The organism is Streptomyces sp. CA-251387 (assembly GCF_050936625.1).
Classification (GTDB): domain Bacteria; phylum Actinomycetota; class Actinomycetes; order Streptomycetales; family Streptomycetaceae; genus Streptomyces.
In genome coordinates this window covers 4,436,479-4,485,000 of the sequence record NZ_JBNJMJ010000001.1, presented here as the reverse complement: position 1 = coordinate 4,485,000, position 48,522 = coordinate 4,436,479, and the positions used below count along the sequence as shown (strand labels likewise).

Below are 48,522 nucleotides of genomic sequence, written 5' to 3'. Positions count from 1 at the left end.
CAAGCTGATCTGCCCAGGGTAAGTCGGGACCTAAGGCGAGGCCGACAGGCGTAGTCGATGGATAACCGGTTGATATTCCGGTACCCGCTGTGAAGCGTCAAACATCGAACCAGGCGATGCTAAGTCCGTGAAGCCGCCCCGGAGCCTTCGGGCAAAGGGGAGTGGTGGAGCCGACGAACCAGACCTGTAGTAGGTGAGTGATGGGGTGACGCAGGAAGGTAGTCCATCCCGGGCGGTGGTTGTCCCGGGGTAAGGGTGTAGGACGTCAGGTAGGTAAATCCGCCTGGTAATAGTCTGAGACCTGATGCCGAGCCGATTGTGGTGAAGTGGATGATCCTATGCTGTCGAGAAAAGCCTCTAGCGAGTTTCATGGCGGCCCGTACCCTAAACCGACTCAGGTGGTCAGGTAGAGAATACCGAGGCGTTCGGGTGAACTATGGTTAAGGAACTCGGCAAAATGCCCCCGTAACTTCGGGAGAAGGGGGGCCAGCTCTGGTGAGAGGACTTGCTCCTCGAGCTGGGGGTGGCCGCAGAGACCAGCGAGAAGCGACTGTTTACTAAAAACACAGGTCCGTGCGAAGCCGTAAGGCGATGTATACGGACTGACGCCTGCCCGGTGCTGGAACGTTAAGGGGACCGGTTAGCTCCATTTCGGTGGGGCGAAGCTGAGAACTTAAGCGCCAGTAAACGGCGGTGGTAACTATAACCATCCTAAGGTAGCGAAATTCCTTGTCGGGTAAGTTCCGACCTGCACGAATGGCGTAACGACTTCTCGACTGTCTCAACCATAGGCCCGGTGAAATTGCACTACGAGTAAAGATGCTCGTTTCGCGCAGCAGGACGGAAAGACCCCGGGACCTTTACTACAGTTTGATATTGGTGTTCGGTTCGGCTTGTGTAGGATAGCTGGGAGACTGTGAAGCTTGGACGCCAGTTCAGGTGGAGTCGTCGTTGAAATACCAGTCTGGTCGTGCTGGATGTCTAACCTGGGTCCGTGATCCGGATCAGGGACAGTGTCTGATGGGTAGTTTAACTGGGGCGGTTGCCTCCTAAAGGGTAACGGAGGCGCCCAAAGGTTCCCTCAGCCTGGTTGGCAATCAGGTGTTGAGTGTAAGTGCACAAGGGAGCTTGACTGTGAGACCGACGGGTCGAGCAGGGACGAAAGTCGGGACTAGTGATCCGGCGGTGGCTTGTGGAAGCGCCGTCGCTCAACGGATAAAAGGTACCCCGGGGATAACAGGCTGATCTTCCCCAAGAGTCCATATCGACGGGATGGTTTGGCACCTCGATGTCGGCTCGTCGCATCCTGGGGCTGGAGTCGGTCCCAAGGGTTGGGCTGTTCGCCCATTAAAGCGGTACGCGAGCTGGGTTTAGAACGTCGTGAGACAGTTCGGTCCCTATCCGCTGTGCGCGTAGGAGTCTTGAGAAGGGCTGTCCCTAGTACGAGAGGACCGGGACGGACGAACCTCTGGTGTGCCAGTTGTTCTGCCAAGGGCATGGCTGGTTGGCTACGTTCGGGAGGGATAACCGCTGAAAGCATCTAAGCGGGAAGCCTGCTTCGAGATGAGGACTCCCACCCACTTGATGGGGTAAGGCTCCCAGTAGACGACTGGGTTGATAGGCCGGATCTGGAAGCACGGTAACGTGTGGAGGTGACCGGTACTAATAGGCCGAGGGCTTGTCCATAGAGGCTCGCGTCCACTGTGTCAGTTCTGAGGCAACGACCGTGTTTTTTCCGGTCTAACTTCATAGTGTTTCGGTGGTCATAGCGTGAGGGAAACGCCCGGTTACATTCCGAACCCGGAAGCTAAGCCTTACAGCGCCGATGGTACTGCAGGGGGGACCCTGTGGGAGAGTAGGACACCGCCGAACAAATTTTGAGAAAACCCCCGGCCGGGGATACCGGTTCGGGGGTTTTCTGCGTTCCGCTACCGTGGCCGGCATGAACTACGTGATCCGGTCCATACGTGCCGACGAGTGGCCCGCCGCGAAGGAGCTGCGGCTGACCGCGCTGCAGGACCCCGTCGCGCACCTCGCTTTTCTGGAGACCTATGAGGAGGCCGTGGCCCGGCCCGATTCCTTCTGGCAGGAGCGGGCCGCCGGGGCCTGTGAAGGGGCCGACAAGGCGCAGACGATCATCGCCGAGGGGCCGGACGGGCGGTGGGTCGGGACGGTGACCGTGCTTCTGGAGGAGCCGGGGACGATCGACTGGGCCGGGTTTCCCGTGGAGCGGAAGCAGGGGCATGTCGTCGGTGTCTTCGTACGGCCCGAGGAGCGGGGCGGCGGACTGACCGAGGTGCTGTTCGATGCCGCCCTGGAGTGGGCCTGGGCGCGGGGTGCCGAGCGGACGCGGCTCATTGTGCATGAGGACAACGGGCGGGCGTCGCGGTTCTACCGCAGGGTGGGGTTCGTGCCGAGCGGCCTTGTCGTGCCCTTGGACGGCAGGCCGGACGAGAAGGAGCTGGAGTTCGTCCTCGAGCGGCCGTAGCGGCCAAGCGGGCGGCCCGTTGGCCGGTCGGCCTACACCGGCAGTTCGTCGTGCGGCCAGCGGGAGCGGGCCTGTTCCCTGGACCGGAGCAGGGCCAGGGTCGGCATACCCCGGTCCGCTCCGGTGGCCAGCAGCTCCGGGAGCTGGGGAAGCGGAGCCACGGCGGCGACGTCGTCCAGGACGAGCGTCAGTGGTGGGTCGAGGCGACCGGAGGATGACCGTTCGGCCATGCGCCGGCCGCGCTCGACCACGCTTGCGGCGAGGGCCGTCAGGAGTGGCATGGCGCCCGGGTTGGCTCGGGGGTCCTCGAGGGATTCACCCACTAGATAAAGCGTGCCCCCTTCATGGACGTAGGAATCCAAGGCGAGGGCATCAGTTCGGTTTGGAGTGCAGGCCTCTCGGACGTTGACGGTGTGGAGCGCGGAGAGGGTTCTCGTGGTCAACTCCTGGGCCATGTCACGGCGTTCGGGGTGGGCCGTGAGGGCTGCTTCGAGTTCGCCTGCCGCGCCTGGGGCGGCCTTCGGGTTCGTACGGAGGATTCGTACGGCGTCCTGCACCTGGGTGCCCTGGGACCAGCGGTGGACGTGGCGGATGGTGCGGCCGTCGATGGCGGCAGCGTGGAGGTAGCTGCGCAGGAGCGTTTCGGCTACCGCCGCGAGAGCCTGGTCCAGTTTGGAGGTGGGGCGGACCGGGGCGAGGAGGGCGGCCGCTCGGTCTGTTGCTGTTCTCTTGTCCTCGCAGCCCGTGGTGGGGGACCAGTGGAGGCGGGCCGGGGTGTCGCAGAGGTGGGTGGGGTCGTAGAGGTGGACCGGGCCCAGTTTGGCTCTGGCGTCTTTGGTTTCCTGCCAGAGCGCTGGGTTCGAGGTGACTACGAGGGTGGGGCCTTCCGCATCGCGTACCGCTCGGGTGGCGGTTTGCTGGCGGCTTTCCCTTGGCGCTACGAGGATCTTTTCCCAGCCGCCCACCCGTTCGGCAAGCAACGGGCCGTGGGGCCCCGCCTCAGGCACCGCCCCCTCGCTGTGTTCCGTCGCCCCCGCCACCGTCGTCGGTCGGCCCGCGTCAGGACGTACACCCTGCGGCTGGTATCCGCCGCCCTGCCACGCCCCCGTCGCCTGCCCCTCCGTCCGCGGCGCCGGCACCTCGCCGTGCGCCGACGCCGGACGGAAGCCGGCGCTCCCGGCGTCAGAACCGGCGGCCTCGGTGCCCGATCCCCAAGTACCTGCGACGCCAATGCCCGCAGTTCCAGTGGCCTCAGCCCCCGAGCCCCAATCCCCCGCTGCCCCACTGCCCGAGAGCCCCGGCGACCCCGTCGGTCCTGCCGGCCCCATCGGTCCCGCGGAAGCCCCCGCACCCCCGCCTTCCCCGCACGCCGCCCCGCCCGGACCGCGCGCCACCTCGCCACCGTCCCCAGCACGAACACCGTGAGGACGACCAGCACCATGCACTGGCCGATGAACAGGCCCCAGAAGAGTCCGTACCCCGAGAGCTGGCCCGGCGGGGTGTCCGGCCAGGCGCCGGGGATGTCGTGGGGCTTTTCGATCAGGTGGCGCATGGCGAGGGGGGTGCGGGTGAAGGTGACCCCGGACGGCCAGGTGCCGTGGGCGAACAACGCTGCCAGGCCCGTTGCCGTCCAGACCAGCAGCGTCATGCCGAGGAGGAAGGCGAGTATGCCGATCAGCAGGCCGTCGGGGATACCTCCCTGGCTGCCCCGGCCTTCCCGGATATCCCGGCTGTCCCTGATGTCCCTGCTGTTCCGGTGTCCGTGGTGGTCGTCCGGTCTCACGTTGCCTGCCCCTTACGCCACCGTCGATTCTGAGTCGCCCAGGTGTTGTTCCACGAAGGCCGCCGCCCGCTCCTCCGCCTCCAGCTCGGCGGCGCGCAGGGCGTCGTCGGTGAGGTGGTCGCTCGACGACTCGGTCATCGCGCGGTCGGTGAAGACCAGGGGGCGTTCGGTCTCGGTGACCAGGTGTTTGACGACCTGGACGTTGCCGTTGACGTCCCACACCGCGATGCCGGGAGTCAGGGTCGGGATGATCTCCACTGCCCAGCGGGGGAGGCCCAGGACCCGGCCCGTCGCCCTCGCTTCGTCGGCCTTCTGGGCGTAGATCGTCCGTGTCGACGCCATCTTCAGGATCGCCGCGGCCTCCTTCGCCGCCGCTCCGTCCACGACGTCCGACAGGTGGTGGACCACCGCGACGAAGGAGAGACCGAGTCGGCGGCCGAACTTCAGCAGGCGCTGGAACAGCTGGGCCACGAACGGGCTGTTGATGATGTGCCAGGCCTCCTCGACCAGGAAGATGCGCTTCTTCCGGTCGGGGCGGATCCAGGTGTGCTCCAGCCAAACGCCGACGATCGCCATCAGGATCGGCATGGCGATGGAGTTGCGGTCGATGTGGGACAAATCGAACACAATAAGCGGCGCGTCGAGGTCGATGCCGACCGTCGTCGGGCCGTCGAACATGCCGCGCAGGTCACCGTCGACGAGACGGTCCAGCACCAGCGCCACGTCCAGGCCCCATGCCCGTACGTCGTCTATGGCGACGTTCATCGCCTCGGCCGACTCCGGCTCGGGGTGCCGTAGCTGTTCGACGATGTCGGTCAGGACCGGCTGGCGCTCGATGATGGTCTCGTTGACGTAGGCGTGCGCGACCTTCAGGGCGAAGCCGGAGCGCTCGTCGAGGCCGTGGCCCATCGCGACCTCGATGATGGTTCGCAAGAGCGCCAGCTGGCCCGTCGTCGTGATCGCGGGGTCGAGCGGGTTGAGGCGGATGCCGTGGTCCAGGGCCGCCATCGGGTCCAGGCGGATCGGAGTTATCCCCAGCTCCTGCGCGATGAGGTTCCACTCGCCGACGCCGTCCTCGCCCTGGGCGTCCAGGACGACGACCTGGCGGTCGCGGAAGCGCAGTTGGCGGAGCACATACGTCTTCTCGAGCGCGGACTTGCCGTTTCCCGACTCGCCGAGGACCAGCCAGTGCGGGGCGGGGAGCTGCTGGCCGTACAGCTGGAAGGGGTCGTAGATGTAGCCCTTGCCGGAATACACCTCGCGGCCGATGATCACCCCCGAGTCGCCCAGTCCCGGCGCGGCGGTCGGGAGGTAGACCGCCTGGGCCTGGCCCGTCGACGTGCGCACCGGCAGCCGGGTCGTCTCGACCTTCCCGAAGAGGAAGGACGTGAAGGCGTCGGTGAGGACGGACAGCGGGTCCCGCATCAGGTCCTACCTCCGAATGCCGGTGGCGAAGGGGAGTGTGTTGACGAATGCCCGGTGGTGCTCACGGTCGCACCATTCCAGCTTCAGATACGACTTTCCGGCGGACGCCCGGATGGTCCGCTTGTCGCGGGCCAGGGCCTCGGGGGTGCGGGAGGAGACGGTGATGTAGCCGACGAGGTTGACGCCGGCGGCTCCGCTGGCGAGGTCTTCGCCGCGCTGGTCGAGGCGGTTGTGGGCGGCGACGTCACGGGGGTCGACCGTGCGGTTCATCTTGGCGGCGCGGCTCGCCTCGGCCTCGTCGTTGGTCTTCTCGGTCAGCATGCGCTCGATGGCGATCTCGGTGGGTTCGAGGTCCATCGTGACGGCGACCGTGCGGATGACGTCCGGGGTGTGGACGAGGAGTGGCGCCAGGAAGTTGACGCCCACCGGGGTCATCGGCCACTCCTTCACCCAGGCCGTGGCGTGGCACCAGGGGGCGCGGGTGGCGGACTCCCGGGTCTTCGCCTGGAGGAACGTCGGCTCCATGGCGTCCAGCTCGGCCGGCCAGGCGTTGCGTTTCGTCATGGCCTGGATGTGGTCGATCGGGTGGTCCGGGTCGTACATGGAGTGGATGAGGGAGGCCAGACGGCCCTGCCCGAGGGGCTGGCGGACGCGGATGTCCGCCTCCTGGAGGCGGGAGCAGATGTCGGTCAGTTCGCGCGCCATGACGACCGCGAGACCCGAGTCCCGGTCGACCTTGCCGCCGTGCGGGCGGGCGGCGCGGGCCATCGCCATGGCCTCGGCGGCCAGTTCGCGCGTGTAGTGCATGCAGGCGACGAGGTAGGCGCGGTGCTGCTCGCTGCTCGTCGACACCATCGACTGGAGTTGGTCGTACGACTGCTGCAGCCATCCCGGGGCCCGGTCGTCGCCGCGTACGGCGACGTCCTTGGCGTGGGCGTCCGGGTCGGCGGGGAGGGTGCGGGCGAGCATCTGCAGCCGGGTCACGAAGCCGTCGCCGTTCGCGACGTGCTTGAGGAGGGTGCCGAAGCGGTCGACGAGGGCTTCCTGGTCTTCGGAGTCGCGCAGGCCGACGCCCGGGCCCTCGATCTCGATGGCCGCTGTGACGGTTCGGCGGTCGGCGTGGAGCAGTACGGCGATCTCGTCGGGGCCGAAGGGGGCGGCCAGCCAGGTGATGCGGCCGATGCCGGGCGGCGGCCCGACCTCGACCTCACGGCCGTCCAGGCGCGTGCCGGCCTCCATGGCGGCGGAGCGGTAGGTCGTGCCCTGGCGGAGGGTGCGCTTGTAGCTGCGGTTGATCTCGAACCACTTGTAGAAGGTCCGGTGCTTGTACGGCACGTAGACCGCGGCCAGCGCGAGCAGCGGGAAGCCCATGAGCAGCACGATGCGCACGGACAGGACGGGGACGAGGAGCCCACACATCATGCCGAGGAACGCGCCGCCGATGATCAACGCGATCTCGCCGGTCTCACGGTTCCGGCCGACGATCGCGTTCGGCCGGGCGCGGCCGATCAGATATGTACGGCGGGGCGTGACCGGATGGGACACGTGGGACTCGGTCGTCAACGCCCGTCACCTCCTGAACGAGTGCTGCTGTTGCGGGTGTTGCTGGCGTGCGGGGTGTTCACGGGGCTGCTCGAGCGGGGTGCGGGTGCGGCGGAGGGGACAGATCCGCCGCCCCCGTTCGAGGGGCGCGAACTGTGCGCGGCGACGCCGCCGGAGGCGGGGTTCGAGGGGCGGGGAGAGCTCGACTGGCCTGAGCCGCCCTTGTTGTCCGCGCGGGAGCTGTGCGTCTTGATGCCCTGGGCGACGAGGGTCGCCGGGGAGCTGATCACGGCGGCGGCCTTGCTTTCGGCGCCGCGCATGATGCGGTTGTTGCGGGTGTTCGCGATCTCGTCGCCGAAGCCGGGGACGAAGCGGTAGATCATCGCCGAGGCGAAGATCGCGAGCAGGATGATGGCGAGGCCGGAGACCACGGCGGCGAGGGAGTCGGGGCCCTCTTCCGTGGCGAGGGCGCCGGCGAGGCCGAGGACGATGACGATCACGGGTTTGACCAGGATGACCGCGATCATGATGCCGGCCCAGCGGCGGACGTGGCCCCACAGGTCCTTGTCCACGAGGCCCGCGTAGACGACGACGCCGAGCAGGGCGCCGACGTACAGCAGTACGGCCCGCAGATACAGCTCCAGGTAGAGGATGCCCGCGGCGAGGATGGAGATCAGCGACACCAGCATCAGCATGATCGGGCCGCCGCCGATGTCGTTGCCCTTGTTGAGGGCCTCGGAGAACGTGCCGAAGAACGTGTCCGTCTGGTCGCCGGTGGCCTTCGCGAGGACATCACTGACGCCGTCGGTCGCCGAGACGACCGTGTAGAGGATGAGCGGTGTGAAGGCGGACGCCAGCACGGTGAGCCAGAGGAACCCGATGGCCTCCGACAGGGCCGTCGCGAGCGGGACGCCCCGGACGGCCCTCTTGGCCACGGCGAGCAGCCACAGGAGCAGCGTGAGGATCGCCGAGGCCGCGAAGACCACGGCGTAGTGCTTCAGGAACGTGAGGTTCGTGAAGTCGACGGTCGCGGTCTCCTTCACGGCCTTGCTGAGCTGGTCGACGGTCCAGGAGGCGGCGTCGGCACAGCCCTTGGCGAGGGAGGAGAGGGGGTCGAGGGTGGAGGCGGGGTCGGTTAGGGAGGGGGTGCGGCCGCCTCCGCCGTTGTCCTTTTCGCAGTAGTCCTTTGCGGGGCCACGGATAAGGTCGCAGGGGTCATTGCTGCCTGAGGGCGTGGGTGTGGGCGTGGGTGCGGCGAGGGCGCGGGTGGCCAGCACAACCGCTGTGGTTTGTACGGTGGCGAAGACCGCGGTGACCTTGAGGAAGCGGCGGTTAGCGCGCATAGGTGAACCCTCCGTACACCTCGACGGCCTTCGTCATGTCGTCGGCAGTGGAGGCCCTCTGGTCCCGTCCGACGGGCACGGGTCCGTCCTTCTGCTGGAAGTCGGTGACTTTCCAGTCGTTGTTGACCCACTTCAGCTGGTAGGTCGTGGTGTACCAGCTCTCGGACACCGGGTTGGTCGAGCCGTCGCCGGAGAGGCCGAAGAGGGACGTGTACCAGACCTCGACAGTCGCGGCACTCTCGGTGAACGACGTGGTCTTGGTGCCCACTGGGATGATCCGGGAGACGAACGTCTGGCCCGCCGGTGCGGCGCCGTCCTTGTCGAGGCCGATGTTCGTCAGGAACTCCTCGCTGGAGTACGCGTTGTCCAGGTCCGCCTGCCGGCCGGCGGCGACGTCGGGGGCGTAGACCGTGTTGACGATCTCGTGCCGTCTGGCCGTGTTGAACATCTCGGCGGAGCCCAGGGCCACGGAGTAGTTGGCCGCCGCACTCTGAGCCCCTTGCTCGTCACGCGCGAACCCCGCCGGAATCCCCCCGGCCTCCCCCTGCACCGGCCGTGCCCCGCTCGCCGCCGTGGCCGAAGAATTCGGCTGGTTCTCGTCGGCGCCCGCGGAAGCGGAGTCGTCGCCTCCACGGTTCGCGAAGGCGATCGCTGCGATGAGGAGGGCCACCACGCCGACCACGGTGACCAGGCTCCGGGACGACGAGCGGCCACCCCGTCGCGCGCCTCCGTACACGTCACCGCCGCCTTCCGGCAGCCGGGTGCGGGTCTGACCCGTGCCTCCGTAACCGCCGGAGGCCTCCCGCTCGTCTCCGAGACTCATGCCGCGTACGCCCCCTCGGCGTCGGACGAAAACACGTTGGAGTACGACGGTAGCCGTGCTGGTTCCCGCATGGGCGCGGTGTGGTGACTCGACATCAGGGAAACGCAACCTCAGCCGGTGGGCACGACGGGTGGGTGGGGGACTAGGACCGGGCGTGCCCGGAGCGGACGGAGGAGAGGGAGGCCGCTAGACGGCCATGCCGTACACGATGGTGAACAGCGTGCCCAGTGAGCCGATGATGAAGACGCCGGTCAGCCCCGCGATGATGAGGCCCTTGCCCTGTTCCGCGCTGAAGGTGTCGCGCAGGGCCGTCGCGCCGATGCGTTGCTTCGCCGCGCCCCAGATGGCGATGCCGAGGCAGATCAGGATGGCCACCGCCATCACGACCTCGATCATCACCTTCGCCTCGTTGCCCAGGCTGCCGAAGGGGCCCCAGTCCGGAGCGATCCCGCCGATGATGGTGTTGATGTCGCCCTTATCGGCCGCAAAGAGCATGTAAGTCACCGCCCCTGTTGGGTAGTTCCGCAGTCCCCTGCGCTGCGCAGAGGTCAGGCCTCATTCTCGCCGACATTGTCGCCGTCGTATGTCGACTTGGCGTCATTGATGGGCGGGATTCGTACGAATACCTCGTACGGTCACTCTGTGTATCACGGCAGGTCACGCCGGGCAATGAGGCCTGAGCGGAACCTGTCGTGTGGTTGTGTCGTTAGCCCTCTTCACACCGGGTGCCGTTTCTGACGGCTGGTCGGGTGACTGGCTGGGTGGCGGTTCGCGCCGTTGTTCTCAGGGTGAAGGCTACCCGGCGGTGTCGCCTGTGGGTCCGATGGTCCGCCCGGGCGGGATTGGTGACGGAGGGTCATCCGATGAACGCCGAAGAGGCGGACAACGAGGCCGCGACGGAACTGCGCACCATTCGAGCCCTGACCGAGATCGAGGACCCCAAGCTGGTCTCGCAGGCTCTCGACGAGAACAGCCCGCTGGCCATAGCGCTGCGCCTGCAGTACCTCGACGGGGTGCACCGCATCAACGTCTCGCCGGCCCAGATCGACGCGGTGAACCGGGCAGCAGCGGAGACGGGCATGAGTAAGAAGCTGCTGCTCGCCATCCTGTGGCAGGAACAGCAGTGGTGGCAGAACCATGACCGGGATCTGAAGGGGCCGCTGCCGTGGGGCGGGGGGCTCTTCGACTGGACGCTCCGGGAGACGCTGAAGCCGGACAAGTCGCTGGGGATCACGCATATGAAGCTGGAGACGATACGAGAGACGCTCCGCAATAACGGAGACTTCTTCCAGACAGCGGACGGTGGACGAGTAGCGGATCTGAGTGACAGTCAGCTCACCAAGTACGTCGAGCAGAACCCGAACGAAGCCATTCGCTTGAGTGCGTACCACCTCAAGGATCTACGCGACAAGGACGAGTACGGAGCCGGTACGGACAAGCAACTGTTCACGCTGTACGCGGCCGATACGCAGGGCGTACGGGAGAAGAACGAGACCTACGGGGACGACTCCGCGCACCGTGGCGGCGACATCAAGACCCGGGGCGAGAACTGGGACCGTGTCGAACCGCACATTGACGACACGCTGGCGTGGGATGCGCTGAGCGACGAGGAACGCGCCCAAGCCATCGATCAGATCGAGAGCCAGACCCCGGCTGGGCACAACGTGAGCATTGACCCGATCTACGATACGGCCGGTATGGGCGGCGGCACGGGCACGGGCCGACCGGAACCCGGCACGCCGTCACCGAGTCCCAACCCGCCGCCGACTCCGCCCAAGGAGTAGTCCGTTGAAGCGCAAAATGCGACCTGTCGCCCTGATATGTCTTTGCGCTGTCTTCCTGGCCGGATGCACGGACGAGACGACGGGCGGAACGCCGCCCAAGCCGATCCCGGGTAACGTCCCGAAGGGCCCCGACTTCGAGACGACAGACGACCTGGCGTCGGCACTGGACCGGGCAAAGATCCCGTGCCCCGTCCTCGGCAGGTCGCCCAGCGGTGACGCCACCAGATGCGGTGCCGAGTTCGGGAACGGGGAGCCAGTCGAGCTCGAACTCCATGTGGACACCCCCAGCCATCTGGGCACCGCCATCTTTTCGCGCCGCAACCCGCCCTACCAGCACACCCTGGTAGCCGCCGGCAACTGGTACATCCGTGTCATGGACCCCGACTTCGCCCCCCGCGTGGCCAAGGCCCTGCACGCCGTCGTCCTCAAGCCCCTGGGCGAGACCAGTGCTCCCGACCAGCCTCCGTACAAGGACCAGCTTCCCGAGATCCCGGGCAAACCCACCTACAAGAACCTCGAGGTGTTGGCCGACAAGGTGGACGCAGCCGTGGGATGTACGGGCCGGGACGAAGGCGACAACGACCCGGCGCTGAGCTGGAAGTCTCTGAACTGCACCACGGGCAGGGGAGGGCAGCAGCACCAAGAGCACTGCGCTGACCTCGCCATCTACGACGATGCGCGGTCGCGCGATGAGGGGCTCTGGTCGAAGATCACCGGTGGACAGACTCCCAAGGGCCTGGTCGCCGGCTCCAACTGGTCGGTGGCCCTGTGCGACGAGGCTCTGGTGGACGACGTGGTGAAGCGAGTGGGCGGGGTCGAAGTCCGGTGACTCACCGCCAGGGGGGACGGCTCGCTTCCTGCGGAGGGTGAACTGGGAGTGGATCAAGGTCATCGCTCCACGAAACTCGGGTGAGCGGCCGCTGGATGTTCGGCCGTGACCGAATGCGCACTCCCATCGGCCGGGCGCGGCGTTGCGGTTTGATCGTCAGCGGGGCTTCAAGCCGTGCAGCAAGTGGTGGACCAGGTCCTGTACGCCCGCCAGTGCCGCCTCCGGTGTCAGCCAGCCCGCGGCGATGAAGCCGGCCACGCCGTGGAGGGCGGCGCCTGTGACGAGGTTGAGGGATTCGGGGTCGCCCTCGATGATCTCGCCGCGTTTCTGGGCGTCCGCGAGGACGCGTTCGAGGCTTCCGACCGTGCGGTCGACGGCCGCCGCCATCTGCTCGGAGGCGCCGGGGTCGTGCTTGCGGGCGTACATGAGCTCCAGGAGCTCGGCGTTGTCGATGGCGAAGGTGAGGTAGGCGCGGGCCAGGGCGGTGAGCCGGGGCTCCAGGGGGAGTGCCGGATCCTCGGCCGCGCTCAGTGCCTGGGCGAGCCGCTCGTATCCGGCCAGGGCGAGGGCGTTGAGCAGGGCCTGCTTGTCCTTGAAGTGCCGGCCGGGGGCGGCGTGGCTGACGCCGACCTCGCGGGCCAGTTCGCGGAGTGAGAGGGAGGCGGCGCCCTTCTCACGCAGGGTGCGTTCCGCGGCGGCGAGCAGGGCGGCGCGCAGGTCTCCGTGGTGGTAGGGGCGGCTCTCGGGCATGGACACCATCGTAGCTTGATGTTGGCGATGCCATCTTTGTTGGCGTCGTCAGCATTGTTGTCATTGACAGCATTGTTGGCGGCGCCTACATTCGAGGGCATGGTTGATGACAAGGGGAAGAAGATGAACAGCACGAACAAGACGAACAAGGCATGGGACGCGACCCGCCTTCCCGACCTCGCCGGCCGCACGGCCGTCGTCACCGGCGCCAACAGCGGCATCGGCCTCAGGGCCGCGGACGCGCTGGCCCGCGCGGGCGCGCACGTCGTGTTCGCCGTACGGGACGTGGAGCGGGGCCGGGCGGCAGCTTCGACGGTGAACGGCAGCACCGAGGTGCGGCGCCTGGACCTGGCGGATCTCGCCTCCGTACGGGAGTTCGCGGACGCCTGGCAGGGGCGGCCCCTGGACCTGCTGATCAACAACGCGGGCGTGATGATGCTGCCGCAGCAGCGGACGGCGGACGGCTTCGAGATGCAGTTCGGCACCAACCACCTCGGCCACTTCGCGCTGACGAACCTGCTCCTGCCGTATGTCACCGACCGGGTGGTGACGGTGTCGTCCGGCGCCCACCGCTGGTTCGGCGCGAGGATCCGCTTCGAGGACCTGAACTGGAGCTCCGGCTACGACCCGAACCGCGCCTACGCCCAGTCGAAGCTGGCGAACCTGCTCTTCACGCTGGAACTCCAGCGCCGCCTGACGGAGTCCGGCTCCCCGGTGCGCGCCCTGGCCGCCCACCCCGGCTATTCCGCCACCAACCTGCAGAGTCACGCGGGAAGCACGGTGATGCGCGGGCTCATGAAGATCGGCAACCGGTTCTTCGCCCAGGACGACAGGGCGGGTGCGCTGCCGACGCTGTACGCGGCGACGCAGGATCTGCCCGGGGCGAGCTACGTCGGCCCCGACGGGTTGGGCGAGATGCGGGGTGCGCCGACGCTGGTGGGGCGGTCGGCGGCGGCGAGTGATGCGGACGTGGCGCGGCGGTTGTGGACGGTGTCGGAGGAACTGACGGGGGTGAGCTGGCCGTTGGAGCAGGTGGGCATCGGGTGACCTCGAGGCCTGAGTCTTCTTCGGTCCTCTTCGGTCCTCTTCGCGGAGGTGTTCGCTCGATGCCGCTGCCGAGCCTGCTCGGGGTCTTCGCCCACCCGGACGACGAGGCCCTGTTCTCCGGGGGAGTCCTCGCCCGGCATGCGGCCCAAGGTGCCCGCACCGCGGTCGTCACGGCGACCTGGGCCCCGGACACGCGGCGCGGCGCCGAACTCGCCGAGGCGCTGCGGATCCTCGGCGCCGGTGAGCCTAGGATGCTCGGTTACGCCGACGCGGGGGTGCCGTCGTCCGCGCCCGGCAGCCCGCGGCTGTGCGAGGCGCCGCTCGACGAGGCGGTGGGGCGGCTGGTCGCCCACATACGGCAGTTCCGCCCGGAGATCGTGGTCACCCACGACGCGTACGGCGGGCTGACGGGCCATCCCGACCATGTGCACACCCACCGCGTCACCACGCTCGCCGTCCAGGCCGCCGGCCTCGAACGCCTCTACCCGGACGCCGGCGCCCCCTGGCGGCCGAGCGCCCTCTACCTCGCCACCCACCCGCACTCGGCCCTCGGCGCGCTGCAGGAACTGGCCCGTGCGAGCAAGGGCATGAACACGGTTCCGGACGAACGGGTCACCGCGACCGTCGATGTGAGCCCCTGGCTGAAGCAGAAGTGGGCCGCCGTACTGGCCCATCGCACCGAGGTGGAGCGGGGGGCCGCCCCCGGCCTGCTCGCCGGCTTCCCGGAGGACGTCCGGGGACGGATCCTCTCCACCGAGTGGTACATCCGGCAGGACCCCGTCTTCACCGGGCCGGCTCAGACGGAACTGACAGCTTGAGCGAGGGGGCGGGGGACGCGGTCACGTCTCCTGCAGCGCCGCCCGCATCGCTTTCGCCGTGGTGGCCGGGTCGTAGTCCTCGGGGACGCCCTCGACGAGGATGATGTCGCCCTCGATGTGCCGGGAGCGCAGGGGCGCGATCTCCTGATAGGCGGGCGAGTCCCACCACGCCCTCGCCTCGACGATCCCGGGAAACCCGATCACCACGACGTGCCCCGGCCAACTGCCCTCCTTCGTCTCGTGCGGCGTGGCGTGCACGAGGAAGCGGCCGCCGTACGGTTCGAAGGTGGCGGGGATGCGCTCGATGTACTCGGCGATGTCCGGGTGCGGGGCGGCGTCCCGGAGGTGGGCGATGGCGTAGGCGGGCATGGCGGTCCTTCCGTTCGATTCGTTCGGTCGGGTCCTTGTGCTCACGAGCGTGGCACGCGGGTTCGCCGGGATCGATGACCTGCCAGGTAATGGGACGCCGGGGAGTTCACTCCACGAAGTGGTCGAACTCGCCTGCCTGTACGCCCAGTACGAAGGCGTCCCACTTGCGGCGGTTGGTGGTGACCACGTTGTCCGGGTCGCTGGTCTCGCGGATGTAGACGGGCGCCTCGCCGTCGTCGCCCTCGCCGAAGGCGATCTCGATCCAGGGGCCCGGGCCGGTTGTGTCGGGTGGGGCGGCGCGTTCCCAGGTGAGGTTCGGGGGGATGTCAGGCACGGGCGGTTTCTTCCTTGACGGTCTTGAGGGTGGTGAGCAGGGCTTCGAAGGCGGCCGGGGTGGCCTTGAGTATGGCGCCGGTGGGGTCGCTGCTCTCCGTCAGGCGGATCGTTTCGGTTGTGGTGGCGACGTGGACACAGGACTCGCCTTCGCCACAGTACGAGGACTTCTGCCAGGAGGTGCTGAACATGTCTGCCTCTCAGAGGGACCGGATGATGTTGTGGATCAGGGCGCGTGATTCCAGCTCGATCAGGCTGAGGGCCATCAGGCGATCCAGGACCTTGCGGTACTTGTCGAGTTGAGCCTCGGCGTCCAGCAGGGCGATGCCGTGCGACTGGTCGAGCTGGACGGTGTCCAGCTGCGGTACGGCTCCGTGCACGTAGTAAATGGGCTGGCCCGCTCCGGGGTAACCGCCGGCGTCGAACGGGATGACGCGGATCGAGATGTTGGGGTGTTCGCTCATCTTGAGCAGGTGCTTGAGCTGCTGTCTGGCGACGTCCCGTCCGCCGAACCTCATGCGCAGGGCGGCCTCGTGGATGACTGCCCGATAGGGAATCGGATCCTTCTGGAAGAGCACCGCCTGGCGCTTGATCCGGAAGGAGGCGCGGTGCTCCACCTCGGGGGGTGAGAGTTCGGGCACGACCTGGCGGAACACCTCGCGGGCGTGGTCCAGCGTCTGAAGAAGGCCTGGGATGCCCGATGTGTGGGCGGTGCGCAGCGCGGTGCCGTGATACTCCAGCTCGGCGAGGTCCAGTAGGCCAGCAGGGAGGATCTCGCGGTACTCCTCCCACCAACCGCGCTTGCGGTCGGGGGTCATGGCGGCGAGTGCCTCGACGAGGTCCTTGTCGGAACAGTCGTAGTGGCAGGCGATGGTGCGCAGCCGGTCGGGGCTCACGCCGTGGCGACCGGCCTCTATGTTGCTGACCTGGTTCTGCTTGATTCCGAGAAGCTGCGCGGCCTGTGTCGAGGTCAGACCGGCGCGCTCGCGCAGTTTGCGCAGCTCGGCCCCCAGCCGGAGTTGACGGCCGGTAGGCGTGCTTCTCATGGCCAACGTTCGACTCCTTTGTCACCCACACGCATGAACATTGAAGTCGTTCAGGCACCTAGGTCTAACAACTTACAACTTGCCGCTAACTTCATGTGCAGGCGCCCTCGTCCAGAAGCGCACCGGCCGACGGGCTTGGCAGGCCACTGGGCAACAACCATCCGCACCCTTCCAACTCCCCTCAGTGATCGGAGACTTCCATGGCCACCGTATCCCCGTCCTGGGCCTACACCCTCCAACTCCCGCGCGATCCACGCGCACCGGGTATCGCCCGCGCAACCCTCCGCACCGTCCTCGCCGCCCACGGCCTCACCGACGTCACCCCCACCGCCGAACTCCTCGCCGCAGAACTCCTCGCCAACGCCCACCGCCACACCACCGGCCCCTACGCCCTCCGCGTCCGCCCGATGGACCCCGGCCGCCTCCGAGTCGCCGTATGAGACACCGATCCGAGGGTCCCGCCGGGACTCGGTGCCGTGTCCGCACTGCCTCCGGACGACGCCGAGGACGGACGAGGCCTGCATCTCGTACGAGCCTGCGCGGACGCGACCGGCGTCTCCGTGTTGCGGGAGCTCGGTGCCTCCAAGGGCGGGAAGCTGCTGTGGGCCGAGTGTCAGGGAGCCGTCTGACGGTTCTCTCACCTTCGTCGGCCACAGTGGCCCTCGATGAAGCGCACTGTCCGCACCTCCCGCCTCTCGCTGTACGCCGTCACCGTCCTCCTCGCCGTCACGTCGGCCTCGGCGGCGGCAGCGGGTGATGGTGCGGGGCCCTTCGGGGTGACCGTCACCGCCGTTGCCGCGGGGCCGTCCGCTCGGGTCGGGGCCCTCTTTCCCGCCGGTCGTCGCTCCCGGTTCCGCGGCGGCCACTTCTGCACCGCCTCCGTCGTGCACAGTCCGCACCGGGACCTCATCCTCACGGCGGCGCACTGTCTGGACGACAACCCGGGGGACCTCGTCTTCGTACCGGGCTACCGGGACGGCGAGGCGCCCCACGGCGTGTGGAAGGTCGGGCGGCGGTTTCTGTCCGACGGGTGGGCCGAGGGGCAGGACGAGGACAGTGACGTGGCGTTCGCGGTGGTCGAGCGGCAGGGTGGGCGGGGCGTCGAGGACGTCGTCGGCGGGAACCGGTTCGTCAGCGGGACGGCCACCGGGGCCACCGCGGTGACCGTCACCGGGTATCCCAACTCGCGCGAGGCGCCGGTCAGTTGCAGCAACAGGCCCCGTCCTCACAACCGTACGCAACAACGCATCTCATGCCCCGGCTTCAGCTCAGGCACGAGCGGGAGTCCCTGGGTGAACGGGGACGGGCAGGTCGTGGGCGTACTCGGCGGGCATGAGGGCGGCGGGGTCACGGCCGACGTGTCGTACAGCGTGGTGTTCGGGTCGGAGGCGGCGGGGCTGTACCGCGAGAGCGCCGGTTGCGGCGAGTCCCACGGGGGAAACTCCTAGACTGGCGCGGGCGGACTCCCGGTGGGCGAGGGGCGGTTGACGGTGCGTAAGGCATGGATCGTGGCGGGTGCCGCTGTCGCGGCGGGCCTCAGCTTCGTGATGCTGCTCGTCGTCGGGGTCTACATCGTCGCCGGGAACCTTGCCGGCGGGGTCGGCGGAGCGGCCAGGTCGCTGGCCAAGGGGGCCGTGCCGGCCGCCTACCAGGCGCTGGTGCAGAAGTGGGGCAATCTGTGCCCCGCCATCAATCCCGCGCTGCTCGCCGCCCAGCTGTACCAGGAGAGCGGGTTCAACCCGAAGGCGCAGAGCGCGGCGGCGGCGCAGGGGATAGCGCAGTTCATCCCGGGGACGTGGGCCACGCACGGTATCGACGGGGACGGGGACGGCGACCGGGATGTCTGGGATCCCAATGACGCGATTCCGTCGGCCGCGAAGTACGACTGCACGCTCGCCTCGTATGTGAAGGACGTGCCCGGCGACCCCACCAAGAACATGCTCGCGTCCTACAACGCCGGGGCGTACGCGGTCATCAAGTACGGGGGCGTCCCGCCGTACAAGGAGACCCAGAACTACGTGAAGACGATCACGACGCTGGAGGAGAGCTTCGCCGCGCCCGTCAGCCGGGTGGATCCCAGCAAGCAGGCCGCCGGGGCCATCTACTACGCCCAGAAGAAGCTCGGCACGCCCTACCTCTGGGGCGGGGAGGGCACCGCCGAGGACGGTGGGCGGTTCGACTGCTCGGGGTTGACGCAGGCCGCGTACGAGAGTGTCGGAATCACGCTGCCGCGCGTCGCCAACGACCAGTACAACGCGGGGCCGCATCCGGCCAGGGACGAGCTGCTCCCCGGCGATCTGGTCTTCTTCTCGAAAGACCTCAGCAACTCCCGGGCCATCCACCATGTCGGGATTTATGTGGGTGGCGGGTACATGATCGACGCACCGAGAACGGGTGCTGTGATCCGGTTCGACCCGATCGACACCGCGGAGTACTTCGGGGCCACCCGGGTCACCGAAGATGGCGCGAATGCGCTGCCCACGACGGTGTAGACGGAGCGTGAACCCTCCCCCTGAGCTGCGGCGATGGGTCTCTCTTCGATAACGTCTGAGTGATCATTCAGTGGAGGGTGGAACGTATTCACAGGGGCCGTGCGTTCCTGGTGTCGTAGCCGGATCTACAACCACGGGGATCTGCAAACCACGGGGGTGGGCGGAGCGGCGTACGCAAGATCGCGCCGAAGAGACGATGAAGGGGCCGCGGCATCATGGCTGGACTCGCAGCATCCGGGTCGAACCCCGACGTCGAGCTGCTCTACGACATCAATGGCCTGGCCAAGGACGCCCCGCGGTGGTTCGACCGGGTCATGGAGTACGTCGGTGAGTACGGGCTGCTGCTCGCCATGATCCTGCTCGTGGTGTGGTGCTGGTGGTCCGTGCGGCGGCGGGGCGCGGAGGACGCCGCCTCCTCGGTGGCCGCGCTCGTGTGGACGCCGCTGGCCGCCGCGATCGCCGTGCTGGTGAACGTGCCCATACGGGGGTTCGTCGAACGGCCCCGGCCCTTCAACGATCACCAAGGCCTTGAGGTCCTGGTGACCGGCAAGACCGACTTCTCGTTCGTGAGTGATCACGCGACGATTGCCATGGCTCTGGGGGTCGGGCTGTTCGTCGCGAATCGGAAGTTCGGGTTGATCGGGATCGGGCTCGCCCTTCTCGAAGGGTTCTGCCGGGTCTACATGGGCGTGCACTACCCGACGGACGTGGTGGGCGGGTTCGCGCTCGGCACCGCCGTCGCGCTGCTGCTGTCGCCCCTGGCCATGGCCCTGCTGACGCCCGTGATGTCCGCCGTCGAGCGGTCGCCGAGAGGCGGGTGGCTGATCAAGTCGCGGGGACGGTCCCGGGTGGGTGGGCAGGACGCGTTGATTCCGGGGGCTCGGAAGGAGACCGCGGGGGCTGAGGAGCGGGATCTGGCCGCGTAGCGCTCCGCCGAGCGCTACCGCCGGGAGTGCCGCGACAGGCCGTCGCCCGTCTGCGGGCCCCTCGTGGCCGGGCGCGCCCACGCGGGGCGGAGCCGCATAACGACACAGCCCCGCGCCCGTTGGGGCGCTACAGCGCCTGCGGGCTATAGCGCCTGCGGGTATGTGAAGAACCTCTCCGGGTCGTACTGCTTCTTCAGCCTCGTCAGGCGCGTCGCCGCATCCCCGTAGTACGCCTTGCGCCAGTCGCTCAGGCCAGGGTCGGAGTAGTTCTGGTACGCGGCGCCCGAGGCGTACGGCCGCATCGCGTCGTGTGCCGACTTCAGCCAGGCCTGGGCCGCGGAGCCCGTCGTGCCGGCGCGCCATGAGGCGATGTACTGGGCCAGCATGCGTGAACGGCGGTGCACGAAGGCCGTCGCCGTGGGGGAGACGCGGTTGACGGCCCCGCCGAGGGCGGTGAGGGCGATGCTGCCGGAGCCGCCGCGGACCGACTGGACCTGCCTCATCAGCGTCTGGATGCCCGCCGAGGAGAGCGAGCGGTCGAAGAAGTCCGACTTCGCCGCGTATGTCTCACGGCCCAGCGCGCCCTGCGGGGAGCGGCCCGGGGTGGAGCCGGGGAGGTGGCACTGGGCGTCTGTCGAGAAGGAGGAGCAGCCCGCGTAGAGCTCCATCGACTCCTCGTACGAGCGGCGCTTGAGGGAGACGTTGCTCGCGGGGCCGGGACCGCCGGGGCGGTCGGCCAGGCGGTCCACCGCGTTCTGGAGCTCGCGGTAGGTGCCCAGGGAGAACGCGGCGACGGAGATGGTCGGGGTGCCGCCGGCGTGGTTCGCCAGGTGCAGGGACGACCAGATCTCGTCGGGCTGGGTCGGGCCCCACTCCTGCCACGCCTTGATCAGCGCGGCCGCCTTCGACCAGGGCCACGTCATGTATGCCGTTACGGCCTGGGGGGCGGGGTGGGTCTTGAACTGCAGTTCCGTCACGACGCCGAAGTTGCCGTTGCCCGCGCCGCGCAGGGCCCAGAACAGGTCCTTGTTGGTGGTGGCGTTGGCGGTGAGCTGCTTGCCGTCCGCGGTGATCAGGGTGGCCTGGGTGAGGCTGTCGCAGGTCAGGCCGTAGGCGCGGGAGGTGACGCCGTGGCCGCCGCCGAGGGTCAGGCCGGAGACGCCGACGGTGGGGCAGGAGCCGGCGGGGATGGTGACGCCCTTGGCGGCGAGGGCTCGGTAGACGTCGATGAGTTTGGAGCCGGCGCCGATCACTGCGGTGTTGCCGCTCGCTCGGATGCGGTTGAGCTTGGAGATGTCGATGATCAGGCGGTTGTTGCCGGAGGACCAGCCGGCGTAGGAGTGGCCGCCGTTGCGGATGGCGACGTGGAGGTTGTGGGCTCGGGCGTAGGCGAGGGTGGTGCGGATGTCGTCGGGGTGGGCGACGTAGGCGACGGCGGTGGGCTTCAGGGCGTCGAAGCGGGTGTTGTAGAGCTGGTGGGCCGACTTCCAGGCGGCGTCGCCGGGGCGTATGAGGGGGCCGTCGAGGTCCCTGGCCAGGGCGGTCCAGTTGGCGGGGGTGGCGGCTGGGCGGCGGGAGGTGGTGGCGGTTTTGCTGGTGGCGGTGGTTTCGGTGCGGGTGGTTGTGGCTGTGGTGGTGGCTGTGCCCGTGTCTGCGCTGCCCTTGCAGGCGGTTGTTGCGAGGGCGGTGAGGGCTGCTGCTGCGCCGCCGCCGATGAAGGTACGCCGTTCCATGTCGCCTCCTGGGGGTTCCGTGGAACGAGACGGGGGCGTGGGGGTCGGGGTTCCCTGGTGGCGGTGGTCTGTCGGGTGCGGGTGCGGAGGGTTCTCGCCCCCGCCGCCCCTACCCGTCCCATCCTGAAGGGGCTCCGCCCCTTCGACCCCGCCAGGGGGCTCCGCCCCCTGGACCCCCGTCGGCCCTGAAGGGGCCTCGTCCTCAAACGCCGGACGGGCTGAAAGATGTCGGCCGGCGCTGGGAGGCGACCGCCGGTGCCGAGAGGTGACCCTCGGTGCGTGTGGCGGAGTCCCCTGTGGCATCGGCCCGTTTCGCAACCAATGGTTGCGCATGCCCCGAGAGCGTTCTAGAGTGATGTGCAACCAAAGGTTGCGAGAGGGTGGGAGTGGATGGAGTACGGCAGCATCGAGCGGGAGATCTACATCGAAGCCACGCCCGAGGTGGTCTACGAGGTCGTCAGCAGGCCCGAACACCTGCGGGAGTGGTGGCCGGACGAGGCGGAGCTCGAGCCGGTGCCCGGGGCCGCCGGTGTCATCTCGTTCGGGGACAGGGCGGCGCCGGACGTGAAGGTCGTGCCGGTCACCGTGGTGGAGGCCGACCCGCCCCGGCGGTTCTCCTTCCGGTGGGTGTACGACGAGGGCGAGGCCGCCACCGTGGGCAACTCGCTGCTCGTCACCTTCAACCTGGTCCCGTCGGGCGCGGGCACGCTGCTGCGCTTCTCCGAAGCGGGGTTCCGGGAGAAGGGCTGGGAGGCGGCTGTGCTCGAGGAGCAGTACCGCGAGCACGTCACCGGCTGGGACTACTTCCTGCCGCGCCTCGTCACGTACATCGCCCGGCTGGTGTCGACGTCATGAGTGTCACCGTCGACGATGAGCTCTGGTCGGCGGTGGGGGACCCCATCCGGCGGCGGATGCTCGACCTGCTGCTGACCGGAGGCGGCGGGACGGCGACCACGCTGAGCGAGCAGCTGCCGGTGACGCGGCAGGCGGTCGCCAAGCACCTCGGCGTACTCGGCCGGGTCGGGCTGGTCCACGTCACGCCGTCCGGACGCGAGCGCCTCTACCAGGTCGACGAGGCCCAGCTCGCCCGCGCCGTCGCACAGCTGTCGTCGGTCGGGGCCGCCTGGGACGCCCGGCTCCAGCGCATCAAGCGGATCGCCGAAGCGATTCAGCGCAGCCAGGAGGACTGAGCCGAGGGCTGGCCCGAGGACTGGCCCGAGCACTGAGTCGAGGACTGGCCCGAGATCTGGCCCGAGGGCTGACCCGAGCACTGACCTGAAGGAACGGACCTCTTGCCCGGAATCGGGCGCTGACCACACGAGAGAGAGGCATCGAGATGGTGGACATCCTGCACAGGGTCGGAGCCACGGCGTCCCCGGACGACGTCTACGTGGCCCTGACCACGATCGAAGGACTGTCGAGCTGGTGGACACAGGACACGGACGGCGATGCGAACGTCGGAGGGGTGATCCGGTTCCGCTTCGAGCCCGGTGGGTTCGACATGAAGGTGCTGGAGGCTCAGCCGGCCGAGCGCGTGCGCTGGGAGGTCGTCGACGGTCCCGAGGAGTGGATCGGTACGCGGATCCGCTTCGACCTCAAGCAGGAGGACGGCTTCACGATCGTGCTGTTCCGGCATGAGGGCTGGAAGGAGCCGGTGGAGTTCATGTACCACTGCAGCACCAAGTGGGCGACCTTCCTGATGAGCCTCAAGAAGCTGGTCGAAACGGGGAAGGGCGAGCCGGCGCCGGGCGACGTCAAGATCAGCAACTGGCACTGACCTCGATCGACGACCTCAACTCCCCGTATGCGACGCCGCGTCCGCCCGCGCCAGGCTGCGGGCGCGTCTCGCCGGGCCCCGCCAGCCGCAGGTGCAGTGGGCTGTGCAGAAGGGGCCCTTCTCCACCGTCGTCGTGCGGTGGTCGTCGGGGCCGCGGTGTTCTCCGGGGGCCGTAGATCCGTCCTGCTGCGCCACGTCGACAACGCTACCCAGGGCAAGTAAGCGCAACGCCTCCGGGCGGCGTGACGGGGGCACCTACCCGTCGTTAACCGGAACGACAGGGGGCCCGTGACGGACGTACCGGCTGGGGGTAGGCAGGCGATGACGGAGCGGCAGCAGCACAGGCGGAGGCAGGGGGCGGGCGTCGCGGCTGGGCTCTTGTGCGTCTGTCTCGCGGGCAGCGGGTGCGCGGAGAGCGGGGCCGCGGTGGATGACTCGCGTGGGCGGGATGCCGTGGAGGAGGTGCAGCGGGCCGCCGATGCGCTCGTAGGGGCCCGCAGCTCCAAGGCCCGTACGTCCATGGAGATGGCCACCGGCGGCACCCGCGTCACCATCCGCGGCGAGGGGGTGTACGACTTCCGTCGGCGGGTGGGGCGGCTGAAGGTGCTGTTGCCGCAGGATCCCGCCGGCGCCATCGCGCATCGGCCGATCATGGAGCTGCTCGCTCCTGGGGCTCTGTACATGAAGAACCGCGGTGCCGGTGTGCCTGCCGACAAGTGGGTGCGGGTCGATACGCGGTCGCTGTCGGACGGGAACCTGGTCACCGGCGGGGCCACCGATCCGTTCGCCGCGGCCGAGGTGCTGCGTGGCGCGCGGACGGCGACGTATGTGGGGAAGAACGAGGTCGCCGGTACGCCGGTGCGGCATTACCGGGGGACGGCCGACCTCGGCGCCGCCGCTCAGGACGCGTCCGACGGGAACAAGGAAGCCCTGGCGGCAGCGGCGAAAGGGTTCGCCACGGATCAGGTGCCGTTCGATGTGTATCTGGACGACGCCGGCCGGATCCGGAAGGTGCGGCATCGGTTCAGCTTCGTCAACGGGCAGCAGAGCGATGCCGTCGCCGTGGCCTCGACGACCTTGCTGTACGACTTCGGGGCCCCCGTCGACGTACGGCTGCCGGACGGCGACGACATCTTCGCCGGCAAGATCGCCGAGGAGTGAGGGTCGGCGTATGCGTGCGTGACGGGCGTCAAGAACTAGCCCGTCCGTGCCATGCGCGGTGTGTAGGCCGCTCCCTACTCTAGGAAGTCGGTAACGGCAGAGAAGAGGTGATGCACGTGGCTCCGGTCGGCGGTACGGCAGTTCAGGACCACGTCGCCCTCGCCGAGATCGAGCTGTGCGGAGAGCTGATCATCGCGGCCTCGGCCGCCCGCGAGGAGCGGCTCAGCCTGGAAAGCATCGACGAGGTGCTGCGAGTCGCCGAGGAACGGGACGCGCAGGGGGAGTGAGTCCGCTCTCCCGGGCGGTCGCCCTCAGGTCCGCAGCAGGCGGCCGATCGCCTTCGTCGCCTCCTCCACCTTCGCGTCGATCTCCGCGCCGCCCTTGAGGGCCGCGTCGGCGACGCAGTGGCGGAGGTGTTCCTCCAGGAGCTGGAGGGCGAAGGACTGCAGGGCCTTCGTGGAGGCGGACACCTGCGTGAGTATGTCGATGCAGTAGACGTCCTCGTCGACCATGCGCTGCAGGCCCCGGATCTGGCCCTCGATGCGGCGCAGGCGCTTGAGGTGCTCGTCCTTTTGTTTGTGGTAGCCGTGGACGCCTCGGTCGTGGTCCGTCACGATGTCCGTGACGGCCGTTTCCACGGCCTCGTCGGCGGCGGAGGGCGCACCTGCGCCGGCCTCTGTGGTCGTCATCGCGTCCTCCCGACGTAAACCGCTTCCATACCCCTACCGGGTATATCGTACCGAACTTTGCTGGGTATAGGGCCTTGTGGCCGACGCAGCGAACGGCCCTTGGACTGGACCACTGGGCAGCCCCCGTGCCGACCACTGTGCCCGATGGGCGACACTGGAGGACGGCCCATTAGCCGTGGCCGGATGATGCGCCTAGCATCAGCCTGACCGAAACCGATGCTTCCTGAGGACCCCACGTGCGATTTCGTCTGACCCCCCGGGAGACGAGCTTCTACGACATGTTCGCCGCATCCGCGGACAACATCGTCACGGGCTCGAAACTCCTGATGGAACTGCTCGGGGCGGACAACGCCGGCCGGGCCGAGATCGCAGAGCGTATGCGGGCCGCGGAACACGCAGGTGACGACGCCACGCATGCGATCTTCCACCAGCTGAACTCCTCGTTCATCACGCCGTTCGACCGCGAGGACATCTACTCCCTCGCCTCGTCCCTCGACGACATCATGGACTTCATGGAGGAGGCCGTCGACCTGGTCGTCCTCTACAACGTCGAGGAACTGCCCAAGGGCGTCGACCAGCAGATCGAGGTGCTGGCGCGCGCGGCGGAGCTGACCGCCGAGGCGATGCCGAACCTGCGCACGATGGACAACCTCACCGAGTACTGGATCGAGGTCAACCGGCTCGAGAACCAGGCCGACCAGATACACCGCAAGCTCCTCGCGCACCTCTTCAACGGCAAGTACGACGCGATCGAGGTCCTCAAGCTCAAGCAGATCGTGGATGTGCTGGAGGAAGCGGCGGACGCCTTCGAGCACGTGGCGAACACGGTGGAGACCATCGCCGTCAAGGAGTCCTGACCCGTCCATGGACACCTTTGCGCTGGTCGTGACCATCCTGGTCGCGCTCTTCTTCACGTACACCAACGGTTTCCACGATTCGGCCAATGCCATCGCGACCTCCGTGTCGACTCGGGCGCTGACGCCGCGGGCCGCTCTGCTGATGGCCGCGGTGATGAACCTCGGCGGTGCCTTTCTGGGGTCCGGTGTCGCCAAGACCGTCAGCGAGGGCCTGATTCAGACACCCGAGGGCTCGAAGGGGATGGGCATTCTCTTCGCCGCGCTGGTGGGTGCGATCACCTGGAACCTCATCACCTGGTACTTCGGCCTGCCCTCGTCGTCCTCGCACGCGCTGTTCGGCGGCATGGTGGGGGCGGCGCTCGCGGGTGGTACGACGGTGTACTGGCACGGGGTGCTGGAGAAGATCATCATTCCGATGTTCGTGTCGCCGCTCGTCGGGCTGTGTGCGGGTTATCTGGTGATGACGGCGATCATGTGGATCTTCCGTCGGGCCAATCCGCACAAGGCCAAGCGGGGGTTCCGGATCGCGCAGACCGTGTCGGCTGCCGGGATGGCGCTCGGGCACGGTCTGCAGGACGCGCAGAAGACGATGGGCATCGTGGTGATGGCGCTGGTCATCGCCGACGTCGAGGATTACGGCGATCCGATTCCGGTGTGGGTCAAGATCGTGTGTGCGGTGATGCTGTCGCTGGGGACGTATGCGGGTGGCTGGCGGATCATGCGGACGCTCGGGCGCAAGATCATCGAATTGGATCCGCCGCAGGGTTTTGCCGCGGAGACGACCGGGGCGTCGATCATGTTCACCACGGCCTTTCTCTTCAAGGCGCCGATCTCCACGACGCATGTCATCACGTCGGCGATCATGGGTGTCGGGGCGACGAAGCGGGTGAATGCCGTGCGGTGGGGTGTGGCCAAGAACATCGTCCTCGGGTGGTTCATCACGATGCCGGCGGCGGCGGCGGTGGCGGCGGCGGCGTTCGGGGTTGTGCATCTGGCGTTCCTGTAGCGGTGCCGGACGCTCCGCTGCCGGGGAGGCCTTTCTCGCCCCCGCCGCCCCTACCCGTCCCATCCTGAAGGGGCTTCGCCCCTTCGACCCCGCCAGGGGGCTCCGCCCCCTGGACCCCCGTCGGCCCTGAAGGGGCCTCGTCCTCAAACGCCGGACGGGCTGAAAGATGCCGGCCGGCGTTGAGAGGTGACCGCCGGTGCGTGTGGCGGAGTCGTCTGTGGGTGGGTGGGGATTGGGACGGAGTGCCCCGCGGGCCCGCGGTCGCGTACGGCGGGAAGGGGACGTGTCGGGGGGTGTCCGCCCGCAGTGGCCGGCGTCAACACGCGGCACCTCCTGGCCTAAGTCCAGCCGCCGGTCCGAGGACGGACACCCCCCGGCGCGGCCCCGACCCACAACGCACCCGTAGGCGCTACGCGAACCCCCACCGAAGCCGCACAGGCGCCGCAGGCATAGACGCGCACCCCCACCACACCCGCGCAGGCGGCTCGCCGGCACCGCCCCCGCAGGCATCCCAGCGCACCCGCCAGAGGCCGCCGCAGCATCCCGGTCCAACCGCCGGAGGCAACTCACAACCCGCCCCACAGACACGGGCCCGCCCCCCGGGAGCCAGGGGGCGGGCCCTTATCTGCCTCGCGGTGGCACCGCCATGCAGCACCGCGAGGGGTTTATATCGTCGGGCGTCGGCTCAGCCGAAGCGGCCCGAGATGTAGTCCTCCGTGGCCTGGACCGACGGGTTGGAGAAGATGCGCTCCGTGTCGTCGATCTCGATCAGGCGACCCGGCTGGCCCACCGCCGCCAGGTTGAAGAACGCCGTGCGGTCGGAGACACGCGCCGCCTGCTGCATGTTGTGCGTCACGATGACGATCGTGAAGCGTTCCTTCAGCTGGCCGATCAGGTCCTCGATGGCGAGGGTGGAGATGGGGTCAAGGGCGGAGCACGGTTCGTCCATGAGGAGGACCTTCGGCTCCACCGCGATCGCCCTCGCTATGCACAGGCGCTGCTGCTGGCCGCCGGAGAGGCCCGAGCCGGGCTTGTTGAGGCGGTCCTTCACCTCGTTCCAGAGGTTCGCACCCTTCAACGACTTCTCGACGATGTCGTCCAGCTGCGACTTCTTGTAGGAGCCGTTCAGCCGCAGGCCGGCCGCCACGTTGTCGTAGACCGACATCGTGGGGAACGGGTTCGGGCGCTGGAAGACCATGCCGACCTCGCGGCGGACGGCCACCGGGTCGATCCCGGGGCCGTACAGGTTCTCGTCGTCGAGCATGACCTTGCCCTCGACGCGGCCGCCCGGCGTGACCTCGTGCATGCGGTTGAGCGTGCGCAGGAAGGTGGACTTGCCACAGCCGGACGGGCCGATGAAGGCCGTCACGGAACGGGGCTCGACGGTCATCGAGATGTCCTCGACGGCCAGGAAGGAACCGTAGTAGGCGTTGAGGCCGCTGACATCAATGCGCTTGGCCATGTGAATCACTGCTTCTTTCAGGGGGGATTCGGGTCGCTGAATGGCCGCGTCAGCGGCCCGTCTTCGGCGCCTTCCAGCGGGCGATACCGCGGGCCGCCAGGTTGAGGATCATGATGAAGGCGATGAGCACCAGAGCCGCCGCCCAGGCACGGTCGTACGCCGGACCCAGACCCCCACTGTTCGCGAACTGCAGGTAGATGTACACCGGCAGCGACCCCTGCGGGTCCTTGAACGGGTTGGCGTTGATGAAGTTCGTCACCCACACCAGCAGCAGCAGCGGAGCGGTCTCACCGGTGATACGGGCCACCGCGAGCATCACACCCGTGGTGATACCGCCGATCGAGGTCGGCAGAACCACCTTGAGGATCGTCCGCCACTTCGGCACGCCCAGCGCCAGCGAGGCCTCGCGCAGCTCGTTCGGGACGAGCTTGAGCATCTCCTCGGTGGAGCGGACGACGACCGGCAGCATCAGGATGGACAGGGCCATCGAGCCGGCGAAGCCGGAGTAGCCCATGTCGAGGATGATGATCCACAGGCTGAGGATGAACAGACCCGCGACGATCGACGGGATACCCGTCATGACGTCGACGAAGAAGGTGATGGCCTTGGAGAGCTTGCCGCGGCCGTACTCGACCAGGTAGATCGCGGTCAGCACACCGATCGGCACGGAGATCACGGTGGCGATGCCGACCTGCTCCAGCGTGCCGAGGATGGCGTGGTAGATACCGCCGCCCGGCTCGGTGTCGGCGACCACACCCATCGAGTGGCTGAGGAAGTAGCCGTCGAGGACCTTCACACCGCGCTTGATCGTCTCGTAGACGAGCGAGGCCAGCGGGATCACGGCGAGCAGGAACGCGACCCAGATCAGGCTGGTGGCGGTACGGTCCTTGGCCTGCCGGCGTCCCTCGACGCGGGCGGAGATGCCGTACGAGCCGAGGACGAACAGCACCGAGGCGATCAGGCCCCACTGGATGCTGCTGTCCAGCCCGGCGGCCGCGCTGATGCCGAGGCCGAGCGCGATCGAGCCCGCGGCGACCGCCCAGGCGAACCACTTGGGCAGCGTGGCGCCCTTCAGGCTGCTCGGGCGCTTGTCGGAGAGAGTTGCGTTGCTCATGCGTTGGCCCCCGAGAACTCCTTGCGCCGCTCGATGATGATGCGGGCGGTGCCATTGACCAGCAGGGTGATGACGAAGAGCACCAGACCGGAGGCGATGAGCGCGTCACGGCCGTTCTCGGTGGCCTCGTTGAACTTGCTGGCGATGTTCTGGGCGAAGGTGCCGCCGCCCGGGTCGAGCAGGCTGGCGTTGATGTCGAAGGTCGGCGACAGGACCATGGCGACCGCCATCGTCTCGCCGAGCGCGCGGCCGAGGCCCAGCATCGAGGCGGAGATGACACCGGAGCGGCCGTAGGGGAGGACCGACATCCGGATGACCTCCCAGCGCGTGGCGCCGAGGGCCAGCGCGGCCTCCTCGTGCATCTGCGGGACCTGGCGGAAGACCTCGCGGCTCACGTTGGTGATGATCGGCAGGATCATGATCGCGAGCAGGATGCCGACGGTGAACAGCGAGCGCGGGGCGCCGCCGTTCCACTCGAAGATGCCGGTCCAGCCGAGGTACTCGTCCAGCCAGCCGTACAGGCCGTCCAGGTTCGGTACGAGGACCAGGGCGCCCCACAGGCCGTAGACGATGGACGGCACGGCGGCGAGCAGGTCGATCACGTACGCGATGGGGCCGCCGAGCTTGCGCGGGGCGTAGTGCGTGATGAACAGGGCGATGCCGATGGACACCGGGACCGCGATGGCCAGGGCGATGATCGACGACACGACGGTGCCGAAGGCCAGGACCGCGATGCCGAAGACCGGCGGGTCGCCGGTCGGGTTCCACTCGAAGGTGGTGAAGAAGTTGGCCTCGTCCTTGCTGATCGCGTTGAAGGCACGGAGGCTGAGGAAGACGGCGATGGCCGCCATGACCACCAGCAGGAAGATGCCGGATCCGCGGGACATGGCGAGGAAGATGCGGTCTCCGGGGCGGGTGGCGCCACGCGCGGCGCGCTTCTGCTCGCCTTGAGACGGCTGGGGTGTGGGTGGAGCGGGCTTGTTCTCTGTCGATATATCCATTGGGGTCTCCGGTCTGCGAGCCACCGTGCTGGGCGGCTCATGACGGAGCCGTCCTTGGTCGGGAGGCTCCTTGCGGCGGTGCACCGGAAGGTGCGGCCCGCTCCGGTGGGGAGCGGGCCGCACTCAGGTCAGCTCAGGGCCGAGATGGTGGAACGGACCTTGGTGATCAGCTCGTCGGGAACCGGGGCGTAACCGGCGTCGGTCAGCACGCCCTGGCCGTCCTCGGAGGCGATGTAGGAGAGGAAGGACTTGACGGCGGGCAGGGTCTCCGCCTTGTTGCCCTTGTCACAGACGATCTCGTACGTGACCAGGGTGATCGGGTAGGCGCCCTCGGCCTTCGGCGTGTAGTTCAGCTCCAGGGCGAGGTCCTTGCCCGTGCCGACGACCTTGGCCTCGGTGATGGACTTGGTGGCGTTCTCGGTGGTGGCCTCGACCGGCTCGGCGGCACCCGTCTTGATCTTGACGGCCTTCATGCCGCCCTTGACGTACGAGAGCTCCATGTAGGAGATCGCGCCCGAGGTCTGGCTCACCTGCTGCGCCACACCGGAGGAGCCGGAGGCGGACTGGCCGCCCTTGGCCTCCCAGGACTTGCTGTGCTCGTACTTCCAGTCGTTCGGGGCTGCGGCGCCCAGGTACTTGGTGAAGTTGTCCGTGGTGCCGGACTCGTCCGAGCGGTGGAACGCCTGGATCTTGAGGTCGGGAAGCTTCGCGTCGGGGTTCAGCTTCTTGATGGCCGCGTCGTTCCAGTTGGTGATCTTGCTGTCGAAGATCTTGGCGAGGGTCGGGGCGTCCAGGACGAGGTTGTCGACACCCGGCACGTTGTAGCCGACGCCGATCGGGCCGACGACCATCGGCAGGTCGATGGCCTGGCCGCCGCCCGTGCACGCGGTCTTCTTGGACTCGGTGACCTCCTCCGCCTCCAGGGCGGAGTCGGAACCGGCGAACGCGGTCTGGCCCTGCAGGAAGGCCGTGACGCCGGCGCCCGAACCGGTCGGGTTGTAGTTGATCTGGACGCTCTTGCAGGCCGCGGTGTACTGCTTGACCCACGCGTCGATCGCGTTCTTCTGCGCGGAGGAGCCGGAGGCCTGCAGCTGGCCGCTGGCGTCGCCACAGTCGATCTTGGCGGCGTTGGCGGGCGCGGAGGCGTCACCGCCGTTGTTGGAGCCGGTGTCGTCGGAGCCGCACGCCGTGAGGGCCAGGGCGCCGGAGACGGCGAGAGCGCCGAGAGCGAGTGCCCGCCGGTTCTTGCGCTGAAGCTTCACTTGAGGGAGTTCCTTCCAGGAGCCGCCGTCCTGAATATCGGCGGCGTGCGAAGACTGGGTGATGCGGCCACGTCCCCCCGGGGCGCGGTCCGACATCGTGCAAGGCTGAAATTAGGCAGAACAGGTGAAGCCGCCGATGGGCGTAAATGAACGCGGGGTGAACCCCTGGGGACGGTGCGGTGAGGTCACGGAACGCTCACGTTGAGGACACGGGTGTATTCCGAGGCTTTGTGGGGGTTGCTTCGGACTATGCCAGGTGGAGCGATTCCAGCAGAGCGTCCACGAGGCTGCGGTCCCGCGGTTGGGTGAGACGGCCCCGGGCGGCCGTGGGGGAGAGCCAGAGCAGGCGGTCCACCTCGGTGCTCGGGACGAAGGTGCCGGGGCCCGCCTCGGCCGCCCAGTAGCGGACCTCCTTGGGGCGGCCGTTCGCCAGGTACCGCAGCGTCGGCAGCTCGGCGCCGGGCTGAGCGGAGTGACCCGTCTCCTCCGCCACCTCGCGCAGGGCACCGGCGAGCGCGTCCTCGCCGCGCTTCAGCTTGCCCTTGGGGTGGGACCAGTCGTCGTACTTCGGTCGGTGGATGAGGCATATCTCCAGCTCACCGTCTACCGGCGAGCGGCGCCACAGGACACAGCCGGCCGCGTGGACGGTGAGGTCGTTCGCTTGAGTCACCGGGGGATGCCTCCTTCGGGGGTGCTGGCGGGTGCCCGGGTTCTGGGGCCTGGGGCCTGGGCGCCTGCCGTCCTCAGGGATGCCTGGGTGCCTAAGGGGTGCCTGGGGTGCCTAAGGGGTGCCTACCGTCTGCATCTGCCAGGACTGCTGGAACGCGAACCGCGCCGCCTCCACCTCGTGCCGCTGGTCGGCGTGCAGCACGCCGAGGGCGTAGGCCGTCGCCGGGGCGATACGCGGGGTGCGGGCCGCCTGGGCCGCGGCCGCGGCCGCCTCGGAGGCGTCGCGGTGCCGGTTCAGCGCCTGGCCGGACGCCAGCAGCCGTACGTCCACCGGGTGGTCGTCGCCGTGGAGGACCTCGCGGGCGTAGCGGTGCAGGCGCAGCAGCAGGCGGACCTGGTGCCAGGGGGCGTCCTGCGGATGCGGGGCGGGGTCGGGGGACAGGCCGTGGATCAGGGCCTCCGCGTTGTAGGGGTGGCCGGCGGTGAGCAGGGGGAGCGCCGCGACCGCGTCGGTGAGCCGCTCCTCGGCGGCTGCCGCGAGGGGGCGCAGGTCGGCGGTGGCCGCGGCGGGGGTGAGGGGGACCTCGCTGGCCAGTACGGCGATGCTGTCGGCCACGGCGTGAAAGCGGCTGCTTCCGAGGGCCTGGAGGGCGCTGGAATGAGCTCGGGTCCGGGCGAGGGTGAGCTGGCGCTCGAGCAGGGCGCCCGCTTTGGCGGCGCCGACTGTGAGGTTGCCGCGCTCCGGGGTGGCCGTCGGGTGGCTCGCGGGGCCGGTGCTCCCGGGTGCCGCTTTCTGGGGGACGGGCGCCGTCCCAGCAGCGGCACGACTGCCCGCGGCTACGTTGACGCGGCCGGCCGGGGCGGCGTCGGTACCACTGCCCGCAGCCGCGTTGGTGCGGTTCGTGGCTGCGTCGATGCGGCTGGTCGCGGTTGCGTCGGTACGACGGCCGGCGGCTGCGTCGGTACGGCGCCCCGCGGCTCCGTCGGTACGACGGCCTGAGGCTCCGTCAGCGCCGCCGGTCGCAGCCCGGTCGGCGCGAGTGTCCGCTGCCTCCGTACGGCCGCCCGCGGCTGCCTCGGCCGAGCCGCTGCCCGTAGCCGGGCCGCCCGAGCCGTTGCCCGCGCCCGCACCCACTCCGGGAACGCCGCCCGAGCCCACACCGGGCGCACCACCCGCACGTGCCGCGGAGGCACCGCTCGCCCCGGACAGACCGCGCGCCCCCACACCGGGCAAGCCCCCCACCCCCGGCTGCGTCGGCAGTGCCGTCGCCCCCGACAGGCGGTGGAGTGCCAGGAGCAGGCGTTCCAGGCGGGCCGCGTAGGCGTGTTCCAGGGCCAGCGTCCCCGAGAGCCAGGCCAGTTCCGGGCGGATGGCCTCCGACCAGTCGGCGTCCAGCAGCGGGCGGAACGTGTGCAGGCTGGCGCTGATGCGGCGGGCCGAGCGGCGTAGCGCCCGGGCCGCGTCGACGGACTCCTCCGAGCCGTTGGCCGCCCCCGCACCGGTCTCCCGGTGCAGGCGCAGGGCTCGGAGGAACTCCGTGGCCTGGGCGCGCAGGTAGCCCGCGAGGGCATCGCCCGTGATCACCCCGGCCGTGGGGTCCGTCGGATCAAGGTGTTGCTGTGCCACGCCGGCGCCTCCGGGCGTCTATGAGCATCTCCTGGACGTTGCGCAGGGGCTGGCCTTCCGCGTCCGTCGCATGCCGGGTCCAGTCGCCGTCCGGGCCGAGGTGCCAGGACGCGGTGGTGTCGGACATACCGGTCTCCAGGAGCCGGTTGAGCGCGGCGCGGTGGGCCGGGTCGGTGACCCTGACCAGGGCCTCGATACGGCGGTCGAGGTTGCGGTGCATCATGTCGGCGCTGCCGATCCACACCTCGGGTTCGCCGCCGTTGCCGAAGGCGAAGACCCGGGAGTGTTCGAGGAAGCGGCCGAGGACCGAGCGGACGCGGATGTTCTCCGACAGTCCCGCCACGCCCGGGCGCACCGCGCAGATGCCGCGGACCCAGATGTCGACCGGCACGCCCGCCTGGGACGCGCGGTAGCAGGCGTCGATGACCGCTTCGTCGACGAGCGAGTTCACCTTGATGCGGATGTAGGCGGGACGTCCGGCACGGTGGTGCTGGACCTCCTTGTTGATCCGCGAGACCAGGCCGTCGCGCAGGGACTTGGGGGCCACCAGAAGGCGGCGGTACGTCTCCCGGCGGGAGTAGCCGGAGAGACGGTTGAACAGGTCGGACAGGTCCGCGCCGACCTGCGGGTCGGCCGTCAGCAGCCCCAGGTCCTCGTAGAGCCGTGCCGTCTTCGGGTGGTAGTTGCCGGTGCCCACGTGGCTGTAGCGCCGTAGCGTCTCGCCTTCCTGGCGGACCACCAGCGACAGCTTGCAGTGGGTCTTCAGGCCGACGAGGCCGTACACGACATGGCAGCCGGCCTCCTCCAGCTTGCGCGCCCACTTGATGTTGGCGTGCTCGTCGAAGCGGGCCTTGATCTCGACCAGGACGAGGACCTGCTTGCCGGCCTCGGCCGCGTCGATGAGCGCGTTGACTATGGGGGAGTCGCCGGAGGTCCGGTACAGGGTCTGCTTGATCGCGAGGACGTCCGGGTCGTCGGCCGCCTGCTCCAGGAACGCCTGCACGGACGTGGAGAAGGAGTCGTACGGGTGGTGCAGGAGGACGTCCCGGTTGCGCAGGGCCGCGAAGATGTCCGGCGCGGACGCCGACTCGACCTCGGCGAGATCGCGATGGGTGCCCGCGACGAACTTCGGGTACTTCAGCTCGGGCCGGTCGATGGAGGCGATGCGGAAGAGGCCGGTGAGGTCCAGGGGGCCGGTCAGCGGGTAGACCTCGGCCTCGCTGATCTTCAGCTCGCGCACCAGCAGGTCCAGGACCTCCTGGTTGATGTTCTCCTCGACCTCCAGGCGCACCGGCGGCCCGAAGCGGCGCCGCATGAGCTCCTTCTCCAGGGCCTGGAGCAGGTTCTCGGCGTCGTCCTCCTCGACCTCCAGGTCCTCGTTGCGGGTGACCCGGAAGGCGTGGTGCTCCAGCACCTCCATGCCCGGGAACAGCTCCTCCAGGTGCGCGGCGATCACGTCCTCCAGGGGGACGAACCGGCCGGGGGAGGCCTCCAGGAAGCGGGAGAGCAGCGGCGGCACCTTGACGCGGGCGAAGTGCGGGGTGCCGGTGACGGGGTTCCGTACGCGCACGGCCAGGTTCAGGGACAGGCCGGAGATGTACGGGAACGGGTGCGCGGGGTCGACCGCCAGCGGGGTCAGCACCGGGAAGATCTGGTGCCGGAACAGGGTGAACAGGCGGGCCTGCTCCTTCTCCTGCAGCTCGTTCCAGCGGACCAGGTGGATGCCCTCCTCCGCGAGGGCGGGGGCGACGTCCTCGTGGTAGCAGGCGGCGTGCCGGGCCATCAGCTCGCGGGAGCGGGCCCAGATCATCTCCAGGACCTCGCGGGGCTGGAGGCCGGACGCGGACCGGGTGGCGACTCCGGTGGCGATACGGCGCTTCAGACCGGCGACGCGGACCATGAAGAACTCGTCCAGGTTGCTGGCGAAGATCGCCAGGAAGTTCGCCCGCTCCAGGAGCGGGGTGTTCGGGTCCTCGGCGAGTTCGAGGACGCGCTCGTTGAACGCGAGCCAGCTGCGCTCCCGGTCCAGGAAGCGGCCCTGGGGCAGCTGGACGCCGTCGATCTCGGTGACCTCGTACGCGTCGAGATCGGCGTCGATGTCGGGTTCCAGTTCGGAGACGACCGCCGCCGAGGTGACCGTGTGCGGGCGGTGCGCCGCTATGGAGCCCACGGAGGGCTGCGCGTGCTGGACCGTGGCCTGGGCGTTTGTGGACTGGCTCATATGCCCATTGTTCCGCGCGTCGAGGCTTACAGGCGCGTCGGAAAGCGCGGGTGGGAGCGTGGGGGGGAGGCGTCGTGCGTCCCCGTTCCTCGCGCTCCCCTCCGGGGGTGGCGAAGGCTCTGGCACGGCGGGGGTCATTGGCCGAGCGTCGCAAGTCCGTCTGAACCAATGGTTACGGAGACATGGCGTGTGGGATAGCGGGGGGCGGACCGCGGGCGTCTACATGCCGGACCGGCTGTCCGAGCATATGCCTGAGCCGCACGTCCCTCCCCCCGTGGAGGGACGTGCGGGGTCTTTACGGCGTGCGGCGGTCTTTGCGGCCTGCGGTGCTCTTCACGGGGTGCGGCGGCGCAGCAACCAGAACGCGGCGGCTGTCGCGGCGGCGGCCACGGCGAGAAGGATGCCGGTCTCCACGTACTGGAGCGGCCAGAAGTGGGACTGGGGGTGGAAGGCCGCGGTGGTCAGCGGGGTGCCCTCGCCGACGTCTCCGTCCCAGGTCCAGCCCCAGTGCGTCTGCCAGGCCGAGCGGGGCAGCTCGAACTCGCCCTTCTCGGCGCGGGTGACCGTCGGCCAGAAGTCCTCGCGGTAATACTCCAGCGTGTTGTAGAGGAGCAGCGCGGCCACGAGACCCGCCCCGGCGGCGGGCAGCGCCCGGCGCCACAGCAGCCCGGCGAGCGCGCCCAGCGCGAGGCCGGCCAGGGCGGAGGCGACGGCCACCGGGCCGATGCCGGTGAACTGGTCGGGGCCGTACCAGTCCCCGACGAGGTTCGGGTTGTCGTCCCCGCGGGCCCAGAGGTTCAGCAGCAGGACGGTACCGGTGCCGGCGGTGAGCAGGACGGCCGGGACGGCGAGCTTGGCGGCCAGCCAGCGGGTCGGGCTGACCGACTGGGTCCAGGCGAGCCGTGCGGTGCCGTTCTCCAGTTCGCGCCCGATGAGCGCGCCGCCCGCCCAAGCGGCCACGGGGAAGATCACCCAGGACAGGGCCGTGGTGATCAGGGCGATGCCGTCGGAGTAGATGTCGTCGGCGGTGATCGCCTCGATCGCCGAGCACGAGGGAAGTCCGTCCGTGGGCGGTTCGGCGCATCCGCCGTAGGCCGGGCGGGCGTCGTCCGCGATGGCGGACATCCAGATCAGGACGGCCGTGGCGGCGACAAGTGCCAGCCCCCAGAGGATCAGCGCCGTGCGGTGCACACGCAGGACGGCCCAGATCAGGCCGCGCGGTCCGCGCGGGGTGCGGGCGACCGGGGAGGTCGTGGCGGTGAGGGCGGTGGTCATACGGCGGCTCCGGTACGGCGGCGCAGCAGCCGGAAGGCGATCAGGACCGCCAGGGCCGCGACGGCGAGGACGATGCCGGTCTCCATGAGCTGGAGGGGCCAGAAGTGGGAGGCCGGGTGGTAGTCGGCGTAGAAGCCGGTGATGTCGCGGGCGGCGAGGCAGCCGGGCTCGCCCGCGCAGTCGGGAATCGGGACGCGGGCGCCGGTGGAGGTGAGGGCGCCTTCGTCGGTGACCATCCCCATGGGCTCGGATGTCACCGTCTCGGTCGGCCACAGGTGCGGGCGCAGATCTCCGAACCCGAGCCTGAGGGCGAACAGGCCCACGAGCGCGGTACCGAGGGCGGGCAGGGCACGCTGCACGAGCAGACCCACGAGAGCGCCGACGGCGAGGCCGAGGAGGGCGTAGGCGGTGGCGAGGGTGCCGTTGGCCACGAAGGTGCTGCCCTCGTGCCACTCGCGCAAGCCGAACGTCAGCCGGAGCCGGGCGTCCGACGACCACAGGAGGCGGTGCAGCAGCGTCAGGACGAGTGTCCCCGCGACGAGCAGGGCGGCCGGGACGGCCAGCTTGGCGGCCAGCCAGCGCACCGGGGAGACGGACTGCGTCCAGGCCAACCGGGCGGTGCCGCTTTCCAGTTCGCGCCCGATGAGCGCGCCGCCCGCCCAGGCGGCGGTGAGGAGCGGTACGAGGTTCAGGAGGCCGGCGCCGACGGAGAGGGCCCTGTCGTACAGGGTGAAGGCGGGGCCGGGGATGTCGCAGCCCATGCCTCGGTTCGGGTTGTCGCAGTCCATCGCCCGGTACTCGGCCCAGGCGGCGTCCGACCCCGGGCCGTACGCCCACAGCAGCGCGCCGGCGCCGGCGGCCACCAGCAGCAGCCAGAACCACAGCGCCGAGCGGTGCAGCCGCAGCATCGCCCAGACCAGGCCGCGCGGCCCCCGGGAGGGCGTGACGGCGGTGGGCCTCTCGACGGTCACGGCGACGGTCATACGGCAGCCTCCCGCACGGAGTCCAGCCGCAGCACCGGCGCCTCGGGAGCGCGCAGGTGGGCGAGGACCAGCTCCTCCAGGGTCGGGGCGGTGCTCTGCCAGCCGTCGCCGAGAGGGCCCTCCGGCCGTACCAGCGCGGTGAGTTGACGGCCCGTCGTGCGGGACTCGACCACGGTGTGCGGGTCCAGGGACGCGTCCGCCCGGCCCGTGACGAGCCGGTGCGCGGCCAGCAGGTCGTCCAGCGGGCCGGCGAGGCGGACGCGGCCGGCGCCGAGGAGCAGGAGGTGGTCGCAGGCGCCGTCCAGCTCGGCGACGACGTGCGAGGACATGACAACCGTGGTGCCGCGTTCGGCCGCGTCGGCCATGAGCGTGGCCATCAGCTGGTGCCGGGCGAGCGGGTCGAGGTCGGCCATCGGCTCGTCCAGGAGCAGAACCTCGGGGCGCTTGCCGAGGGCGAGGGCGAGCGCGACGCGGGTGCGCTGGCCGCCGGAGAGCGTGCGGACCTTGGCGTCCGGGTCGAGGTCGCCCTCGGCGACGATCCGCTCGGCGACGGCGGCGTCCCAGTGGCGGGGGTTGAGTTCCCGCCCCAGCCGCAGGGTGTCGGCGACGGTGAGCTGGGGGTGCAGGGGCTTGTCCTGGGCGACGTACGCCAGGCGCTCGCGGGCCGCCGCCGGGGCCTGGCCGAGGACGGTGATCGTGCCGTCGGTGGGGCGCAGCAGTCCGGCGGCGAGGGAGAGCAGGGTCGACTTGCCGGCGCCGTTCGGGCCGACGACCGCGCAGATCCGGCCCGTCGGGAGCCGGAAGGCGCAGCCGTCCAGGGCCTGCTTGCGGCGGCGCCCGAACCTCTTGCTCAGCGCGGCCGCCTCGATGGCGGTCTCGGTCATGCGTCGTCCCCCTTGAAGTGCGTGTCCAGTACGGAAGTGAAGAGAGCGTCCACGTCCTCGCGGTCCAGCCCGGCCTCGCGGGCCCGTACGGCCCAGGCGTCCAGTTCCGCGCGCAGGGGCGAGTCGGCCGGGGCCGTGCCCAGTCCGCGTCGTACGAACGTGCCGAGTCCCCGCCGCGCCTCGACCAGGCCCTCGCGTTCCAGTTCGCGGTAGGCCTTGAGGACGGTGTTGGGGTTGATCGCGGTGGCCTCCACGACCTCACGGGCCGTGGGCAGCTTGTCGCCCGGCTCCAGCAGGCCCAGGCGCAGGGCCTGTTTGGTCTGCTGGACGATCTGCACGTAGGTGGCGACGCCGGAGCGCCGGTCGATGCGGTACTCGACCATCCGTTCCACCACCCTTTCACTAATTGAGTAGTGAAAGGGTGGTGGAAGGAGATCGGGAAGTCAAGCGGGGAGGTGTACGAGAGGGGGAGGAACGCGTGACCATGCGGGGTATGAGGGTGGTCGCCGTCGACGTGGGTTCCGTGCGGACCGGCTCCTTCGCCTGGGCCGCGGTCGATATGCCGGGAGAGGCGCTCGCCGGGCACGGAGCCGATCCGGCGACGGCCGTGGACTCGGTCGCGGAGGCTCTGCAGGCCGGTGGGCGTGCGGTGCTCGCGTGGGAGGCGCCGATGGCGGTGCCGGTGCCGGGGAGCGACGAGTGGCAGCACCTGGGCCGGGGCCGCGCCGGGGAGGGAAATCGCCCTTGGTCGGCGCGGGCGGGGGCCGCGGCGATGGGGACGGGGCTCGTGCAGGCCGGGTGGATGCTGGCCGAGGTGGGGCGCGCGGTGCCCGGGCTCGCGGTCACGACGCAGGTACGGCGCTGGGCGGGCGGGGCCGGGCGGTCGAGTGAACCCCGGTTGCTGCTGGTGGAGGCCTTCGTGTCCGGCGCCGGAAAGCCCGTGCCCACTGTTCTGGGTCAGCACGCCGCCGACGCCGAGGCCGCCGCCCGTGCCGTGGCGGAGCGCTTGGCGGGCGGCGGCGAGACAGATGTGCTGTGCGCGCCGCACCGGCCGTTCAACCTGCTGGCGGCCGGGGCGATGTGGGCGGGGCTGGAGATTGCCGGTGACGAGCTGGGGACGGACGTTCTCGTGGTGCGGGCTCGGCCGGTCGGCAGAGCGTAGCGCTCGGGGGGCGCGATGGGCCCTCGGGTGTCTGCAGCTTCGTCGTGGCTGGTTGCGCCCACGCGGCGGAGCCGCACCCGATACGGCCCCGCGCCCCTTACCGGCGCTGCCGGACCCGGCGTTCTCAGGTCTCCGTGCGGTACATCAGGTCCGTCTCGTACGTCACGAACCCCAGCCGCTCGTACACCGACACCGCCGCCTTGTTGTCGGCATCGACATACAGCATCGCCGTGGGCAGCCCCTGTGCCGCCAGATGACGCAGCCCGATCGTCGTCAGGGCCCTGCCCAGGCCGCCGCCCTGGGCGCCCGGGCGGACACCGAGGACGTACACCTCGCCGAGCCCTTCCGCCGCGTGGACCTTCGTCCAGTGGAAGCCGATGAGTTCGCCCTCGCGTTCCGCCAGGAAGAACCCCGCGGGGTCGAACCACGGCTCGGCCTTGCGGTCGTCGAGGTCGCGCTGGGTGAGGGAGCCCTGCTCGGGATGGTGGGCGAAGGCCTCGGCGTTCACCGCGAGCCAGGCCGTGTCGTCCTGGCCGGGGACGAAGGTGCGGACGGTCACGCCCTCGGGGAGCACCGGGTCGGCCAGCTGAAGGTCCGCCAGTGAGCGGCGCATCTGGCGCAGTTCGCGGAAGAGGGTGAGGCCGAGCACCTGGGAGAGGTGCCGGGCGGCGGCATGGCCCCCGTGGGCCCACACCCGCAGCCGCTTGCCGGACGCGGCGAGGAGGGCCGCGCCGAGCGCGCGGCCGTGGCCGTGACCGCGGTGCGAGGGGTGCACGACCAGCTCGGCGGCCGGGGCCTCCACCGGGTCGGTGTCCTCCAGCTGGGCGTAGCCGACGAGTTCGCCGGCCACGGTGAGAAGGAGATGGGACACGCCCTCGCGTGCGCCGCCGCGCAACTGCAGCCGGCCCTGCTCGGACACCGCCTGCTGCCCGTCGTTCCGGGCGGCATCCGCCAGCAGTTCGAGTACGGCCTCGGTCTGCTCCGGGGAGAGCGCGGAGTGGGTCTCGATGGAACGGGAGGGGAGAGGGGATGCGGTGTCGTCGCTGGTCATGCGTACGAGGGTAAGGGGAGCACCCGGCAATGTGGCGGCAAAGGGGCAGGCAAAGGGAAACCAGAAAGTAACCATGAACCCTCTGTCGCGCTACGCGCGTTGACTCTAGGCTGCGCCCGACGGGGCCATGTCACTTTCGACCCACAGGGGGGCGTATGCCAGCCGAGTCACAGGCGCACCAGCGCCGTAGACGCCGTACTCACCTTCTCCTCGCCGGAGCCGCCGGTCTCGCCACCGCGGGCGCGCTGGCCGCGGCGCTCCCCGCGACGGCGACGGCGGAGGAGGGTTCCGCCCAGCACGGTGGCGGTTACACCTACAGCCGCTACCAGGACGTGCAGCTGCTGTCCTTCAACGACCTGCACGGCAACCTGGAGCCGCCGGCCGGTTCCTCCGGCCGGCTCACCGAGATCCAGCCGGACGGCACGACGAAGACCATCGAGGGGACGGGCGGCGTCGAGTACCTCGCCACGCACCTGCGCCAGGCCCGTGAGGGCAAGAAGTACTCCATCACCGCGGCCGGCGGCGACATGGTCGGCGCCTCCCCGCTGATCTCGGGCCTCTTCCACGACGAGCCCACCATCGAGGCGCTGAACAAGCTCGACCTGGACGTCACCTCGGTCGGCAACCACGAGTTCGACGAGGGCGCCAAGGAACTGGCCCGCCTGCAGAAGGGCGGCTGCCACCCGACGGCCGGCTGTTACGTCGAAGGCGAGGAGTTCGAGGGCGCCGACTTCCCGTACCTCGCCGCGAACGTCCTCGACGAGAAGACGAACAAGCCGATCCTCAAGCCCTACTGGGTGTGGAAGAAGAGGGACGTCAAGGTCGGCTTCATCGGCGTGACCCTGGAGGACACTCCGGGCGTCGTCTCCGCCGAGGGCGTCAAGGGCCTCAAGTTCAAGGACGAGGTCGAGACGATCAACAAGTACGCGCGCGTGCTCCAGGCACAGGGCGTGAAGTCGATCGTGGCGCTCATCCACGAGGGCGGCATGCCCGCCTCCGGCTCGTACAACTACAACTGCGACTCCCCGGGCGCGGGCGACGGCGTCTCCGGCCCGATCGTCGACATCGCCAAGAACATCACGCCGCAGGTGGACGCGCTGGTCACCGGCCACACGCACGCCGCGTACGTGTGCACGATCCCCGACCCGTCGGGCAAGCCCCGCATGGTCACCTCGGCCGCGTCCTTCGGCCGCCTCTACACGGACACGACGTTGACGTACGACCGCTTCACCGGCGACATCGCCCGTACGGCCGTGAAGTCCGCGAACCACGTGGTCACCCGGGACGTCCCCAAGGCGCCCGACATGACCGAGCTGATCTCGAAGTGGAACACCCTCGCGGCGCCCATCGGCAACCGCGCGATCGGCTACATCTCCGCCGACATCTCCAACGCCGGTACGGAGTCCCCGATCGGTGACCTGATCGCGGACGCGCAGCTCGCGCACGGCAAGGAGCTGGACCCGGAGACGGACCTGGCGCTGATGAACCCGGGCGGCATCCGGGCACCGCTGACCTACGTGGCCAAGGGCAGCGAGGGCGACGGTGTGGTGACGTACGCCGAGGGCTTCACCGTGCAGCCGTTCTCCAACACCGTGAACCTCCAGGACTTCACCGGAGCGCAGCTCGTCCAGGTGCTCAAGGAGCAGGTGAGCGGGACGAACACCGCCTCGCCGAAGATCCTGCAGGTGTCGTCCGGTCTGACGTACACGCTGGACCTGACGAAGACGGGTGCGGACCGGGTGGTGACCGACTCGATCAAGCTGAACGGCGAGGCGATCAACCCGACGGCCACCTACCGCGTCGCCACGAACAGCTTCCTCGCGGGCGGCGGCGACGGCTTCCCGACGCTGGGCCAGGGCACGAACGACCTGGTCGGCTCCGACGACCTGACGGCGCTGGAGAAGTACCTGACGGCCAACTCCTCGGCGTCGAACCCGATCGCGCCGCCGGCGGCGAACCGGATCACGGTCGTCAAGTAGTGAACCAGTGGCGTGAGGTACGCGTGAACTAGATCGCAAACCTCCGGTAGAGGTTGCGGGTGGGGGGCGTGCGCATGGTCGGATGGGCCGATGCGTTCCCCCCACCACATAACGACGCATCCTCATACAAACCCATACGAGGAGCTCGCCGCACTGGATGACGGTCCGCTGGACGAGTTCCTCCACGAGGACATACCGGAAGCGCGGGACGAGGCGGAGGCCCAGGACGATCCCTGGGCCCCGCCCAACCACCGCCGTAACGGACGTCGCCGGCGCCGAGGCCGCTTCGCGGGCCTGCCGCTCGCGTTGAAGGCGGTCGTCGGCCTCGTCGTCCTCGCCGCCTTCCTGACCCTCGCCGACCGCTGGGCCCTGCTGTACGCCGAGCGCAGAGCGGCGGATGCTCTCAAGGACCGCATGCATCTGGCGGCGGCCCCCGAAGTCGAGATCAGCGGCTTCCCCTTCCTCACCCAACTCGCCGACGAGCGGCTGGACTCGGTCAAGGTGACCGTCCCCGACGTGGCCGCCGACCGGGTCTCCCTCGCGCAGGTGACGGCGACGGCACGGAACGTACGACTGGACACCGACGGCCCGACATCGGTGCGCGGCGCCGACGTCCCCGAGCTGGAGGGCGAGGTCCTGCTCTCCTTCGCGGACCTGAACCGTGAACTCGGCGCGTCCCAGGTGACGTTCACCGGAGAGGGCCACGACCGGGTGCGAGCGCGCGGCACGCTGCCGGTCGCCGGGCACGACCTCCGTCTGCGCGCCGAGGCGCAGATCGTGCGCGAGGGCGACCGCGGCATCGCGACGCACATCGGCGGAATGCGCCTGGACATAGGCGACTTGGCCACGTACCGCCCCGGCGCCCGCACCTCGGAGGGCCTGCATCTGAGCCGGAAGTCGGCGGCCCGCCTCGCCCACGAAACCCGCAAGGCGAAGGCGCTGCTGTCCATCCCTTCGGTCGTCCGGCGCCTGGGCGTCCCCGACTCCGTGGTCCGCGAGGCCCTGCGCCACGAGTCCGACCTCACCGAACTGACCGGCACCCCGCGCTTCGTCCACCAGGCCATGCGCCTGAATCTCATCGACCTGGCCCTGGACCACCCCGCGATCCTGAAGCTCCTGGGCTTCGACCCCGCCCTCCTCGACGCCCTGCCCCGCCTCACCCGCCCGGTCCTCGCCGACCAGCTGTCCCTGGGCTTCCGCCTGCCCGAGCCGCCGAGCGGTCAGCTGCGGTTGCGGGATGTGCGGGTGGAGGAGGACGGGATCAGGGTGCGGCTGGAGGGGAGGGGGCTGGCGGTCGGCGGAAAGTGAATGCCGCTGTCCATCCCGCGCCGAAGCTGAGGGTGTGAGCGGGTACGGGGCCGTGGTCCGGAGCGCCGGGCCGTACTCGGGCCCCGTACCCGCTGCGCGCGGGCGTCAGGCGACCCGGTGGACGCGCTGCGTGCCCAGTTCGTAGCGGGCGCCGACGATGGCCAGCTTGCCCTCGGTCACCTTGGCGGCGAGGTCCGGTTCCGCGGCGAGGCGGGCGCGGACGGCCCGTACGTTGGCGTCGATGGTGGAGTCGACGCGGGCGTCGCCCTCCTTGGTGCGGTCTATGTTCGGCGCTATCTGATCGGCGATGTACTGGATGTGCGCCGGCAGCCGCTCGCCGGTCCGATCCGCTGTCACCGCGGCCTTCACGGCGCCGCACGACTGGTGCCCGAGCACCAGGACCAGCGGGATGTCCAGTTCGAGCACACCGTAGGCGACGCTGCCGAGCACGGCCTCGTCCAGGACCTCACCGGCGGAGCGCACGGTCATCAGGTCACCGAGGCCCTGGTCGAAGACCAGCTCCGGCGGGACGCGGGAGTCGATGCAGCCGAGGACGACGGCGAACGGGTGCTGACCCGACGTCAGGCTCTGCCGCACGTCGGGCGACTCGTCGGGGTGCCGCTCGCGGAAGGTGCGCCAGCGCAGGTTGCCCGCGGCGAGCTCACGCAGGGCTTCCTCGGGGGTGCCCGGCCGGTGACGGGTGGTGGCGGCCGGAGCGGCGGAAGCGGGGGTCGATCCGAGGGTGGCCGCGGCACCCAGGGCCGCCGCCCCCGTCAGCCCGGTGCGAAGGAGTGCGCGCCGGGCGAAGGTGGATATGGCCGGCTTGGAGCCGGCGCCTCTGTCGGAGTTCACGGGGTGGAACGTATGCCCGATTCCGGTAGCGAGCGGTTGCGTTACCGAATCATGGCCGGGCGCGGGAGACTCCTGGGCGGACGTTGGTCCGCCCTTGACGATCTCCCGCGCTTTTCTTGACCTTTCAAGGAGTCGTTGGGGTCGTGCGAGTCGTAGAAGTGGTCAGGATGTCGCGGGCGTCCAGTCCCCCAGCCAGTCGGCGATCTCCTGCCCGGCGGCCTGCGCGTCGGTCAGCTGCGGGCGCTCGCTGCTCGCGCTGCCCGCACCCGGGCCGGTGTTCTTGTACTCGGCGAACCGGTCGTCCTCCCAGGAGAATCCGCCCATGTCCGACCAGGGGGCGGACTTGATCGCGGCGCTCAGGCTCGTCTCCCGGGCCGTGGTCTGCAGGTCCACGGTCGTGTCGCCGCCGGGGTGCCAGTTGCGGCCGAGGTGGAAGCTGCCGTTGCTCACGTCGCCGTTGACGGTCGAGCGGGTGATGAGGATGCCCTTGCGGTTGGCTTCCGTGCTCGGCGCGGTGACGTATCCGGCGGACGAGCCGTCCCAGCGCTTCCTCAGTGTGATGACGGACCTGTCGATGACGGCGGTGCCGCGGCCGAAGATGAAGTCGACGTTGCCGAGAATGTAGGAGTTCTTGACGTAGACCCGGCCGAGGGTGCCCTTGGCGGCCGTCTCCATCTCCAGGGTGTCCTGGTCGCCGGTGATGATGAGGCTGTCGAGGAACACCTTGTCGGCCTGGGTCAGCTGGGCGACGGCCTGGTGTCCGGAGAGGGACTGGTTGGCGGCCTCGTTGAAGTCGTTGGTGACGCTGAGGTTGCGCACCTGCGTGTCGTCGGCCTTGATGCTGAGGGTGGCGCTGCCGGGCGTGCCGTACGTCCCCGACCCGTCGGGCTTGGTCATCCCGGCGGCGTGTCCCTCGACGATGACGGTGTCCTTGCGGCCGGTTTGCCGGTCCCGACGATCGTCACATGCGGCTTGTGCGAGGGCACGGTCACGGCCTCGCGGTACGTCCCCGGCTTCACCTGGATGACGACACGGGAGGGGTTGTTCGCCGGTACGGCGTTGATGGCGGCCTGCACGGTCGAGTACTGGCCGGAGCCGTCCTTGGCGACGGTGAGGGTCGTCGCGGCCTTGGTGCCCACCGGGCTGCTGCTCGTCGTGCCGATGGAACTCCTCGGCTCTGCGCCCGACTTGAGCAGGGACGGTACGTTCGCCGCCGTGTCCAGCGAGTACGAGTAGTACGTCTTCGGGTCGAAGGCGGTACCGCCGCTCTCGTTACGGCCACTGGTGCCCGAGAAGACGTTGCCGCGTTGGACGAGCGTCGCTGTGCTGTCCTTGATGACCGGGTTGTTGACGCCCTGGAAGTACGAGTTCTCGAGCACCATCTTGGTCTTGCCGCGCGCGTAGTTGCCGTACGACGACTTGATGTCCGTCCCCGCCACGTCCTCCAGGAAGTTGTTGTAGAGGTGCGCGTGGGCGGCGTTGTCGGTGAAGGGGTTGCGCTGCTCGGTCTCCCGCACCCAGTTGTGGTGGATGGTGATGTCGGTGACGACGTTGTCCGTCCACCCGATGCCGAAGGCCTTGTTGTCCTTGCTGAGCTTGTTCCAGGAGACGGTCACATAGGTGCTGTCCTTGCGGACGTCGATGAGCCCGTCGGCCATGTGCCGGAGATCGTTGTGATCGATCCAGACGTGATGAGCACCGTCCATCTGGATGGCGTCGAAGTCGTGGTCCTTGTCGTTCCAGACGCCTTGGTACGAGTCCCGGATGGTGAGGTTCCGGATGATCACGTTGTGGATTCCTTGGCCGAGGAAGAAGCCACCGCCGACGATGTGCCCGGAGGTCCCGGACCCGACGATGGTCTTGTCCGACTGGACCTTGATCTCCTTCCCTACCGGGCTGATGTTGATGGTCCCGGCGACGACGATGACGTACGGCTCGGCGGCCGTGGCGTACTTCTCCAGGTCGGCCTGCGTCTTGACGGTGACGATTTTCCCGTCTCCCTACGATCTCGTCAGGGACGCCGCTCTGACTCCGGCGGAGTCGACGGCGTTCATCAGGCGCCTTCTGGAGGAGTGCAGATTATGAATCGAACCCCCGACCTGGATACGGCCGTGTGGCGGAAGTCGAGCTACAGCGACGGGGGAGCGTCGAACTGCGTCGAGGTCGCCGACGGCCACCCCGGCATAGTTCCGGTCCGCGACAGCAAGGTCCCCGAGGGACGCGTCCTCGTCTTCGGCGCGTCGTCCTGGTCCGTGTTCGTGCGCGGCGTGAAGGAGTCCTCGTGACCCCCGACCTCCACACCGCCGTGTGGCGCAAGTCGAGTTACAGCGAAGGGGGAGCCAACGACTGCGTCGAGGTCGCCGACGGCCACCCCGGCATAGTCCCCGTCCGCGACAGCAAGAACCCAACAGCCCGCCCGCTGATCCTCTCGGCGGCATCCTGGTCCGCCTTCGTGCGCGGCGTGAAGGAGACGGCGTAATCCCGCCGGGATGTCACCGCGGGGCCTGAGCGGATCATTCCGGGCTAACGTCGGTCGTTATGGCCACCGATGCGATCACAGTCGAAGGACTGCGCAAGCGGTACGGGGATGTACAGGCCGTCGACGGGGTCTCCTTCGAGGTCAAGCGCGGCGAGTTCTACGGCATTCTCGG

At 69.2% G+C, this 48,522-nt stretch carries 47 protein-coding genes, 2 rRNA genes and 4 pseudogenes (2 of these 53 cut by a window edge); 24 read left to right on the top strand and 29 right to left on the bottom strand.

From position 1 onward, the window contains the following. From ACQEV2_RS20030 to ACQEV2_RS20020, 3 genes are all read left to right on the top strand, one after another. Positions 1–1,686 (top strand): 23S ribosomal RNA (locus ACQEV2_RS20030) (it extends 1,435 nt beyond the left edge of the window). A gap of 69 nt (positions 1,687–1,755) precedes the next feature. Next, a 5S ribosomal RNA gene (gene rrf / locus ACQEV2_RS20025) occupies positions 1,756–1,872 on the top strand. A 70-nt stretch (positions 1,873–1,942) separates the two neighbouring features. Then, positions 1,943–2,488: a GNAT family N-acetyltransferase gene (locus ACQEV2_RS20020; RefSeq protein WP_433043078.1), complete on the top strand. Its 546-nt coding sequence runs from the start codon at positions 1,943–1,945 to the stop codon at positions 2,486–2,488. A 32-nt stretch (positions 2,489–2,520) separates the two neighbouring features. Here the strand turns inward: ACQEV2_RS20020 and ACQEV2_RS20015 are convergent. The 6 genes and pseudogenes from ACQEV2_RS20015 to ACQEV2_RS19990 form a co-directional block, all read right to left on the bottom strand. Continuing rightward, a pseudogene (locus ACQEV2_RS20015) lies at positions 2,521–4,229 on the bottom strand (TraM recognition domain-containing protein). A gap of 54 nt (positions 4,230–4,283) precedes the next feature. Then, positions 4,284–5,696, bottom strand: coding sequence for an ATP-binding protein (locus ACQEV2_RS20010; protein WP_433043075.1), 1,413 nt, complete (start codon positions 5,694–5,696; stop codon positions 4,284–4,286). 6 nt (positions 5,697–5,702) lie between these two features. Continuing rightward, positions 5,703–7,259 carry an SCO6880 family protein gene (locus tag ACQEV2_RS20005; RefSeq protein WP_433043072.1) on the bottom strand — a complete coding sequence of 519 codons (1,557 nt, stop codon included), beginning with the start codon at positions 7,257–7,259 and terminating at the stop codon, positions 5,703–5,705. Further along, positions 7,256–8,581: a hypothetical protein gene (locus ACQEV2_RS20000; RefSeq protein ID WP_433043069.1), complete on the bottom strand. Its 1,326-nt coding sequence runs from the start codon at positions 8,579–8,581 to the stop codon at positions 7,256–7,258. The genes ACQEV2_RS20005 and ACQEV2_RS20000 overlap by 4 nt, the downstream gene beginning before the upstream one ends. After that, positions 8,571–9,404, bottom strand: a complete 834-nt coding sequence (locus ACQEV2_RS19995) for a hypothetical protein (RefSeq protein ID WP_433043066.1) — start codon at positions 9,402–9,404, stop codon at positions 8,571–8,573. The genes ACQEV2_RS20000 and ACQEV2_RS19995 overlap by 11 nt, the downstream gene beginning before the upstream one ends. Positions 9,405–9,590: 186 nt before the next feature. Beyond that, positions 9,591–9,899 (bottom strand): hypothetical protein, encoded by a 309-nt coding sequence (locus ACQEV2_RS19990; RefSeq protein WP_004000049.1) that lies wholly within the window; start codon positions 9,897–9,899, stop codon positions 9,591–9,593. Between the two features lie 368 nt (positions 9,900–10,267). Here ACQEV2_RS19990 and ACQEV2_RS19985 point away from each other — a divergent pair, with 368 nt between their 5' ends. Continuing rightward, the gene (locus tag ACQEV2_RS19985; protein ID WP_433043063.1) at positions 10,268–11,188 is read left to right on the top strand and encodes a hypothetical protein; all 921 of its coding nucleotides are present in this window, start codon (positions 10,268–10,270) and stop codon (positions 11,186–11,188) included. A gap of 4 nt (positions 11,189–11,192) precedes the next feature. Then, positions 11,193–12,017 (top strand): hypothetical protein, encoded by an 825-nt coding sequence (locus ACQEV2_RS19980; RefSeq protein WP_433043060.1) that lies wholly within the window; start codon positions 11,193–11,195, stop codon positions 12,015–12,017. A 156-nt stretch (positions 12,018–12,173) separates the two neighbouring features. Here ACQEV2_RS19980 and ACQEV2_RS19975 read toward each other — a convergent pair whose 3' ends face one another. After that, positions 12,174–12,776 carry a TetR/AcrR family transcriptional regulator gene (locus ACQEV2_RS19975; protein ID WP_433043057.1) on the bottom strand — a complete coding sequence of 201 codons (603 nt, stop codon included), beginning with the start codon at positions 12,774–12,776 and terminating at the stop codon, positions 12,174–12,176. A gap of 90 nt (positions 12,777–12,866) precedes the next feature. On the opposite strand from ACQEV2_RS19975, the gene ACQEV2_RS19970 reads away from it, so the two are divergent. Beyond that, positions 12,867–13,814 (top strand): oxidoreductase, encoded by a 948-nt coding sequence (locus tag ACQEV2_RS19970; RefSeq protein ID WP_433043054.1) that lies wholly within the window; start codon positions 12,867–12,869, stop codon positions 13,812–13,814. 59 nt (positions 13,815–13,873) lie between these two features. Further along, positions 13,874–14,632, top strand: coding sequence for a PIG-L deacetylase family protein (locus ACQEV2_RS19965; RefSeq protein ID WP_433043051.1), 759 nt, complete (start codon positions 13,874–13,876; stop codon positions 14,630–14,632). 21 nt (positions 14,633–14,653) lie between these two features. On the opposite strand, the gene ACQEV2_RS19960 is transcribed toward ACQEV2_RS19965, so the two are convergent. The 4 genes from ACQEV2_RS19960 to ACQEV2_RS19945 all read right to left on the bottom strand — a co-directional run bounded on the left by ACQEV2_RS19960 (position 14,654) and on the right by ACQEV2_RS19945 (position 16,380). Beyond that, entirely contained in the window at positions 14,654–15,001 is a 348-nt protein-coding gene (locus ACQEV2_RS19960) for a DUF1330 domain-containing protein (RefSeq protein ID WP_433043048.1), read from the bottom strand. Between the two features lie 106 nt (positions 15,002–15,107). Beyond that, positions 15,108–15,335: a DUF397 domain-containing protein gene (locus tag ACQEV2_RS19955; RefSeq protein WP_433043045.1), complete on the bottom strand. Its 228-nt coding sequence runs from the start codon at positions 15,333–15,335 to the stop codon at positions 15,108–15,110. Beyond that, the gene (locus tag ACQEV2_RS19950) at positions 15,328–15,525 is read right to left on the bottom strand and encodes a DUF397 domain-containing protein (RefSeq protein WP_433043042.1); all 198 of its coding nucleotides are present in this window, start codon (positions 15,523–15,525) and stop codon (positions 15,328–15,330) included. The genes ACQEV2_RS19955 and ACQEV2_RS19950 overlap by 8 nt, the downstream gene beginning before the upstream one ends. Positions 15,526–15,534: 9 nt before the next feature. Beyond that, positions 15,535–16,380 carry a helix-turn-helix domain-containing protein gene (locus ACQEV2_RS19945; protein ID WP_433043039.1) on the bottom strand — a complete coding sequence of 282 codons (846 nt, stop codon included), beginning with the start codon at positions 16,378–16,380 and terminating at the stop codon, positions 15,535–15,537. Positions 16,381–16,580: 200 nt separating this feature from the next. Here ACQEV2_RS19945 and ACQEV2_RS19940 point away from each other — a divergent pair. The 4 genes and pseudogenes from ACQEV2_RS19940 to ACQEV2_RS19925 all read left to right on the top strand — a co-directional run bounded on the left by ACQEV2_RS19940 (position 16,581) and on the right by ACQEV2_RS19925 (position 19,798). Next, a pseudogene (locus tag ACQEV2_RS19940) lies at positions 16,581–17,009 on the top strand (ATP-binding protein). Between the two features lie 36 nt (positions 17,010–17,045). Beyond that, positions 17,046–17,828, top strand: coding sequence for a trypsin-like serine peptidase (locus ACQEV2_RS19935; RefSeq protein ID WP_433043036.1), 783 nt, complete (start codon positions 17,046–17,048; stop codon positions 17,826–17,828). A gap of 36 nt (positions 17,829–17,864) precedes the next feature. Then, complete coding sequence (locus tag ACQEV2_RS19930) at positions 17,865–18,872, top strand: NlpC/P60 family protein (protein WP_433043033.1); 1,008 nt, start codon at positions 17,865–17,867, stop codon at positions 18,870–18,872. A gap of 215 nt (positions 18,873–19,087) precedes the next feature. Next, positions 19,088–19,798, top strand: a complete 711-nt coding sequence (locus ACQEV2_RS19925) for a phosphatase PAP2 family protein (protein ID WP_433043030.1) — start codon at positions 19,088–19,090, stop codon at positions 19,796–19,798. Positions 19,799–19,941: 143 nt separating this feature from the next. Here ACQEV2_RS19925 and ACQEV2_RS19920 read toward each other — a convergent pair whose 3' ends face one another. After that, complete coding sequence (locus tag ACQEV2_RS19920) at positions 19,942–21,531, bottom strand: FAD-binding oxidoreductase (protein WP_433043027.1); 1,590 nt, start codon at positions 21,529–21,531, stop codon at positions 19,942–19,944. A 390-nt stretch (positions 21,532–21,921) separates the two neighbouring features. Here ACQEV2_RS19920 and ACQEV2_RS19915 point away from each other — a divergent pair, with 390 nt between their 5' ends. The 3 genes from ACQEV2_RS19915 to ACQEV2_RS19905 all read left to right on the top strand — a co-directional run bounded on the left by ACQEV2_RS19915 (position 21,922) and on the right by ACQEV2_RS19905 (position 23,308). Further along, positions 21,922–22,386 carry an SRPBCC domain-containing protein gene (locus ACQEV2_RS19915; RefSeq protein WP_433043024.1) on the top strand — a complete coding sequence of 155 codons (465 nt, stop codon included), beginning with the start codon at positions 21,922–21,924 and terminating at the stop codon, positions 22,384–22,386. Continuing rightward, a complete protein-coding gene (locus ACQEV2_RS19910) occupies positions 22,383–22,721 on the top strand; it encodes an ArsR/SmtB family transcription factor (protein ID WP_433043020.1) in 339 nt (112 codons plus the stop codon). The genes ACQEV2_RS19915 and ACQEV2_RS19910 overlap by 4 nt, the downstream gene beginning before the upstream one ends. Before the next feature lie 146 nt (positions 22,722–22,867). Next, positions 22,868–23,308 (top strand): SRPBCC family protein, encoded by a 441-nt coding sequence (locus ACQEV2_RS19905; RefSeq protein WP_433043017.1) that lies wholly within the window; start codon positions 22,868–22,870, stop codon positions 23,306–23,308. A gap of 15 nt (positions 23,309–23,323) precedes the next feature. Here ACQEV2_RS19905 and ACQEV2_RS19900 read toward each other — a convergent pair whose 3' ends face one another. Next, positions 23,324–23,503 (bottom strand): hypothetical protein, encoded by a 180-nt coding sequence (locus ACQEV2_RS19900; RefSeq protein ID WP_433043014.1) that lies wholly within the window; start codon positions 23,501–23,503, stop codon positions 23,324–23,326. Positions 23,504–23,629: 126 nt separating this feature from the next. On the opposite strand from ACQEV2_RS19900, the gene ACQEV2_RS19895 reads away from it, so the two are divergent. Further along, positions 23,630–24,469: a hypothetical protein gene (locus ACQEV2_RS19895; RefSeq protein ID WP_433043011.1), complete on the top strand. Its 840-nt coding sequence runs from the start codon at positions 23,630–23,632 to the stop codon at positions 24,467–24,469. A gap of 110 nt (positions 24,470–24,579) precedes the next feature. Further along, positions 24,580–24,756, top strand: a complete 177-nt coding sequence (locus ACQEV2_RS19890; RefSeq protein ID WP_433043008.1) for a hypothetical protein — start codon at positions 24,580–24,582, stop codon at positions 24,754–24,756. A gap of 24 nt (positions 24,757–24,780) precedes the next feature. Here the strand turns inward: ACQEV2_RS19890 and ACQEV2_RS19885 are convergent, their stop codons facing one another. Further along, complete coding sequence (locus tag ACQEV2_RS19885; protein WP_433043005.1) at positions 24,781–25,158, bottom strand: metal-sensitive transcriptional regulator; 378 nt, start codon at positions 25,156–25,158, stop codon at positions 24,781–24,783. A gap of 236 nt (positions 25,159–25,394) precedes the next feature. Between ACQEV2_RS19885 and ACQEV2_RS19880 the strand changes: the two genes are divergently transcribed. Together ACQEV2_RS19880 and ACQEV2_RS19875 are read left to right on the top strand one after the other, a co-directional pair. Next, positions 25,395–26,015: a DUF47 domain-containing protein gene (locus ACQEV2_RS19880; protein ID WP_433043002.1), complete on the top strand. Its 621-nt coding sequence runs from the start codon at positions 25,395–25,397 to the stop codon at positions 26,013–26,015. A gap of 7 nt (positions 26,016–26,022) precedes the next feature. Beyond that, on the top strand, positions 26,023–27,021 hold the full coding sequence (locus ACQEV2_RS19875; RefSeq protein WP_433042999.1) for an anion permease: 999 nt from the start codon (positions 26,023–26,025) through the stop codon (positions 27,019–27,021). Positions 27,022–27,706: 685 nt separating this feature from the next. On the opposite strand, the gene pstB is transcribed toward ACQEV2_RS19875, so the two are convergent. The 12 genes and pseudogenes from pstB to ACQEV2_RS19815 form a co-directional block, all read right to left on the bottom strand. Continuing rightward, on the bottom strand, positions 27,707–28,483 hold the full coding sequence (gene pstB / locus ACQEV2_RS19870; RefSeq protein ID WP_433042996.1) for a phosphate ABC transporter ATP-binding protein PstB: 777 nt from the start codon (positions 28,481–28,483) through the stop codon (positions 27,707–27,709). Between the two features lie 49 nt (positions 28,484–28,532). After that, complete coding sequence (gene pstA, locus ACQEV2_RS19865) at positions 28,533–29,597, bottom strand: phosphate ABC transporter permease PstA (RefSeq protein WP_433042993.1); 1,065 nt, start codon at positions 29,595–29,597, stop codon at positions 28,533–28,535. Further along, complete coding sequence (gene pstC / locus ACQEV2_RS19860; RefSeq protein ID WP_433042990.1) at positions 29,594–30,598, bottom strand: phosphate ABC transporter permease subunit PstC; 1,005 nt, start codon at positions 30,596–30,598, stop codon at positions 29,594–29,596. The genes pstA and pstC overlap by 4 nt, the downstream gene beginning before the upstream one ends. A gap of 128 nt (positions 30,599–30,726) precedes the next feature. Further along, positions 30,727–31,860 (bottom strand): phosphate ABC transporter substrate-binding protein PstS, encoded by a 1,134-nt coding sequence (pstS, locus tag ACQEV2_RS19855; RefSeq protein ID WP_433054598.1) that lies wholly within the window; start codon positions 31,858–31,860, stop codon positions 30,727–30,729. Between the two features lie 247 nt (positions 31,861–32,107). Then, entirely contained in the window at positions 32,108–32,530 is a 423-nt protein-coding gene (locus ACQEV2_RS19850) for an NUDIX hydrolase (RefSeq protein ID WP_433042987.1), read from the bottom strand. Positions 32,531–32,641: 111 nt separating this feature from the next. Then, positions 32,642–33,688 carry a CHAD domain-containing protein gene (locus ACQEV2_RS19845; RefSeq protein ID WP_433054595.1) on the bottom strand — a complete coding sequence of 349 codons (1,047 nt, stop codon included), beginning with the start codon at positions 33,686–33,688 and terminating at the stop codon, positions 32,642–32,644. 168 nt (positions 33,689–33,856) lie between these two features. Then, a pseudogene (locus tag ACQEV2_RS19840) lies at positions 33,857–34,114 on the bottom strand (CHAD domain-containing protein); the annotation flags it as partial. Between the two features lie 22 nt (positions 34,115–34,136). Further along, a complete protein-coding gene (locus ACQEV2_RS19835; protein WP_433042984.1) occupies positions 34,137–36,515 on the bottom strand; it encodes an RNA degradosome polyphosphate kinase in 2,379 nt (792 codons plus the stop codon). A 195-nt stretch (positions 36,516–36,710) separates the two neighbouring features. Further along, positions 36,711–37,652, bottom strand: a complete 942-nt coding sequence (locus tag ACQEV2_RS19830) for a hypothetical protein (RefSeq protein ID WP_433042981.1) — start codon at positions 37,650–37,652, stop codon at positions 36,711–36,713. Next, positions 37,649–38,635, bottom strand: a complete 987-nt coding sequence (locus ACQEV2_RS19825) for an ABC transporter permease (protein ID WP_433042978.1) — start codon at positions 38,633–38,635, stop codon at positions 37,649–37,651. Before ACQEV2_RS19825 ends, ACQEV2_RS19830 begins: the two co-directional genes overlap by 4 nt. Beyond that, on the bottom strand, positions 38,632–39,519 hold the full coding sequence (locus ACQEV2_RS19820; protein ID WP_433042975.1) for an ABC transporter ATP-binding protein: 888 nt from the start codon (positions 39,517–39,519) through the stop codon (positions 38,632–38,634). The genes ACQEV2_RS19825 and ACQEV2_RS19820 overlap by 4 nt, the downstream gene beginning before the upstream one ends. Continuing rightward, positions 39,516–39,902 (bottom strand): GntR family transcriptional regulator, encoded by a 387-nt coding sequence (locus tag ACQEV2_RS19815; protein ID WP_433042972.1) that lies wholly within the window; start codon positions 39,900–39,902, stop codon positions 39,516–39,518. The genes ACQEV2_RS19820 and ACQEV2_RS19815 overlap by 4 nt, the downstream gene beginning before the upstream one ends. A 110-nt stretch (positions 39,903–40,012) precedes the next feature. Here ACQEV2_RS19815 and ACQEV2_RS19810 point away from each other — a divergent pair, with 110 nt between their 5' ends. Next, a complete protein-coding gene (locus ACQEV2_RS19810) occupies positions 40,013–40,681 on the top strand; it encodes a hypothetical protein (protein ID WP_433042969.1) in 669 nt (222 codons plus the stop codon). Positions 40,682–40,805: 124 nt separating this feature from the next. Here the strand turns inward: ACQEV2_RS19810 and mshD are convergent, their stop codons facing one another. Then, positions 40,806–41,732, bottom strand: a complete 927-nt coding sequence (mshD, locus tag ACQEV2_RS19805; protein ID WP_433042966.1) for a mycothiol synthase — start codon at positions 41,730–41,732, stop codon at positions 40,806–40,808. A gap of 155 nt (positions 41,733–41,887) precedes the next feature. On the opposite strand from mshD, the gene ACQEV2_RS19800 reads away from it, so the two are divergent. Continuing rightward, positions 41,888–43,711 (top strand): bifunctional metallophosphatase/5'-nucleotidase, encoded by a 1,824-nt coding sequence (locus ACQEV2_RS19800; protein WP_433042963.1) that lies wholly within the window; start codon positions 41,888–41,890, stop codon positions 43,709–43,711. Between the two features lie 90 nt (positions 43,712–43,801). Further along, positions 43,802–45,019, top strand: coding sequence for an LmeA family phospholipid-binding protein (locus tag ACQEV2_RS19795; RefSeq protein ID WP_433042960.1), 1,218 nt, complete (start codon positions 43,802–43,804; stop codon positions 45,017–45,019). 105 nt (positions 45,020–45,124) lie between these two features. On the opposite strand, the gene ACQEV2_RS19790 is transcribed toward ACQEV2_RS19795, so the two are convergent. Together ACQEV2_RS19790 and ACQEV2_RS19785 are read right to left on the bottom strand one after the other, a co-directional pair. Next, positions 45,125–45,871: a carbonic anhydrase gene (locus ACQEV2_RS19790; RefSeq protein WP_433042957.1), complete on the bottom strand. Its 747-nt coding sequence runs from the start codon at positions 45,869–45,871 to the stop codon at positions 45,125–45,127. A 162-nt stretch (positions 45,872–46,033) separates the two neighbouring features. After that, a pseudogene (locus ACQEV2_RS19785) lies at positions 46,034–47,868 on the bottom strand (pectinesterase family protein); the annotation flags it as partial. Positions 47,869–47,952: 84 nt separating this feature from the next. On the opposite strand from ACQEV2_RS19785, the gene ACQEV2_RS19780 reads away from it, so the two are divergent. The 3 genes in view from ACQEV2_RS19780 to ACQEV2_RS19770 are tightly spaced (at most 59 nt apart) and all read left to right on the top strand, a layout consistent with a single transcriptional unit that may run on beyond the window. Continuing rightward, on the top strand, positions 47,953–48,156 hold the full coding sequence (locus tag ACQEV2_RS19780; protein WP_433042954.1) for a DUF397 domain-containing protein: 204 nt from the start codon (positions 47,953–47,955) through the stop codon (positions 48,154–48,156). Continuing rightward, positions 48,153–48,350, top strand: a complete 198-nt coding sequence (locus ACQEV2_RS19775) for a DUF397 domain-containing protein (protein ID WP_433042951.1) — start codon at positions 48,153–48,155, stop codon at positions 48,348–48,350. The genes ACQEV2_RS19780 and ACQEV2_RS19775 overlap by 4 nt, the downstream gene beginning before the upstream one ends. A 59-nt stretch (positions 48,351–48,409) precedes the next feature. After that, positions 48,410–48,522, top strand: the start of a protein-coding gene (locus ACQEV2_RS19770) for an ABC transporter ATP-binding protein (protein WP_433042948.1). It continues 616 nt past the right edge of the window; 113 of the gene's 729 nt are visible here — the first part of the coding sequence; the start codon lies at positions 48,410–48,412; the stop codon falls past the right edge of the window.

What these genes read in the sequence shown, in the direction of transcription:
- ACQEV2_RS19810 (WP_433042969.1), top strand. Translation starts at nt 40,013, where the DNA reads ATGAGGGTGGTCGCCGTCGACGTGGGTTCCGTGCGGACCGGCTCCTTC.
- ACQEV2_RS20010 (WP_433043075.1), bottom strand. Translation starts at nt 5,696, where the DNA reads ATGCGGGACCCGCTGTCCGTCCTCACCGACGCCTTCACGTCCTTCCTC.
- ACQEV2_RS19995 (WP_433043066.1), bottom strand. Translation starts at nt 9,404, where the DNA reads ATGAGTCTCGGAGACGAGCGGGAGGCCTCCGGCGGTTACGGAGGCACG.
- ACQEV2_RS19910 (WP_433043020.1), top strand. Translation starts at nt 22,383, where the DNA reads ATGAGTGTCACCGTCGACGATGAGCTCTGGTCGGCGGTGGGGGACCCC.
- ACQEV2_RS19835 (WP_433042984.1), bottom strand. Translation starts at nt 36,515, where the DNA reads ATGACCCCCGCCGTGCCAGAGCCTTCGCCACCCCCGGAGGGGAGCGCG.
- ACQEV2_RS19780 (WP_433042954.1), top strand. Translation starts at nt 47,953, where the DNA reads ATGAATCGAACCCCCGACCTGGATACGGCCGTGTGGCGGAAGTCGAGC.
- ACQEV2_RS19935 (WP_433043036.1), top strand. Translation starts at nt 17,046, where the DNA reads ATGAAGCGCACTGTCCGCACCTCCCGCCTCTCGCTGTACGCCGTCACC.
- ACQEV2_RS19945 (WP_433043039.1), bottom strand. Translation starts at nt 16,380, where the DNA reads ATGAGAAGCACGCCTACCGGCCGTCAACTCCGGCTGGGGGCCGAGCTG.
- ACQEV2_RS19920 (WP_433043027.1), bottom strand. Translation starts at nt 21,531, where the DNA reads ATGGAACGGCGTACCTTCATCGGCGGCGGCGCAGCAGCAGCCCTCACC.
- ACQEV2_RS19960 (WP_433043048.1), bottom strand. Translation starts at nt 15,001, where the DNA reads ATGCCCGCCTACGCCATCGCCCACCTCCGGGACGCCGCCCCGCACCCG.
- ACQEV2_RS19795 (WP_433042960.1), top strand. Translation starts at nt 43,802, where the DNA reads ATGCGTTCCCCCCACCACATAACGACGCATCCTCATACAAACCCATAC.
- ACQEV2_RS19985 (WP_433043063.1), top strand. Translation starts at nt 10,268, where the DNA reads ATGAACGCCGAAGAGGCGGACAACGAGGCCGCGACGGAACTGCGCACC.
- ACQEV2_RS19975 (WP_433043057.1), bottom strand. Translation starts at nt 12,776, where the DNA reads ATGGTGTCCATGCCCGAGAGCCGCCCCTACCACCACGGAGACCTGCGC.
- ACQEV2_RS19925 (WP_433043030.1), top strand. Translation starts at nt 19,088, where the DNA reads ATGGCTGGACTCGCAGCATCCGGGTCGAACCCCGACGTCGAGCTGCTC.
- ACQEV2_RS19825 (WP_433042978.1), bottom strand. Translation starts at nt 38,635, where the DNA reads ATGACCGTCGCCGTGACCGTCGAGAGGCCCACCGCCGTCACGCCCTCC.
- pstB (WP_433042996.1), bottom strand. Translation starts at nt 28,483, where the DNA reads ATGGCCAAGCGCATTGATGTCAGCGGCCTCAACGCCTACTACGGTTCC.
- pstC (WP_433042990.1), bottom strand. Translation starts at nt 30,598, where the DNA reads ATGGATATATCGACAGAGAACAAGCCCGCTCCACCCACACCCCAGCCG.
- ACQEV2_RS19800 (WP_433042963.1), top strand. Translation starts at nt 41,888, where the DNA reads ATGCCAGCCGAGTCACAGGCGCACCAGCGCCGTAGACGCCGTACTCAC.
- mshD (WP_433042966.1), bottom strand. Translation starts at nt 41,732, where the DNA reads ATGACCAGCGACGACACCGCATCCCCTCTCCCCTCCCGTTCCATCGAG.
- ACQEV2_RS19830 (WP_433042981.1), bottom strand. Translation starts at nt 37,652, where the DNA reads ATGACCACCGCCCTCACCGCCACGACCTCCCCGGTCGCCCGCACCCCG.
- ACQEV2_RS20000 (WP_433043069.1), bottom strand. Translation starts at nt 8,581, where the DNA reads ATGCGCGCTAACCGCCGCTTCCTCAAGGTCACCGCGGTCTTCGCCACC.
- ACQEV2_RS19990 (WP_004000049.1), bottom strand. Translation starts at nt 9,899, where the DNA reads ATGCTCTTTGCGGCCGATAAGGGCGACATCAACACCATCATCGGCGGG.
- ACQEV2_RS19875 (WP_433042999.1), top strand. Translation starts at nt 26,023, where the DNA reads ATGGACACCTTTGCGCTGGTCGTGACCATCCTGGTCGCGCTCTTCTTC.
- ACQEV2_RS20020 (WP_433043078.1), top strand. Translation starts at nt 1,943, where the DNA reads ATGAACTACGTGATCCGGTCCATACGTGCCGACGAGTGGCCCGCCGCG.
- ACQEV2_RS19915 (WP_433043024.1), top strand. Translation starts at nt 21,922, where the DNA reads ATGGAGTACGGCAGCATCGAGCGGGAGATCTACATCGAAGCCACGCCC.
- ACQEV2_RS19820 (WP_433042975.1), bottom strand. Translation starts at nt 39,519, where the DNA reads ATGACCGAGACCGCCATCGAGGCGGCCGCGCTGAGCAAGAGGTTCGGG.
- pstA (WP_433042993.1), bottom strand. Translation starts at nt 29,597, where the DNA reads ATGAGCAACGCAACTCTCTCCGACAAGCGCCCGAGCAGCCTGAAGGGC.
- ACQEV2_RS19905 (WP_433043017.1), top strand. Translation starts at nt 22,868, where the DNA reads ATGGTGGACATCCTGCACAGGGTCGGAGCCACGGCGTCCCCGGACGAC.
- ACQEV2_RS19965 (WP_433043051.1), top strand. Translation starts at nt 13,874, where the DNA reads ATGCCGCTGCCGAGCCTGCTCGGGGTCTTCGCCCACCCGGACGACGAG.
- ACQEV2_RS19815 (WP_433042972.1), bottom strand. Translation starts at nt 39,902, where the DNA reads ATGGTCGAGTACCGCATCGACCGGCGCTCCGGCGTCGCCACCTACGTG.
- ACQEV2_RS19895 (WP_433043011.1), top strand. Translation starts at nt 23,630, where the DNA reads ATGACGGAGCGGCAGCAGCACAGGCGGAGGCAGGGGGCGGGCGTCGCG.
- ACQEV2_RS19890 (WP_433043008.1), top strand. Translation starts at nt 24,580, where the DNA reads ATGCACGTGGCTCCGGTCGGCGGTACGGCAGTTCAGGACCACGTCGCC.
- ACQEV2_RS19970 (WP_433043054.1), top strand. Translation starts at nt 12,867, where the DNA reads ATGGTTGATGACAAGGGGAAGAAGATGAACAGCACGAACAAGACGAAC.
- ACQEV2_RS19885 (WP_433043005.1), bottom strand. Translation starts at nt 25,158, where the DNA reads ATGACGACCACAGAGGCCGGCGCAGGTGCGCCCTCCGCCGCCGACGAG.
- ACQEV2_RS19950 (WP_433043042.1), bottom strand. Translation starts at nt 15,525, where the DNA reads ATGTTCAGCACCTCCTGGCAGAAGTCCTCGTACTGTGGCGAAGGCGAG.